Source organism: Helicobacter winghamensis ATCC BAA-430 (assembly GCF_028751035.1).
Classification (GTDB): domain Bacteria; phylum Campylobacterota; class Campylobacteria; order Campylobacterales; family Helicobacteraceae; genus Helicobacter_D; species Helicobacter_D winghamensis.
Map to the genome: position 1 here is coordinate 865,071 of NZ_CP063533.1, position 57,671 is coordinate 922,741.

60 protein-coding genes and 1 tRNA gene (2 of these 61 cut by a window edge) are annotated in these 57,671 nt (G+C 34.2%); 30 read left to right on the plus strand and 31 right to left on the minus strand.

Annotated features, from left to right (window positions below; translation table 11 throughout):
• The 4 genes from IP358_RS04450 to IP358_RS04465 all read left to right on the plus strand — a co-directional run.
• On the plus strand, positions 1–33 hold the 3' portion of the coding sequence (locus IP358_RS04450; protein WP_006802382.1) for a hypothetical protein. The gene continues 438 nt to the left of window position 1, outside the view; only the last 33 of its 471 coding nucleotides appear in the window; the start codon falls outside the window, past its left edge; its stop codon occupies positions 31–33.
• 19 nt (positions 34–52) lie between these two features.
• Complete coding sequence (locus IP358_RS04455) at positions 53–295, plus strand: hypothetical protein (RefSeq protein ID WP_370525633.1); 243 nt, start codon at positions 53–55, stop codon at positions 293–295.
• Between the two features lie 61 nt (positions 296–356).
• On the plus strand, positions 357–563 hold the full coding sequence (locus IP358_RS04460) for a type II toxin-antitoxin system YafQ family toxin (RefSeq protein WP_248613383.1): 207 nt from the start codon (positions 357–359) through the stop codon (positions 561–563).
• Positions 564–1,283: 720 nt separating this feature from the next.
• On the plus strand, positions 1,284–1,529 hold the full coding sequence (locus tag IP358_RS04465) for a hypothetical protein (RefSeq protein WP_006802385.1): 246 nt from the start codon (positions 1,284–1,286) through the stop codon (positions 1,527–1,529).
• 201 nt (positions 1,530–1,730) lie between these two features.
• Here IP358_RS04465 and IP358_RS04470 read toward each other — a convergent pair whose 3' ends face one another.
• Both IP358_RS04470 and IP358_RS04475 read right to left on the minus strand, forming a co-directional pair.
• A complete protein-coding gene (locus IP358_RS04470; protein ID WP_006802386.1) occupies positions 1,731–3,107 on the minus strand; it encodes a methyl-accepting chemotaxis protein in 1,377 nt (458 codons plus the stop codon).
• Entirely contained in the window at positions 3,104–3,640 is a 537-nt protein-coding gene (locus tag IP358_RS04475; protein WP_006802387.1) for a PAS domain-containing protein, read from the minus strand. The genes IP358_RS04470 and IP358_RS04475 overlap by 4 nt, the downstream gene beginning before the upstream one ends.
• Before the next feature lie 160 nt (positions 3,641–3,800).
• Here IP358_RS04475 and mqnE point away from each other — a divergent pair, with 160 nt between their 5' ends.
• Positions 3,801–4,853 carry an aminofutalosine synthase MqnE gene (gene mqnE / locus IP358_RS04480; RefSeq protein ID WP_006802388.1) on the plus strand — a complete coding sequence of 351 codons (1,053 nt, stop codon included), beginning with the start codon at positions 3,801–3,803 and terminating at the stop codon, positions 4,851–4,853.
• Positions 4,854–4,867: 14 nt separating this feature from the next.
• On the plus strand, positions 4,868–5,323 hold the full coding sequence (locus IP358_RS04485; RefSeq protein ID WP_006802389.1) for a phosphoribosyltransferase: 456 nt from the start codon (positions 4,868–4,870) through the stop codon (positions 5,321–5,323).
• Positions 5,324–5,340: 17 nt separating this feature from the next.
• Here the strand turns inward: IP358_RS04485 and fur are convergent, their stop codons facing one another.
• On the minus strand, positions 5,341–5,802 hold the full coding sequence (gene fur / locus IP358_RS04490; RefSeq protein ID WP_006802390.1) for a ferric iron uptake transcriptional regulator: 462 nt from the start codon (positions 5,800–5,802) through the stop codon (positions 5,341–5,343).
• A 164-nt stretch (positions 5,803–5,966) separates the two neighbouring features.
• Here fur and IP358_RS04495 point away from each other — a divergent pair, with 164 nt between their 5' ends.
• The gene (locus IP358_RS04495; protein WP_006802391.1) at positions 5,967–6,278 is read left to right on the plus strand and encodes a DUF2325 domain-containing protein; all 312 of its coding nucleotides are present in this window, start codon (positions 5,967–5,969) and stop codon (positions 6,276–6,278) included.
• 84 nt (positions 6,279–6,362) lie between these two features.
• Positions 6,363–7,064, plus strand: a complete 702-nt coding sequence (locus IP358_RS04500; protein ID WP_006802392.1) for a response regulator transcription factor — start codon at positions 6,363–6,365, stop codon at positions 7,062–7,064.
• Between the two features lie 158 nt (positions 7,065–7,222).
• Here the strand turns inward: IP358_RS04500 and IP358_RS04505 are convergent, their stop codons facing one another.
• Together IP358_RS04505 and IP358_RS04510 are read right to left on the minus strand one after the other, a co-directional pair.
• Positions 7,223–7,591 carry a heat shock protein transcriptional repressor HspR gene (locus tag IP358_RS04505; protein ID WP_006802393.1) on the minus strand — a complete coding sequence of 123 codons (369 nt, stop codon included), beginning with the start codon at positions 7,589–7,591 and terminating at the stop codon, positions 7,223–7,225.
• A gap of 13 nt (positions 7,592–7,604) precedes the next feature.
• Entirely contained in the window at positions 7,605–8,480 is an 876-nt protein-coding gene (locus IP358_RS04510; RefSeq protein ID WP_006802394.1) for a DnaJ family protein, read from the minus strand.
• A gap of 123 nt (positions 8,481–8,603) precedes the next feature.
• On the opposite strand from IP358_RS04510, the gene IP358_RS04515 reads away from it, so the two are divergent.
• Both IP358_RS04515 and nhaA read left to right on the plus strand, forming a co-directional pair.
• Entirely contained in the window at positions 8,604–11,381 is a 2,778-nt protein-coding gene (locus IP358_RS04515) for a RecB-like helicase (protein ID WP_040498504.1), read from the plus strand.
• A gap of 9 nt (positions 11,382–11,390) precedes the next feature.
• Positions 11,391–12,716, plus strand: coding sequence for a sodium/proton antiporter NhaA (gene nhaA / locus IP358_RS04520; protein ID WP_006802396.1), 1,326 nt, complete (start codon positions 11,391–11,393; stop codon positions 12,714–12,716).
• Positions 12,717–12,754: 38 nt separating this feature from the next.
• Here nhaA and trmA read toward each other — a convergent pair whose 3' ends face one another.
• From trmA to IP358_RS04540, 4 genes are read right to left on the minus strand one after another with little or no spacing between them, the layout of a single operon-like run.
• Positions 12,755–13,858 carry a tRNA (uridine(54)-C5)-methyltransferase TrmA gene (trmA, locus tag IP358_RS04525; protein WP_006802397.1) on the minus strand — a complete coding sequence of 368 codons (1,104 nt, stop codon included), beginning with the start codon at positions 13,856–13,858 and terminating at the stop codon, positions 12,755–12,757.
• A 2-nt stretch (positions 13,859–13,860) separates the two neighbouring features.
• The gene (gene fliP / locus IP358_RS04530; RefSeq protein WP_370522951.1) at positions 13,861–14,583 is read right to left on the minus strand and encodes a flagellar type III secretion system pore protein FliP; all 723 of its coding nucleotides are present in this window, start codon (positions 14,581–14,583) and stop codon (positions 13,861–13,863) included.
• Positions 14,584–14,609: 26 nt separating this feature from the next.
• The gene (locus IP358_RS04535) at positions 14,610–15,440 is read right to left on the minus strand and encodes a flagellar motor protein MotB (protein ID WP_006802399.1); all 831 of its coding nucleotides are present in this window, start codon (positions 15,438–15,440) and stop codon (positions 14,610–14,612) included.
• A gap of 3 nt (positions 15,441–15,443) precedes the next feature.
• A complete protein-coding gene (locus IP358_RS04540; protein ID WP_006802400.1) occupies positions 15,444–16,208 on the minus strand; it encodes a motility protein A in 765 nt (254 codons plus the stop codon).
• Between the two features lie 104 nt (positions 16,209–16,312).
• Here IP358_RS04540 and glmU point away from each other — a divergent pair, with 104 nt between their 5' ends.
• From glmU to IP358_RS04575, 7 genes are read left to right on the plus strand one after another with little or no spacing between them, the layout of a single operon-like run.
• Positions 16,313–17,620 (plus strand): bifunctional UDP-N-acetylglucosamine diphosphorylase/glucosamine-1-phosphate N-acetyltransferase GlmU, encoded by a 1,308-nt coding sequence (glmU, locus tag IP358_RS04545; RefSeq protein WP_006802401.1) that lies wholly within the window; start codon positions 16,313–16,315, stop codon positions 17,618–17,620.
• Between the two features lie 29 nt (positions 17,621–17,649).
• Positions 17,650–17,847: a sulfur carrier protein ThiS gene (gene thiS, locus IP358_RS04550; protein WP_006802402.1), complete on the plus strand. Its 198-nt coding sequence runs from the start codon at positions 17,650–17,652 to the stop codon at positions 17,845–17,847.
• Positions 17,848–17,896: 49 nt separating this feature from the next.
• Entirely contained in the window at positions 17,897–18,907 is a 1,011-nt protein-coding gene (gene argC, locus IP358_RS04555; RefSeq protein WP_006802403.1) for an N-acetyl-gamma-glutamyl-phosphate reductase, read from the plus strand.
• Positions 18,897–19,646 (plus strand): UDP-2,3-diacylglucosamine diphosphatase, encoded by a 750-nt coding sequence (locus IP358_RS04560; protein WP_006802404.1) that lies wholly within the window; start codon positions 18,897–18,899, stop codon positions 19,644–19,646. Before argC ends, IP358_RS04560 begins: the two co-directional genes overlap by 11 nt.
• Before the next feature lies 1 nt (position 19,647).
• Entirely contained in the window at positions 19,648–20,604 is a 957-nt protein-coding gene (locus tag IP358_RS04565) for a chemotaxis protein (protein WP_006802405.1), read from the plus strand.
• A 26-nt stretch (positions 20,605–20,630) separates the two neighbouring features.
• Positions 20,631–23,033, plus strand: coding sequence for a chemotaxis protein CheW (locus IP358_RS04570; protein ID WP_006802406.1), 2,403 nt, complete (start codon positions 20,631–20,633; stop codon positions 23,031–23,033).
• A complete protein-coding gene (locus tag IP358_RS04575) occupies positions 23,033–23,527 on the plus strand; it encodes a chemotaxis protein CheW (protein ID WP_006802407.1) in 495 nt (164 codons plus the stop codon). The genes IP358_RS04570 and IP358_RS04575 overlap by 1 nt, the downstream gene beginning before the upstream one ends.
• 160 nt (positions 23,528–23,687) lie before the next feature.
• On the opposite strand, the gene hypA is transcribed toward IP358_RS04575, so the two are convergent.
• The gene (gene hypA / locus IP358_RS04580; RefSeq protein ID WP_006802408.1) at positions 23,688–24,032 is read right to left on the minus strand and encodes a hydrogenase/urease nickel incorporation protein HypA; all 345 of its coding nucleotides are present in this window, start codon (positions 24,030–24,032) and stop codon (positions 23,688–23,690) included.
• A 74-nt stretch (positions 24,033–24,106) separates the two neighbouring features.
• Here hypA and argF point away from each other — a divergent pair, with 74 nt between their 5' ends.
• From argF to IP358_RS04625, 9 genes are all read left to right on the plus strand, one after another.
• Positions 24,107–25,027 (plus strand): ornithine carbamoyltransferase, encoded by a 921-nt coding sequence (argF, locus tag IP358_RS04585; RefSeq protein ID WP_006802409.1) that lies wholly within the window; start codon positions 24,107–24,109, stop codon positions 25,025–25,027.
• Complete coding sequence (locus IP358_RS04590) at positions 25,006–25,398, plus strand: DUF2603 domain-containing protein (RefSeq protein WP_006802410.1); 393 nt, start codon at positions 25,006–25,008, stop codon at positions 25,396–25,398. Before argF ends, IP358_RS04590 begins: the two co-directional genes overlap by 22 nt.
• Before the next feature lie 14 nt (positions 25,399–25,412).
• On the plus strand, positions 25,413–26,774 hold the full coding sequence (gene hemN, locus IP358_RS04595) for an oxygen-independent coproporphyrinogen III oxidase (RefSeq protein WP_006802411.1): 1,362 nt from the start codon (positions 25,413–25,415) through the stop codon (positions 26,772–26,774).
• A gap of 9 nt (positions 26,775–26,783) precedes the next feature.
• Positions 26,784–28,097 (plus strand): (Fe-S)-binding protein, encoded by a 1,314-nt coding sequence (locus IP358_RS04600; RefSeq protein WP_006802412.1) that lies wholly within the window; start codon positions 26,784–26,786, stop codon positions 28,095–28,097.
• Positions 28,098–28,190: 93 nt separating this feature from the next.
• Entirely contained in the window at positions 28,191–29,834 is a 1,644-nt protein-coding gene (locus IP358_RS04605; protein ID WP_006802413.1) for a methyl-accepting chemotaxis protein, read from the plus strand.
• Between the two features lie 84 nt (positions 29,835–29,918).
• Positions 29,919–31,121, plus strand: coding sequence for a bifunctional 2-C-methyl-D-erythritol 4-phosphate cytidylyltransferase/2-C-methyl-D-erythritol 2,4-cyclodiphosphate synthase (locus IP358_RS04610; RefSeq protein ID WP_006802414.1), 1,203 nt, complete (start codon positions 29,919–29,921; stop codon positions 31,119–31,121).
• Positions 31,122–31,130: 9 nt separating this feature from the next.
• A complete protein-coding gene (locus IP358_RS04615; protein WP_006802415.1) occupies positions 31,131–32,024 on the plus strand; it encodes a response regulator in 894 nt (297 codons plus the stop codon).
• Positions 32,002–33,231, plus strand: a complete 1,230-nt coding sequence (locus tag IP358_RS04620) for a sulfate adenylyltransferase (protein WP_006802416.1) — start codon at positions 32,002–32,004, stop codon at positions 33,229–33,231. Before IP358_RS04615 ends, IP358_RS04620 begins: the two co-directional genes overlap by 23 nt.
• A gap of 9 nt (positions 33,232–33,240) precedes the next feature.
• The gene (locus IP358_RS04625; RefSeq protein WP_050754813.1) at positions 33,241–33,774 is read left to right on the plus strand and encodes a phosphatidylglycerophosphatase A family protein; all 534 of its coding nucleotides are present in this window, start codon (positions 33,241–33,243) and stop codon (positions 33,772–33,774) included.
• A gap of 3 nt (positions 33,775–33,777) precedes the next feature.
• On the opposite strand, the gene IP358_RS04630 is transcribed toward IP358_RS04625, so the two are convergent.
• The 12 genes from IP358_RS04630 to IP358_RS04685 form a co-directional block, all read right to left on the minus strand.
• Positions 33,778–34,737 carry a chemotaxis protein gene (locus tag IP358_RS04630; RefSeq protein WP_006802418.1) on the minus strand — a complete coding sequence of 320 codons (960 nt, stop codon included), beginning with the start codon at positions 34,735–34,737 and terminating at the stop codon, positions 33,778–33,780.
• A gap of 60 nt (positions 34,738–34,797) precedes the next feature.
• Positions 34,798–36,501 carry an ABC transporter ATP-binding protein gene (locus tag IP358_RS04635; RefSeq protein ID WP_006802419.1) on the minus strand — a complete coding sequence of 568 codons (1,704 nt, stop codon included), beginning with the start codon at positions 36,499–36,501 and terminating at the stop codon, positions 34,798–34,800.
• 35 nt (positions 36,502–36,536) lie between these two features.
• Complete coding sequence (locus tag IP358_RS04640; protein ID WP_006802420.1) at positions 36,537–38,471, minus strand: penicillin-binding protein 1A; 1,935 nt, start codon at positions 38,469–38,471, stop codon at positions 36,537–36,539.
• 50 nt (positions 38,472–38,521) lie between these two features.
• Positions 38,522–39,685 carry an FtsW/RodA/SpoVE family cell cycle protein gene (locus tag IP358_RS04645; protein WP_006802421.1) on the minus strand — a complete coding sequence of 388 codons (1,164 nt, stop codon included), beginning with the start codon at positions 39,683–39,685 and terminating at the stop codon, positions 38,522–38,524.
• Positions 39,686–39,694: 9 nt separating this feature from the next.
• Positions 39,695–40,735, minus strand: a complete 1,041-nt coding sequence (locus IP358_RS04650) for a YeiH family protein (RefSeq protein WP_006802422.1) — start codon at positions 40,733–40,735, stop codon at positions 39,695–39,697.
• Positions 40,736–40,797: 62 nt separating this feature from the next.
• Positions 40,798–41,721 carry a methylenetetrahydrofolate reductase gene (locus IP358_RS04655; RefSeq protein ID WP_006802423.1) on the minus strand — a complete coding sequence of 308 codons (924 nt, stop codon included), beginning with the start codon at positions 41,719–41,721 and terminating at the stop codon, positions 40,798–40,800.
• Positions 41,722–41,799: 78 nt separating this feature from the next.
• Positions 41,800–42,936 (minus strand): succinyl-diaminopimelate desuccinylase, encoded by a 1,137-nt coding sequence (gene dapE, locus IP358_RS04660; RefSeq protein ID WP_006802424.1) that lies wholly within the window; start codon positions 42,934–42,936, stop codon positions 41,800–41,802.
• A gap of 2 nt (positions 42,937–42,938) precedes the next feature.
• Positions 42,939–43,646: a carboxy-S-adenosyl-L-methionine synthase CmoA gene (gene cmoA, locus IP358_RS04665; RefSeq protein ID WP_006802425.1), complete on the minus strand. Its 708-nt coding sequence runs from the start codon at positions 43,644–43,646 to the stop codon at positions 42,939–42,941.
• 1 nt (position 43,647) lies between these two features.
• On the minus strand, positions 43,648–44,514 hold the full coding sequence (locus tag IP358_RS04670; protein WP_006802426.1) for a bifunctional riboflavin kinase/FAD synthetase: 867 nt from the start codon (positions 44,512–44,514) through the stop codon (positions 43,648–43,650).
• Entirely contained in the window at positions 44,480–45,223 is a 744-nt protein-coding gene (gene tlyA, locus IP358_RS04675) for a 23S rRNA (cytidine-2'-O)-methyltransferase TlyA (RefSeq protein ID WP_006802427.1), read from the minus strand. Before tlyA ends, IP358_RS04670 begins: the two co-directional genes overlap by 35 nt.
• On the minus strand, positions 45,223–45,756 hold the full coding sequence (locus IP358_RS04680; RefSeq protein ID WP_006802428.1) for a hypothetical protein: 534 nt from the start codon (positions 45,754–45,756) through the stop codon (positions 45,223–45,225). Before IP358_RS04680 ends, tlyA begins: the two co-directional genes overlap by 1 nt.
• Positions 45,757–47,079 carry a UDP-glucose dehydrogenase family protein gene (locus tag IP358_RS04685; protein WP_006802429.1) on the minus strand — a complete coding sequence of 441 codons (1,323 nt, stop codon included), beginning with the start codon at positions 47,077–47,079 and terminating at the stop codon, positions 45,757–45,759.
• A gap of 109 nt (positions 47,080–47,188) precedes the next feature.
• Between IP358_RS04685 and IP358_RS04690 the strand changes: the two genes are divergently transcribed.
• The 4 genes from IP358_RS04690 (at position 47,189) to murI (ending at position 51,009) form a co-directional block, all read left to right on the plus strand.
• Entirely contained in the window at positions 47,189–48,112 is a 924-nt protein-coding gene (locus tag IP358_RS04690; protein ID WP_006802430.1) for an aspartate carbamoyltransferase catalytic subunit, read from the plus strand.
• A 15-nt stretch (positions 48,113–48,127) separates the two neighbouring features.
• Positions 48,128–48,778, plus strand: coding sequence for a LysE family translocator (locus tag IP358_RS04695; protein WP_006802431.1), 651 nt, complete (start codon positions 48,128–48,130; stop codon positions 48,776–48,778).
• A 148-nt stretch (positions 48,779–48,926) separates the two neighbouring features.
• Positions 48,927–50,252: a transcription termination factor Rho gene (gene rho / locus IP358_RS04700; RefSeq protein WP_006802432.1), complete on the plus strand. Its 1,326-nt coding sequence runs from the start codon at positions 48,927–48,929 to the stop codon at positions 50,250–50,252.
• Positions 50,233–51,009, plus strand: a complete 777-nt coding sequence (gene murI, locus IP358_RS04705; RefSeq protein ID WP_006802433.1) for a glutamate racemase — start codon at positions 50,233–50,235, stop codon at positions 51,007–51,009. Before rho ends, murI begins: the two co-directional genes overlap by 20 nt.
• Here the strand turns inward: murI and IP358_RS04710 are convergent.
• The 9 genes from IP358_RS04710 to IP358_RS04750 all read right to left on the minus strand — a co-directional run.
• On the minus strand, positions 50,999–51,748 hold the full coding sequence (locus IP358_RS04710) for a hypothetical protein (protein ID WP_006802434.1): 750 nt from the start codon (positions 51,746–51,748) through the stop codon (positions 50,999–51,001). The two genes, murI and IP358_RS04710, sit on opposite strands and share 11 nt — an antisense overlap.
• A gap of 40 nt (positions 51,749–51,788) precedes the next feature.
• A complete protein-coding gene (locus tag IP358_RS04715; protein ID WP_006802435.1) occupies positions 51,789–52,379 on the minus strand; it encodes a YigZ family protein in 591 nt (196 codons plus the stop codon).
• Entirely contained in the window at positions 52,379–53,035 is a 657-nt protein-coding gene (locus IP358_RS04720; protein ID WP_006802436.1) for a CheB methylesterase domain-containing protein, read from the minus strand. The genes IP358_RS04715 and IP358_RS04720 overlap by 1 nt, the downstream gene beginning before the upstream one ends.
• A gap of 1 nt (position 53,036) precedes the next feature.
• Positions 53,037–53,867: a CheR family methyltransferase gene (locus IP358_RS04725; RefSeq protein WP_006802437.1), complete on the minus strand. Its 831-nt coding sequence runs from the start codon at positions 53,865–53,867 to the stop codon at positions 53,037–53,039.
• A 13-nt stretch (positions 53,868–53,880) separates the two neighbouring features.
• A complete protein-coding gene (ciaB, locus tag IP358_RS04730; RefSeq protein WP_006802438.1) occupies positions 53,881–55,845 on the minus strand; it encodes an invasion protein CiaB in 1,965 nt (654 codons plus the stop codon).
• Between the two features lie 4 nt (positions 55,846–55,849).
• Positions 55,850–56,683, minus strand: a complete 834-nt coding sequence (locus IP358_RS04735) for a TerB family tellurite resistance protein (RefSeq protein ID WP_006802439.1) — start codon at positions 56,681–56,683, stop codon at positions 55,850–55,852.
• Positions 56,684–56,692: 9 nt separating this feature from the next.
• Positions 56,693–56,920 (minus strand): heavy-metal-associated domain-containing protein, encoded by a 228-nt coding sequence (locus IP358_RS04740; protein WP_006802440.1) that lies wholly within the window; start codon positions 56,918–56,920, stop codon positions 56,693–56,695.
• A 31-nt stretch (positions 56,921–56,951) separates the two neighbouring features.
• Positions 56,952–57,028, minus strand: a tRNA-Ile gene (locus tag IP358_RS04745).
• Positions 57,019–57,671: the 3' portion of an FtsW/RodA/SpoVE family cell cycle protein gene (locus tag IP358_RS04750; protein ID WP_006802441.1), read on the minus strand. The gene runs 463 nt beyond the window's last position; the window shows 653 of its 1,116 coding nt (coding positions 464–1,116); its start codon lies off the right edge, out of view; its stop codon occupies positions 57,019–57,021. The genes IP358_RS04745 and IP358_RS04750 overlap by 10 nt, the downstream gene beginning before the upstream one ends.

Sequence of the window (57,671 nt, forward strand, 5' to 3'; positions counted from 1 at the left end):
TTCTTAGTTGCTTTAAATACTAGTTTAAAATAAGGGGTTACAATGTTTGATTATGCAAAATATGAGAATGCTTCAAGTAAAGAGTTATTTATTGCAATTAAAAGAAAACAAGGAAGCCTTTAAATTTCTAAAAATGAAGTTAAAAAAGTCCTTAAGCAATAAGAAATTAAAAAAAGTTGAAGAGCCAACTGAAGATACAAAATTGATTTTAAGCAAAAATGAGCCTTTGGATTATAATAACTTTGATGATTTGCTAGAAAGTGTTGATTTGGAATTGAAAGCTGAAAATGCGTAAGTAAATTTTTCAAAATTCTTTCAAAAAAGATTTAAAATTAGTAAGAAAACAGAATTGGGATATGACAAAAATTAAGCAATGCGTGGAAGATTTAGCAAATTTAGATATTTTGCCTGCTCATTATGAAGCACATAGCTTAAAAGGTGATTTCAAAGACTTTAGAGAATGCCATATCTTTGGTGATTTAGTTTTAATTTACAAAAGAGATGATGAAGAGATTAATTATTATCGCATAGGAAGACATCAAGATTTATTTAAAAAATATTAAAAATTCATATACCCCTTAAAAGCTCTAAAACCTATCTAAAATCGTTAAAAAATAAAAATTAATAAAAGATACTACTATAACACATAAAATTGATTCTAGCTATCTTAAAATGATTCTATGAAGATATTTAATTTACCACTCCACTCTAAAATTACTCTAAAGCAATATTAATTCTCCCTCTTGTCTATCAAAAAACTTAGTTGCCATAAAAAATTAAAAAACTTATAAAATCTAAAAATTTTAAAATTTAATTTTTTTAAATTTTTTTTAAGTTTTTATTTATAGCTAAATATTATTATATTATTCTTTCCCTTTTGTTTTTAATATTTATAACGCGCGCGCGTGAGAGTTAAACGCTAGAGCTTCGTTATTTTGGGCTTTAAAACTTGATTTTAGAAATGCAATTAAGGGGACATTTCGCATAAATTAAGGGGACATTTCGCATAAATTAAGGGGACATTTCGCATAAAAAAATAAAAAAATTTAAGTTTAGCTATCGCTATTTGGGTAATTTTTAGTTTTTAGGCTTAAAGTATTAAGGGGACATTTCGCATAAATTAAGACAACTTTGAGCATAATTCTTTTCTAAAGATTAATCCATTGGATATTTTTATTGATGTAGTATAATCCATTATTTATTTTTAAATTTTAACCTTTTTTGACAAATTTTACTAAATTTTATTGTATAATTGCATTGCGGATTTTTTCAAGGAGATAATGATGAATACTAAAGTATTTAAAATTGGTTTAATTGCAATGTGTGCAGTTGGATTTTTTGCTGGATGCGGAGAAAAAGATGAATTAGCATATTTAAATGAAAGAGAATTTACTAAAGAGGAATTTCAAAATAAAGAGTTTCTCGATAAAGTCTCCACGCATTGTTCTTTTGCTGACCAAAATGGGTATGCCTTAAAAGAAGTTGCTAGAAAAAATTGCTCAAACGCTTTTTATTATTTAGTTAAATAATATTAAAGCAACAGGGTGATTAATTCTTAAAAATTTATTTTAATATTTATTTTTAAACTTAATACTTAGAAGCAAAGAAGGGTATTGAATACTATAATTTTCAAACTTTTTTTGTTTCTTTTTAAAAAAGTGCTTGAAAATGGAGTAAAATCCTGCTCTATTCAATATGTTTTATTTATAAGCCACCTGTGTGCTTATAAATTAGTGAGAATCTAAAAGAGAAATTGCACGCTTAGAAGATTCTTCAATATCTTCAAAGGTTTCAATGATGGAATCCACATTCTCTTTCGTAAGTGTTTGACTTAGTTTATCAAGAGCGGAATTTGTATCCTTAAGCAATGCAATTTTTGTTTGATTTAACCCTTCAATATCAAGATTTCCAACCTTTAGAAGCATCTTTTCATCATCTAAATATTTAGAAATCGGATTAATCGCATTAAAATCACAAGTTTCTTTTCTTAAATTAAAACTTAAATATAAATTAGATTTATATACAATATGCTCAAGTTTTGAAATACTATGCAATAAACGAGAAGAAAGCTTGTTAAATACCTCTTGTAGGGTTGCTGTAGTCTGCTCCATTCTCCCAAAAACTTCATTAAAGTTTGTGATATTGCTATGTGTTGAGTTTGCATAATCTGAAATTTGTGCAAAATTATCTTGAATTTCAGCGATCTCTTGTTGCATATTTTGCACTACCATTGAGATTCCATTTGTTGCCTTATGAGTTTTTTCTGCAAGTTGACGCACTTCATCAGCAACTACAGCAAATCCTCTTCCGTGCTCCCCTGCTCTAGCTGCTTCAATACTAGCGTTTAATGCCAATAAATTTGTTTGATTTGCAATATCAGCGATAATATCTACAACAGAGCTAATATCTTTTGACTTTTGCGTAAAGCTATCCACGGTGGCTAAATTATCATTAATAATTGCCATTAGAGCATCAATAGATTCTGTAATGCCTGCCACATCTTTTTGTGAATCTTTCGCACTTTTTGTGATATTTGTAACATTATCATTCACCACATCAAGCTGCTGCATATCTCCCTCTAAATCTGATGAAATTTTTGTTAAATTCTCATTTTGGCTACCTAAACTCATATCAAGCAATGACTTTGCAAGTGCATTTTGAATGTTTGCCTTTGCATTTTCTTCAATTTTGAGTAATGCTTTGTTGATATTATTAATGTTTTGGATAAATGCACCCTTTAGCCCTTGTGCATATGCCAAGCGATAATATTCTTCTTTTTGGGAGCTGTGGATTGCAGTGCTAATCTCACGCATAAAGGCTTCTAAATTATCCGCCACTGTATTAAGGTTGTTTGCCATTTCGCACAAATCTGCATCACCTTCAATATGCAACACGCGCTGTTCAAAATGCCCTTTTTGATATTCCCTTGTTACTTTTAACATATTTTGGATAATACGCTCACGCTCCGTAAATTTCATAATGCCATATCCAAGCACAATAGCAATTAATACATAAATAGCCAAATACACGCTAATTCCCTGATAAAATGCCTCTGCTCCAACGCCTATCACACAAAGTATAATTGCAAAAATAAGTAAATTTTTCATCGGTATCCCCCTACTTCAGCTTGTTTTTGAAGACTAATAATAAATTCATTCCAGCCTATTTTATTTTGTTGTAAATATTCCATTACAAATTGCACACTAGCATCCAAACCTTTTTCCTTTTCAATAACAAGCAACTGCTTGTAAATTTCTATGATTGTTTCAATTCCAGCTTTACTTGGTCTGCGACGCACAGAATAATAACCAATTACCTTTCCATTTTCATCATAGGAAGGGGTAACATTTGTAAAAACCCAATAAGTTTTACCATTTTTAGAAAGATTGCAAACAAAAGCAAAGAATTCTCGTTTTGCTTCTATTGTGCTCCATAAAAGCTTAAAAGCAGCGCGTGGCATAAAAGGATGGCGCACAAGTTTATGTGGCTTCCCTAGAAACTCTTTTTCGCTATAAGCACCATATTTAATAAAATCAAGATTTCCATAAATAATCTTTCCTTTTAAATCGGTCTTAGAAGTAATTAGTGTGTCATCATTTAACAAAACTTCATTTTTTAGGAGTTTTAATGCGGATTCCATTTGCTTCCTTATAATAATTTAATACCGATGCAATTATTGTTAAAATTTTATAAAAAAAATATAAATTATAATAATGATTTAAAAGTAATAATAAAAATTAAAGCATTTTCTGTATAATTTAAAATTTCAAAATATAAATATATTAAAAATAAGGTTTATAATGCAAAATTACAAACATTCAGATTTTTTAGATTCCAAAAATGCCCTAGAGCTCTATGATTTAGATCTTTTTACGCTTGGAAATATAGCAGACTCTTTGCGTCAAAAATACTTTGACAAAAAGGTATTTTTTAACTCCAATCGCCATATTAATCCCACAAATGATTGTGCGGATATTTGTAAATTTTGCGGGTTTTCAGCGCACAGAAAAAATCCAAACGCTTATACAATGGATAAAGAGCAGGTCTTGGAAATTGCTAGAGATTCCATAAAATCAGGAGCGCTAGAGCTGCATATTGTGGGTGCGCATAATCCTAAGCTTAATTTAGAATGGTATTTAGAACTTTTTAGAACACTTAAAGCAGAATTTCCGCAAGTGCATATTAAAGCATTAACTGCCGCTGAAGTACATTATCTAAGCACAATCTCAAACAAAAGCCACCAAGAAGTGTTAGAATTAATGGCGCAAAATGGTGTGGATTCTATGCCTGGTGGGGGTGCGGAGATTTTTGATGAAAAAGTGCGAGATTACATTTGCAAGGGTAAGGTGAATTCTAAAACTTGGCTAGAAATCCACGGAATTTGGCATTCTTTAGGTAAAAAGTCTAATGCAACAATGCTTTTTGGACATATAGAATCACGCGAACATCGTATTGATCACTTACTGCGTCTTTACCATCAGCAAGAGAAAAGTGGTGGTTTTAACGCATTTATCCCCCTAGTCTATCAAAAAGAAAATAATTTCTTAAAAGTTACAGAATTTCCTAGCGGGCAGGAAATTTTAAAAACCATTGCAATTTCTAGGATTTTATTATCAAATATCCCGCATATCAAAGCCTATTGGGCAACTTTAGGGCTAAATTTAGCACTTGTTGCACAAGAATTTGGCGCGGATGATATTGATGGAACCATTCAAAGAGAGGCAATTCAAAGCGCAAGTGGTAGTAAAAGTGCTTACGGAATCACAAAGAACACATTGATTTCCGAAATTAAAGATGCAGGATTTATCCCGGTGGAGCGCGATAGCCTTTATAACATCATAAAAATATATTAAACAAGGAGATAAAGATGCAATATTATAGCTATGAAATGTTTAGAGAAGATATGAAAGAGCTTGTAAGTCAAATTGATTTTAATCCTGATGCAATTGTTGCAATTTCAAGAGGCGGACTTACAATGGCACATTTTTTAGGGATTGCATTAGATCTTAGGCGTATTTTTACCATCAATGCTTCATCTTTTTTTAATAAAGTGCAACAAGAAATTCAAATCTCAAATATTCCAGAATTAAGTGGTAATCAACGCGTCTTGATTGTCGATGAAATTGTAGATAGTGGCACAAGTATGGAGAAGGTGCATACGATTTTAAGTACGATTTATTCGCATATGGAGTTTAAAACTGCCTGTATTTTTCATAAACCAACGGCAACTTTCAAGCCCGATTTTATCCTGCGTGAAGCTAAAGATTGGGTGGAGTTCTTTTGGGAAGTTGATATTATTAAATCCATACGCGAAAAGGAATAGCTTTTTGGATATAGAATCTAATTTTGAGTTTCTTTTTCCAAGCATTCTTTGCAAACTATGTATAGCATCATATCATGCCCTACAAGTTTTCCATTATAAGACTTAACAACATCAACTTGTAATTTTTCAATCTCATCATTGCAAAATTCTTCAATCTTGCCACACTCTACACAGATAATATGATCATGATGCAACCCGCTTGCAATTTCATAGCGCTTCCCACTTTTATCTACTTCAATAGAGCTTACAAATCCTTCTTTTTCCAAAAAAGATAGAATCCTATAAATTGATGAAATGCTTGTGTTTTTACAAGTCTTTCTAATAATGGTAAAAATATCTTCAGGACTTAGATGTCCTCCATCTTCATAAATTACCTTTAAGATTAATTCTCTTTGCTTTGAGCTTTTCAAGCTGTTTTTTTTAATGGATAAATGCAATCTATCTAAGATTGTTTTGAGAGACTCTTTGTATTTTTTCATTATAAACCCTTTTTTATAGAATATAACTCTAATCTTAAAATTTTCTATTGTAGCAAAAAGTCTTCAATAAAGCAAAAATAAAATAAGAATCATTTTTATATCTTATTAAGTTGATATTGATTATCATTTTATCGCTTTAAACAAACTTTGCATAAGGAGATAAAATGTCTGTTTTGGTAATTGGCGGAGATGAGATTACACCTATTAAAGCAGTTCTTAAAGGTTTAGGATGTGAAGAAATCACACATTGGGATGGAAGAAAAGAAAGCGTTAATCACAAGGAATTACCACAAAACATTGAATGTTTGGTAATGCTTACAAATTTTTTAAACCACAACACAATGCGTAAATTTCGCAATGCTGCAAAGAAAAAAGAGATTCCAATTATCTGCACGAAACGCAGCGTGAGTTGCTTATATTGTGAATTTATGAAAACTTTTGGGGAAAATTGCAATAAAGTTTGCGCTTACAAATAAATTTAAACTTTAATTATTTTCTTAATATTTACAATATATAATTTAAGTCTAACTTTTACAAAAGTCAAACATTAGGGAAATATAATGTTGCCTGAACTTTTAAAGCCATTAAGCACGCTGAATGTATTAATTGTTGAAGATGATCCTATAGCCCTAGATTTGCTTAGAATTCCTCTTGAGCGTCGTTGCAAAAAAGTAATCATTACTAAGAAAGGTGAGGTTGCTCTAAAGTATTTTAGAAATGAAATTATTGATGTTGTTATTACAGATGTGAAACTTGATGGAAAGTTGGACGGGATTGCAATGGTAAAAAGTATGCGAAAAATTAATCCTAATATTCCTGTAATTTTCATGACAGCTTATAGTGATGAAGAAAAAATTGCTGAAATGGTTAAACTCAATGCAACTTCACTTATTAAAAAGGCGGTGGATCTAGAGGAGCTGTTTGTACTTTTATTAAATATCAACAAAGCCCTTAACAAAGAACAAATTGTGGATCTTGGGCAAGGAATTTTTTATCGGCGCCGAGATAAGTCTATCCTAAAAGGAATTGCAGCATTTGAATTGACAGATAGAGAAAGTAAAATCCTAGACTTACTATTAGAAAATAAAGGCTATCCTATTACCTATGAAGAATTTCATAAAAAAGTATGGAATGGGCAACAAATGACAATGGATTCTTTACGAATGCATATTAATGGTATTAGGCGAAAAACTTACTATGATTTAATTCATAATCAGTCACGCTTTGGTTACAAACTCCAACCTATTTTGGATAAAGAATAAGAATAAGACTTTATATTTTAATACTTAGAAATCTAATCTCCATTCTGTATATCCAGTCGCTCCACTAGAATTTGCATAGCCCTTTGTAGAACATGCATTGAAACAAAATGCAAAAAGCGTACAAATAATCATTAGAGTTTTTGTCACAACCCTACTCTCTAATATTTTTCAAAAATAATTACTTCGTATGAACTTTGCTTTTTAACCACAGATTTACTTGGTTGATTTGCTTTAAATTTTTCCAAGCTCAAATGTAGCTCTTCAATCTCCCTATCTTGTTCATCCAGTTTATCTTTAAGGCGCATAATAATATCCACACCAGCAAGATTAACACCCAAGTCTCTGGTTAGGCGTAGAATCGTTTTTATTTTATCAATATCTCTTTGGGAATAAAGGCGCATCTTGCCATCTGTTCTGCCTGGCTCAACCAATCCTTCGCGTTCATATTGTCGCAGAGTTTGTGGATGGATGGATAAGATTTTAGCAACAACACTAATTAAATAAACTGGCTCATCATAACTATACATTATAAACCTCTCCTTATAAATATTTTTCTAATGCCTCTTTGAGCGCCTCTGGAAGTGTATCGCAATTAGGCAAAATAATATTTGCCTCTAAATACAAATCCCCATACGCCTTGCTTTTGCGATTATATCCTCCAAGATCTTTAACGCGGAATCTTTGAGCATTTTTAGTATTTTTTGGCACTTTTAGTGTGATAGTTTTTCTCAATGTTTCAATCTCTACTTTACCGCCAAATAAAGCAACCTTTAAAGGCACATCAAAGTGCATTGTCAAATCATCACCATCTTGCGCATATTGTGGATGGGAGGCAACGCTGACTTTTAAGAGCAAATCTCCACTCTGCCCCCCTATACTATTCCCCTTGCCTTTTAAGCGAATTGTCTCCCCACTTTTTACGCCGGCTGGAATTTTAATATCATAACTATTATTTTGGATATTAATATTATGAACACCCCCTAAAAGCGCGGTTGCAAATGGAATTGTAATTTGCGCATTAATATCAAGGCTAGGTCCTCTTGAGCTTCTAAAACCGCCAAAATCTCCAAAACTAGCCCCCCCAAAGCCACTTTGAGAAAATCCTCCCTGCGCAAAACCACCTCCAAAAATTTGACTTAAAATATCATCTAAATCCATGCTTCCATGAGAGCGTGTAAAATCGTGGAAGTTTTGCCCACCAAACATAGAATCTCCAAATTGATCATATTGCTTGCGTTTATTTTCATCACTTAAAATCTCATAAGCAGCGTTAATTTCTTTAAATTTATCTTCAGCTCCAGGTTCTTTATTGATATCAGGGTGATATTTGCGCGCAAGGCGACGATAAGATTTTTTAATCTCATCAGCACTTGCATTTTGTTCTACCTCTAGCGTTTCATATAGGCTTTTTGACATTTGCTTTTTCCTTAAAAATTTTTATAAAACTTTTAGTGTATTATATTATAAAACTTTAGCTTATGTCAATCAACTTTATTTTGCTTTTTTGAAATGCTATAATTCCGTCTTTTGGAGAAAACTATGGAATATCCGCTATTATCTCTTAGCGCAAGTGCTGGAAGTGGCAAAACTTATGAACTCACAAGGCGCTATTTGAGTCTTTTAATGCAAGGAGCAAAACCTTCTAATATCCTAACTCTAACCTTCACAAAAAAAGCGGCAAAGGAAATGGAAGAGCGTATTTTGCACAACCTTAAAGAGCTTTATTATAATAAAAATAATAGAGATTATATAAAAGAATTTGAGCTTATTTCTATAAATAAAACCTTGCAAGAGCCAGACTGGAAAAATATAGAAAACAAAATCAATAGCGTATATCACGAGTTTTTGCGCCAAGATTTAAAAATCACAACCATTGATGCATTTTTTCAGAAAATTTTAAAAAACTTTTGCTGGTATGTGGGCGTGGAATATGATTTTGAGCTTCAAGAAGAGGATTTAGATTCCATTTGCGAGATTTTTTTACAAAATTTAGATAATTCTACTTTTAATAATCTCTTAAATCTTTGTTTTGGTGAGCAACAAAATTTAGATTCAATTTTGGAACTTTGCGTGTTTTTGGACGCGTTTAAAGAAAGTTTAGATAAGACACTTTTCACAAAAGCTATTATGCAAACAACTATAAATTACGAAATGGAATCCTTAAAATATACACAAAAACTTCAAGAGACTTATTTTAATTTTTACGGAAAAAAGACAGATAAACTAGATTGTAACAGCTTTCAAGAATTATTAAAAAAAGGCAAAACTTGGCTCACAAAGGCAACATTGCAAGAATATAGGGGTTTTTCTAAAATCCCTTTTAATCAAAGTGATTTTGAGCAATTAAAACAATGTGTAATCTATACCCTAAAACAAAGAGAATCGAAGTATCTAGACGCTTTATTTGCAATCTTCCAATCTTATTTGATAGCCAAAGAGCAATTTTATAAAAACAATAACACACTTAGTTTTAATGCAGTAACTTCAAAGGTGCATACACTTCTAAAAGAAGGGCTTGTTAGCAAGGATTTTTTATATTTTCGCCTTGATAGCACACTTAGTCATATTTTAATTGATGAGTTTCAAGACACAAGCATTCTACAATATAGCATCTTAAAGCCCTTAATTGATGAAATTAAAGCTGGTGTTGGACAAAAAAATTTTACGCGGAGTTTCTTTTATGTAGGCGATATTAAACAATCTATTTATCGCTTCCGTGGTGGTAATCCTGAGCTTTTTAAAATCGCAAGTTCCGGAATGCAGCAACTCAACTTAAAGCATAATTATCGGAGTTCTATTAGTGTTGTAGAGTTTGTGAATCAAACTTTTAAAAAGGTGATAGAAAATTTTATCCCACAAACTCCAAAGTCTAGCAGCAAGGGATTTGTAAGTGTAAAAAGTTATGAAAAAGATACACTTTATCAAGGCGTATTAGAAACTCTACAAAAGCTTAAAGCAAAAGGAATCAAAGAGGATTCCATTGCGATTTTAGTGTTTGATAATAAGGCGGTTGTGGAGCTATCGCAACTCTTGCAAGAACAAGATTATAAGGTAGTGATTGATACAAGCGCAAAGCTGGTTAATCATAATGAAGTGCGTGCAATTTTAGAGTTCTTAAATTTTATTATCACGCAAAATAATCTGCACAAAAATGCGTTTTTTATGCTTTTGGGCTTAAAAATGGATTCCGCATTTGAGACTTTTGTCCAAAGTATACAAGGCTTTAAAGCCCCTGCACAAATGATTTTAAAAATAATGGAGCATTATAATATTGCAAGCTTAAGTGCTAAAAAATTCCTAGAATCCACGCTAGAATACCACAGCCTTATGGAGCTTTTAGAAAACATTGAAAAAAAGTCTTTAGATATAGTTTCTAGCGATATTTCTGGAATCCGTATTATGACAATCCATAAATCCAAAGGATTAGAATTTGAAAATGTGTTGATTGTGGATAAATCAAATCACAACAATGCAAGACGTTCTAAAATATTTTTTGAATTTGATGAAAATGGAGTAGATATTAAGCATATTTTTCAATACAGCAATCCTGTGCGTCAAAATTTAGATTTTACCTATGCAAATGCTCTTACCAAAGAAAAAGTCCTAGAAACAAAGGATTTAAAACATCAACTCTATGTAGCCCTAACTCGCGCTAAAGAAACAATGCACATTTTAAAACTTAGCGAACAAGGTGCATTTGTGGATTTAAGCTTAGAAGATTCCACTTATGGAGTATTACAAGTTAAAAGTCAATCTGAAATCTCTACACAAAACAATGCAAGTTTTTATCATATCACGAAAGAAAAGCCTAGCCTAGAAAATCAAGGTCGGCAAAGGGATATCCACACTTCGACTTCTCCACAATATGAATCAAATCTCAAAGGAATTTATTATGGAATCGCTTTGCACTTTGCGATGGAGCAAAAGTTAAAGCTACAATTAAATGATGCCCTACTCTTAGAGATTTTAAACAATAAAGTTGGATTTTATTTAGATTTTAAAGAGTTAGAAAAGATTGTTGCACGATGTAATTTAATCTTAAAAAATCAAAATTTTATTGAAATTATAACCAAAGGCAAGGTAAAATGCGAAGTTCCTTTTTTATCAAATGGCAGAGAAAAACGCCTTGATCTTTTAATCGAAGGAGAAAACTCTGCTTGGATTGTGGATTACAAAAGTGGCAAGCAAGATGACTCTCACGTAGAACAAGTGCGTGATTATATGGAATCTGTGCAGCAAATGCTACACAAAAAAACTTATGGCTATGTTTTTTACACACAAGAAGCGCAAGAAGGAAAACTTATTGAAATCGCATAAAGGAGAAGTATGGAAGTGGAAAGCAAGAGTGGTTTTTTAGCTACACTTAGCAAAATAACACAAAGTGAATCTTTTGCTGGAATTTTATTGCTTTGCTGTGCAGTTTTAGCAATGATTGTTGCAAATTCCCCATTGGGTGAAGCTTATGCAACACTTTGGAAAACGCAATTTGGCTTTAGTATTAATGGAACATTTATAGGAATGAGTTTAGAACATTGGATTAATGATGTTTTGATGGCATTTTTCTTTTTGGTTGTAGGCTTAGAAATTAAACGCGAAGTGCTTTTTGGAGAGCTTGCAGGATTTAAAAGAGCAGCATTACCCATTATCGCAGCACTTGGAGGAATGATTGGACCAGGTATAATTTATTTTACATTAAATGGAGGAACTCCTTCTGAGCACGGATTTGGTATTCCTATGGCAACAGATATTGCCTTTGCACTTGGTGTTTTAGCAACACTAGGAAAACGAGTTTCAGTTTCTGTCAAGGTATTTTTAGTGTCTTTAGCAGTTGCTGATGATTTAGGTGCAATTATTGTTATTGCGCTCTTTTATTCTAGCGGAATCTCTTTTGCTTGGCTTGGCGTATCCGCTGGAATTGTAATTTTACTTATTATCTTAAACAAGCTTGGGGTAAAAGCCTTAACACCTTATATGATTTTAGGTGTATTTTTATGGATTGCAGTGCATAGTTGCGGAGTGCACGCTACTATTGCAGCAGTTGTATTAGCCTTTACAATTCCAGTCGCTCCTAAAATTGACACAATGCATTTTATGGAAAAAATCACAAAGATTGTAGATCATTTTAAGCAAGCCGAAAAGGAAAAATATGGAATCCTTTTGCAAAATGAGCAAATCCACGCATTAAGCGAAATTGGCAATCAAAAAAAAGCGGTGCAAAATCCTTTATTGCGTTTAGAACACGCGCTTGCACCTTATAGTAGCTTTGTTATTATGCCTATTTTTGCCTTTGCAAATGCGGGGGTTACTATCGGATCAAATATTGATTTTAGCGTAGATCATGTATTTCTTGGAATCTTTTTGGGGCTTGTAATCGGTAAGCCTGTAGGAATTTTTCTATTTACATTTTTGGCGGAAAAACTAGGAATTGCAACGCGTCCAACAGGCGTAACTTGGACGGAAATCTTTGGCGCAGGCGCATTAGGTGGAATCGGATTTACAATGTCAATGTTTGTAACAAATCTCGCTTTTTCTGGAGAACACGCCCTTATTGCTACTGATGTTGCGAAAATTTCTATTTTAATTGCTTCACTAACTGCTGGGATTTTAGGGAGCATATTTTTTCTTGTGCGCGATAAGATTACGCATCATTAAGAGCTTTTGCTCTTAATGGAAAAGCTTTACAATTAAGCTTAATTTTCTAAAATTACTCCACATTCTAAATGTTTTGTATGAGCGAATTGGTCAAAAAATGCTGCGTGTTTAATCTTATGTGTTTGTTTGAGAATATCTAAATCTTGTGCTAAAGTAACTGGATTACAAGAGATATAAATAATCTGTTTAAAACGCTTTAAAAACGCACACACTTCCAATCCAAGCCCACAACGCGGAGGATCCACAAAAACACTCTTAAAATTAAAAGTGTTTAAATCAATGTGCTTTAGGCGATTAAACTCCCTTTTACCATTTAAGGCTTCTATGCATTCTGCTCCACTTAATCGCACAGAATAAATATTTGGAATCTGATTTGTTTCACAGGCAAACTTTAAAGCATTAATAGAAGTTTTAGAAACTTCAGTGGCTAGGACTTTACCAAAGCAAAAAGATAAGGGAATTGTGAAGTTTCCACAGCCACAATACATTTCTAGCAAATCTCCACCCTCCTTTAAATGTTCTAACACCCAAGTAATCATTTGCTGATTTATAGTAGCATTTGGCTGACTAAAAGCTCCTTCATTATAACGATAACAAAATTGCTTACCTAAAATCTCTAGTGTTTGCATTAAATAATCTTTTTCTAAAACTAACTTCACTCCACGCGAACGCCCCACAATCTCAAAGTGGAATCCTAAAAACTTTTCTAGTTTTAATTGTAATTTTTTTGCTTCTTGTATCCAAGATTCTTCTAATTTTCTATGGTAAATTAATGTTAAAAGTAAAGCATTATTTTGGTTGGCGAGAATTTCTAGACTAAATAAACGCTCCTTAAATGCGTTAAAGTCTTTAGAGTTTAAAATCGCCAAAAGAACAGGCAGTGTTTTTTGAATATTTGGCAACAGATTTTGACAATTTACAATTTTCACAAAGCGTTCTTTTTCTCCACGCATCGTGTAAAAAATCTCTCTATTATCGTGGTAGATACCAAGCTCTGCACGCGCCCTAAAATGAGATTGCTCACTTTTAAAAACTTCAAAATCCTTAAAATTTAAAAGACTTGAAGCAAAATTAATTTTAGACTCCAATGTGATTGCATTGCAACCACCACATTTGCCTAAATATTTACAAACTAACGCCATTGCTACCGAAAACTTTGCACTAAATTCATTGTCAATAGATTAAAGCCATCTACTAAAATAAAAATTAAAATTTTAAAAGGCAAAGAAATCATTGTAGGGGGCAACATCATCATACCCATTGCCATAAGAATAGAACTAATTACCATATCAATGACTAAAAAAGGCAAATAAAGTAAAAAGCCAATTTGAAAAGCTGTTTTCATTTCACTAATAATAAAAGCAGGTAAAGCAATACTTAAAGGCACATCTTGTGCAGTTTGTGGATTTTCAAGATTACGAATTCTATAAAAAAGAGCTAAATCTTTTGGGCGTGTATTTCTAATCATAAAATCCTTAAAAGGCTGTGAAGCACGCAAAAATGCTTCATCATAAGGAATCTCTTTTGCAATATAGGGCTTTATACCCTTTTCATAACCTTCTTTTGCCACTGGCTCCATTATAAACATGGTTAAAATTAGCGCAAAAGACACCAAAAGTTGGGTAGGTGGAGATTGCTGTGTTCCCATAGCAGTGCGCAAAAAGGAAAAAACAATCAAAATCCTAGCAAAACTTGTTGCCATCAAAATCAAAGATGGAGCTAAAACAAGTAAAGTTAGAATCACAACGATATTTAGTGTTGTAACCAAATCTCCTGGTTCTGTGGGTGCACGAAGAGTTAAATCCACAGTAGGAATCGTAGGTGCTTGTGGTTCAGGAGGTGCTCCAAAAAGCAAAATAACACCAATGCAAAGAATAAAAACTAGGCGTAGCACTAAGGAATCCTTGCTTCAAGCACTTCTATTTGCTTACTTGTGTTATTTTCTAATTGCTTCTTTTCAATGATTTGTTCCAAAATACTTTGTGATTTTTGCAAATGTCTATCATTAGGATAGAATCTAAACTCTACACGGCGGTTTTTTTGACGATTTTCTTTTGTTGTGTTTGGTAGAATGAAATTTGTAGCACCATTGCCCAATGCTGTCATTTTCTTTGGATTAACACCATTTTCTAACAACACTCGCTCTACTCCCAAAGCCCTAAGTGCACTTAAACCTATATCATCTTTAAATTTTGGAGTGGGCGAAATTGTGCGATTATCCGTATAGCCAATAACATCTAAATGTAGCGTGGAAGGCATTTTTTGCAAAATCAATGCAAGCCTTTTTAAAAATAAAACTTCATCGGCATCATTGAGTGTGATTTCCCCCTCATCAAAAAGAAGCTTTCCACTAAAGCGCAAGATAAAGCCTTCACTTCCTTCATCTATAATGTTTGAAGGACCTAAGGAAGTTTTAACATTTTCCTTGAAATCTAAAATTGCACTTTCAATCAAACGCACTTCTTCGGCGGTTTCTGGCTCAACGGTAATATCTGCTTGTTGCTGAATTCTTGTATTGTCTGGCTCAATTTTAATCCCGCCACTAAGCAGTGATAATGAACCTTTTAAACTAGACTCCGCTTCTGTTAGCTTTTTAGCATCAAAAGTAACCATCGATAAAAGCAAAATAAAAAAGGTAAGAATGAGCGTAACCATATCTCCATAAGTCCCAAGCCAAAGTGGTAGGACATTTGGGCAATCACAAGGTGGACAGCGTTTTGCCATTTTTTACTCAAATTGACTAACGCGTTGATTTGGTGGCAAAAATGTTAGCAACTTTGCTTCTAAAGCACGCGGATTATCCCCTGCTTGAATAGACATAATCCCTTCAATAATAAGCAACTTAACTAAAGCTTCATCATTTGCTCGAATCATTAAAATATTTGCAATAGGAGAGCCAACAACATTTCCAATAAAAGAACCATAGAAAGTTGTAAGAAGCGCAACAGCCATTGCCGGACCAATAGAAGCAGGATCAGACATATTTAAAAGCATTGCAACTAAACCAATAAGTGTTCCAAGCATTCCATATGCTCCTGCATACGCTGCCCAAGTATCAAAAATACCAGCATTTGACTTATGCCTATCAAGCGTTCTATCCATATCAGTTTCTAATAAATCACGAATACTATCAGGTTCAGCACCATCAATTGCCATATTTAACCCGCGTTTTAAAAACTCATTTTCTTCTTGATTGGATTGTTGTTCTAGCGATAAGATTCCATCGCGTCTTGCCTGCGTTGAGTAATCTACAAGCTTTTTAATAAGAGCTGGAACATCAAAAGTTTGTGGTTTAAATGCAATCATAAAAAAAGTAAATGCTTTTTTCATGCTTTCCATTTTGTAACCAATTAGCAAACTTGTGATAGATCCGCCAACCGTAATTAAAATGGAGGGAATATCAAAATAAGGGCCAATCCCAACCCCTAACATCATCGCTGTTCCAAGCAAAATAAAAGATAGCGACATCCCTACAACTGTGCCTAAATCCATTCTTCTCTCCAAATTTACTTCAAGAAACTTTTAAAAAATGTCCTAATTCTAAACTTTATTGTGTTAAAATAAGATTAAATTAACTTTAAAAAAATGGAATAATAATGGAAAATAACGCCTTATCAATCGTAATTCTAGCTGCTGGAAAGGGAACAAGAATGAAGTCTAGCACCCCAAAAGTGCTGCACAAAATCTGTGGTAAGGAAATGCTATATTATAGCATTAAAGAATCTTTACGCTTGAGTGATGATGTATGCGTGGTATTAGGGTTTGAAAATGAAAAAATCCAATCCAAAATGAAAGAATATTTTGGTGATAAAATTCGTTTTTTGTTTCAAGATTTGCAAAATTTCCCTGGCACTGGTGGTGCACTAAAAACTTATCGACCAAGATATGAAAAAGTTTTGGTGTTAAATGGTGATATGCCATTAATCCAAGCAAGTGAGCTAAAACAATTTATACAAATAGATGCAGAAATTATAATGAGCGTTCTAGATTTACCAAATATTAGCGGATATGGACGCGTTGTAATTAGCAAAGGCGAAGTTAAAGAAATTATTGAAGAAAAAGATGCAGATTCTAAAACTCTAGCTCTTAGCACCTTAAATGCTGGGATATATTGTTTTAAGGCTCAAATTTTGGATTCCTATATCTCAAAGCTTAACAACAATAATGCTCAAAAAGAATATTATCTCACCGATATTATTTCTCTTGCTCGTAAAGACAATATAAAAATCGTTCCTCTCTTTGTAGGACTTGAAGATTTTAAAGGTGTTAATGATAAATTAGATCTCGCCAATGCTGAAGAAATTTTAAGCCGCCGCATTAAAGAATTTTGGCTAAAACAAGGTGTAATTATGCGACTACCTGATACGATATATATAGAAGAAGGTGTGGAGTTTAGTGGCGAATGCATCATAGAAAATGGTGTGAGTATTTGTGGAAATTCTAAAATTATAGAATCTCACATCAAAGCGCACAGCGTGATAGAATCTAGCGTTATTGTAAAAAGTGATGTGGGACCTTTAGCGCATTTACGCCCACAAAGCGTGCTAGAAAATACACATATTGGAAATTTTGTAGAAGTAAAAAAATCTACTCTAAATGGTGTAAAGGCTGGACATTTAAGCTACATTGGTGATAGTGAAATTGAAAGTGGTACAAATATTGGAGCCGGGTTTATCACTTGTAATTATGATGGGAAAAATAAGCATCAAACAAAAATTGGAAAAAATGTATTTATTGGTAGCGATTCTCAAGCCATTGCTCCTATTACCATAGAAGATGATTGTATTGTTGGAGCAGGAAGTACAATAAGACGAAATCTAAAAAAGGGAGAGTTGTTTATCACTTGTGGTAAAGAGATTATTAAAGAGGGATTTTTTTATAAATTTTTCAATAAAAAAACATAAAATAACAAATGTTTTAAAGGCTAAGAGCAATGCAAATTAAACTTAATGGAAAAATCATAAATACGGAATCTAAAAATATTTTAGAGCTCTTGTTGGAATATTCAATAGAACGCAAAAGCATAGTTGTTGCTGTGAATATGGAAATCATCAAACAAGAAAAATGGCAATCTTATACAATAAAAGAAAATGATACGATTGAATGTTTAACCTTTATGGGTGGCGGTTGAAATACATAAAGTTGGAATTTTTTTAAATCAATTTATTTTAAGGAAAATTATGAACATCAAGACTTCAATTATCGGAGTTAGTGGATATACAGGCTTAGAGCTAGTCAAACTTCTACTCACACACAGGCATTTTACACTCTCTAGTCTTTATGCAAGCGAGAGCCATCGAGACATTGCAAGCTTGCACCCTAGTTTAAAGAGCGTTATAAACCTTCCTATCAAAGAGGCAAACAAAGAAAAAATTGCACAGGAATGCGAACTAGCATTTCTTGCCTTACCGCACCAAAAAGCAATGGAGTATGCAAAAACTCTATTAGAAAAAAATATCAAAGTTGTTGATTTATCAGCAGATTATCGTTTGAGCTTAGAAAAATACGAACAATATTATTGCTCACATAGTGATAAAGAAAATTTAAAAAACGCAGTGTATGGTCTTGTGGAATACAATCGTGCAGAGATTTCCAAAACAAACCTTGTTGCAAATCCAGGTTGTTATCCCACGGCAACTCTGCTTGCACTTTTGCCTTTTGCAGAATATCTTGATAACACGCAAAGTATTTATATTGATGCAAAAAGCGGTGTAAGTGGCGCAGGCAAAAAACTAGTGCAAACTTCACATTTTGCGACAATCAATGAAAATCTTTTTGCTTACTCACCTATTAGCCATCGCCATTCTCCAGAAATTAACGAACAATTAAAAAAAATTAGCAAGATCCAATTAAAAACACTTTTTGTTCCCCATTTAATCCCACTAACACGCGGCATGTTAGTTTCTATTTATGCGCGTTTAAAAGAAAAGATCGATCCTCTTAAAATTTTACACGAGCGTTATAAGGATGAGCCTTTTATCAGAGTGCGTGAGAGTTGTGCGCAAATTAAGAATGTCGCTGGAACGCATTTTTGTGATATTTATGCAAAAGTTGATGAAAAGGATTTGTTTATCACTTCTAGTATTGATAATCTCTTGCGTGGTGCGAGCTCACAGGCTCTTGCAAATGCAAATTTAATGTTTGGGCTTGATGAAAGCTTAGGGTTACCAAAAATTGCGTATGCACCATAATCCTATCATTATAGAAAAAAATGCGATTTTTATCGCTGATTCTCATCATAGCAGCTTTTATCAAAACACTTTAGATAGCTTATTTATTGAACTTTTAGAATCCAAAAAACGACAAATTTTTCTCATGGGAGATATTTTTGATTTTCTTGTTGGATTAGTGCCACAAAGCATTAAAGACAACCAATCCACACTAGAACTTTTAGAGCAACTTGCACTTAAACACAAAGTGTATTATTTGGAAGGTAATCACGATTTTTTGCTAAAAACGATTCCATATTTTAAAAATATTCATTGCTTTCCTTTAAATAAACAACCTGTTTTGTGCCAATTTAACAATAAAAATGTCTATCTTGCACATGGAGATATATTTTTAAGTTGGCACTATAAACTTTTCTCAACTATTATCCGCAATCCCCATCTTTTAACTTTTTTAAATCTTTTTTCAAAAATTTTATATTCTAAAATCATAGATTTTTTAAAAAACAAAAGCATTAAAAAGAAAAGAGCAAATATATATTATTCTCAGGATTTTGCACAATTTGCACAAATACGCATAAAAAAATATATTAGAAAAATGTCCATTCCTAGCAATTCTTACATCATTGAAGGACATTTTCATAAAGGCAATCTTGCAAAGAGCCAAAAGATTAATTATGTAAGTCTGCCCTTTTTTGCTTGTAAAAAAAAATATTTTATTGTAAAATGCGCCGATAATTGTTTAACCCTAAAGGAGTCTTAAAGTGTCAAGCTTTGAAAAAGATGATACCCTAAAAGTGGGAACCAATGAAATGGAGTTAGTGGATTTTAGAATTCATAAGCTTGAAAAAGGTAAGCAGTATGAAGGGGTATATGGCATTAATGTTGCTAAGGTTAATGAGATTATCCGCTTGCCTGAACTCACAGAATTACCGGGTGTTCCAGACTACATAGAAGGAATATTTGATTTGCGTGGAGTCGTTATTCCTGTAATTAATCTTGCAAAATGGATGCATGTAGAAATTCCCAAAAACAAAAAAATTAAACCGCGTGTGATTATTGCAGAGTTTAATAACATTATGATAGGTTTTATTGTTCACGAAGCAAAGCGTATTCGTCGTATTAACTGGAAAGATATTGAGCCTGCGCATTTTAGCTCTTCTGCTGATGCCACAATGGATAAAAACAAAATCACTGGTGTAACTAGAATTGAAGGCGATCAAGTCTTGCTAATTTTAGATTTAGAAAGCATCGTGCAAGAACTAGGATTCTACCAGCCAGAGATTAGCTCAGAGAGAACCTATAATAAATTTAGCGGGCTTGTTCTTGTCTTAGATGATAGTTCTATTGCTAGAAAAATTATTAAAGAGTTTTTGGAAAAAATGGGCTTTGATGTTGTAGAAGCAAATGATGGAGAAGCAGGACTACAAAAGCTTGAGAAGCTTTATGAGACTTATGGTGATAATCTTATGAAAACTTTAAAGATTATCATTTCAGATATTGAAATGCCACAAATGGATGGATTTCATTTTGCAGCAAAAGCAAAGGAGGATCCAAGATTTTCTAAGATTCCTATCATCTTTAGCTCATCAATTAGCGATAAGTTTAGTGAAGATCGTGGCAAAGAGGCAGGAGCGGAATCCTATCTTGTTAAATTTGATGGTAACAAGTTTCACGATGAAGTCTCAAGAATTATCAATAAATATTACAATGAAAATTGATTAAATTTTGAAAGGAAAGGTATATTATGGATGAAATGCAAGAGATACTAGAAGATTTTTTGATTGAAGCTTTTGAAATGATTGAACAGCTAGATCAAGACTTGGTTGAATTAGAAAACAACCCGGATGATTTAGATTTATTAAACAGAATCTTTAGGGTGGCGCACACAATTAAAGGTTCCGGTTCATTTCTAAACTTTTCTGTACTAACACGCTTAACGCACCATATGGAAGATGTTTTAAATAAGGCAAGACATGGGGAATTAACTATTACTCCAGATATTATGGATGTTGTTTTGGAATCCATTGATTATATGAAAAAATTGCTTAATGCAATTAGAGATACAGGCACAGATGGAAATACAGGATTAGAAGGCGATATTGATGGCACAATTCAACGTCTAGATGCAATCTCAAAAGGTGAAGCTCCAAGTATTGCAACACAAACAGAAAGCATCTCTGCAGAAGAATCTGCATCTACACCAATTGAAGAAGAACCAGAATTAGATTATGCAAATATGTCCCCAGAAGAGGTTGAAAAAGAGATTGAACGATTGCTTAATAAACGCCAAGAAGAAGATAAGCAAAAGCGCGAGGCAAAACGCGCAAAAGGTGAGCTTGGTGATATTCAAGCACCGGGAGAAATTGCTGCTGAAGTAACTTCAAGCGTTCAAAAAGTAGCCACTCCAACTGCCACCAATACATCAAAACCAGCTCAAAAAGCAGAGAGTGCAACGCCAAAAACGGCTTCTCGTTCTAGTGGCGATGATAGCAAAGCTCCAGCGACAGCAGTTGAGCAAACAATCCGTGTAGATGTAAAAAGACTTGACAGCTTAATGAATCTTATTGGTGAGCTTGTTTTAGGCAAGAACCGTTTAATTAAAATCTACAATGATGTAGAAGAACGCTATGAAGGGGAAAAATTTCTAGAAGAGCTTAATCAGGTTGTCGCTTCTGTATCTATGGTAACAACAGACATACAATTGGCGGTTATGAAAACAAGAATGCTGCCTATTGGAAGGGTGTTTAATAAATTCCCAAGAATGGTTCGTGATTTATCAAGAGAACTTGGGAAAAATATCGATTTGATTATCACAGGAGAAGAAACAGAACTTGATAAATCCATTGTAGAAGAAATTGGTGATCCACTTGTTCACTTGATTAGGAATGCATGCGATCACGGAGTTGAATCCAAAGAAGACAGACTCGCCGCTGGAAAAAGTGAGCAAGGAACAGTCAATCTTAAAGCCTATAATGAAGGAAATCATATTGTTGTAGAAATCAAAGATGATGGACATGGTATGGATCCTGAAATTCTAAAATCCAAAGCTGTGGAAAAAGGCATTATTAGCGAAAGAGAAGCTGATACAATGACTGATAAAGAAGCATACTCTTTAGTCTTTAGAGCTGGGTTTTCAACCGCAAAAGTCGTTACAAACGTTAGTGGTCGTGGCGTTGGAATGGATGTTGTTAAAACAAACATTGAAAAACTCAATGGTATTATTGATGTAGATAGCGAACTAGGTGAAGGAACAACATTTAAATTAAAAATTCCATTAACGCTTGCAATTATTCAATCGTTACTTGTTGGCGTGCAAGAAGAATTTTATGCGATTCCACTTGCCTCTGTTATTGAAACAGTTAGAATATCTCAAGATGAAATTTACACTGTTGAAAATAAAAGTGTATTGCGCCTAAGAAACGAAGTCTTGCCACTTGTGCGTTTAGCGGATATTTTTGGTGTGGATTCTGTATTTGATAACTCTGAGCAAGCCTATGTTGTTGTGATTGGTCTTGCAGAAAATAAAATTGGTGTAATTGTCGATTTTCTAATTGGACAAGAAGAAGTCGTTATTAAATCGCTTGGATCTTACCTAAAAGGTACAGAAGGAATTGCTGGAGCTACAATTCGTGGAGATGGTAGGGTTACTCTCATTGTAGATATTGCTGCAATGATGCAAATGGCTAAGAATGTAAAAGTGAGCATTAGCAAACTAAAACAAGAAAGTGAAACCAAAAAAGAGAAAAACTCCCCAAGTGATTACAGAGTTTTAATTGTAGATGACTCTATGACAGATCGTAATATTATGAAAAAATCTCTTAAACCGCTTGGTATATCTATTACCGAAGCGACAAATGGTGTAGAGGCTCTTGATATTGTTAAAAATGGAGATAGTAATTTTGATGCAATTTTAATTGATATTGAAATGCCAAAAATGGATGGCTATACGCTTGCTGGAGAGATTAGAAAATACGCTAAATTTAAAAATTTACCGCTTGTTGCTGTAACAAGTAGGACAAGCAAAACAGATAGAATGCGCGGAGTGGAATCGGGAATGACAGAATATATCACAAAACCATATTCACCAGAATATTTAATGAATGTTGTAAAGCGCAATATTAACCTAACAATGGAGGTAACAGAATAATGAGTAATCAATTAAAAGATGTTTTACAAAAACAACAAGAACAAAAAAAGCCTGCCACTGAAACTGAAAATATTATCCAGCTTGTTGCTTTCGTTGTAGGCACTGAAGAATTCGCTGTGCCAATTCTTAGTATTCAAGAAATTATTAAGCCTTTAGAATACACAAGAGTTCCTGGAGTTCCAAATTATGTTCTGGGTGTATTTAATATGCGAGGTTGGGTTGTGCCATTAATTAACTTGCGCTTAAAGTTTGGATTACCCTATGAAAAGCCTACGGAAGATACACGCTATATTGTAATTAGGAATCAAGAGGAGCGCGCAGGCTTTATTATTGATCGTTTAACAGAGGCAGTCAGAATCAAAGAATCTGACATTGATCCAACACCTGAAACAATCACGCAGCAAGATGAAAATCTTATTTATGGCGTTGGCAAAAGAGATGATAGGTTAATTACAATTTTGCGTCCCGAAGAGTTACTAAAACGCACTTTTTAATTTTATTTAACAATACTTTATATTGCTTGATATTGCTTGCCACTTAAGATAATGGAATCTAAAAATTAAAATTTAGATTCCATTCTTTGAAATTTCAAATTTAAAAACTTTCAATACATTATATATTTTAGTTTTATTGTTTCAACTCTAAACTCTCTCTTTACTCCATCTCTAATCGCAATAATAACATCTCATTTCCAGCAGAAATAAATACATTCTCACTTTGGCATTTTGGACATTTTGTGTAATTGATACCATGTGCTTCACCAATTGCTCCACAACTCTTACAAGTTAGTTCTACTTTTTTAAAGCTAACATCAAGCTCTGCATTCTCACATTTACTTCCTATTTTAAACTCACTAAATGCACTCTGCAATAACATAGGATTGACTCCGCTTCTCTCGCCAATCTCCACATGCACTACAAGAATCTTGTTTGCCTTATTTTTCTTAGCAATTTTTTCGCAAGATTCTAAAAGTGAAGAAACAATAGAAAATTCGTGCATTTTAACCCTTTTTTAAAAAATTATTGTATTATACAGCTTTTTATTTTGATAGAATTTTACTACAAGGTCAATTAATGCGACATTTTTTAACTTTAGCAGATTTTAGCAAAATAGAGATTTTAGAGATTCTAAAGATTGCTAAAGCGCTAAAAGAAGAAGTTAAATCTAAAAAATACAGCACCGCACTTGCCAATCAAACGCTTGGAATGATTTTTGAAAAAAACTCCACGCGAACACGCGTAAGTTTTGAAACCGGAATTTACCAACTTGGTGGACAAGGCATTTTTCTTTCTAGTAACGATACTCAACTTGGGCGTGGTGAACCCATTAAAGACACTGCTAGAGTGCTTTCATCAATGGTGGATTTGATTATGATGCGCACGCACGGACACGATCGTTTAGAAGAGTTTGCCCACTACTCTAGTGTGCCTGTTATTAATGGATTAAGTGATGATTTTCATCCTATGCAGTTGCTTGCTGATTATCTCACGATGCAAGAATGTGGCAAGGATAAAAATCCTATCGTGGCATACATTGGAGATGGGAATAATATGGCGCATTCTTGGCTAATGCTTGCTTCAAAACTTGGATTTGAATTACGCATTGCTTCTCCAAAAGATTACACAATCTCTTCTAAAATTCTAGAAAAAGCGCACGAGTTTGCCAAAGTTTCTGGTGCTAAAATTATAATAAGTGAAGATCCAAAAGCGGTGGCTATAAATGCTGATGTTATTACAACTGACACTTGGGCATCTATGGGACAAGAAGACGAAAAAGAAGCAAGAAAAAAAGCATTTAAAGATTATTGTGTAGATAATACATTAATGCGTCTTGCAAAAGATGATGCGATTTTCTTACATTGTTTGCCAGCATATCGCGGACAAGAGGTAAGCGAAGAAGTCTTGGAATCTCATCAGAGCAAGATTTTTCAAGAAGCAGAAAATCGCCTACATGCACAAAAAGGAGTGATGGTTTGGCTACACCAAAACCGCTAAAAGCACAAGAACATTATAAAGTCATTAAAAATATGTTAAAAAATACGAATATGGAATCCCTAAATTATGATTCCACACTTAAAGAAAATGAAATTTATTCCCTATTGGATTGCAATAATCAAGAGTTTTATTTGATTCCTAAAAAAACAATGCAAACTCTTATAAACAAATTAAAAAACTTTGAAAATGATAAATATTTGTTTAAACTTAAACAAGAAATTTATAAAAATATGCCTGTAGATTTTGATGATGTATGGTGCATTGCTCTAAATGAAATTAAAGATTACAAAAAAGATCCAAAAGATATTGTTAAACATTTAAAAAAGTGCCACCCCTATCTTTTTCTTAACTTTTTAGACAAACTTAAATAAGCTTTAGGATTTCCATGATTGATTTTAAAAAATTTGCCACTTATTCCAAACCTGGACCGCGCTATACAAGTTATCCTACAGCAATAGAATTTAGTGAAAATTATACTTTAGATTTCTATTTGCAAGACTTAAGATCTGATACAAATCCGCTATCTCTTTATGTGCATTTACCATTTTGTCGCAGTGCTTGTTATTTTTGTGGCTGTAATGTTATTTATACAAGCAAGGAAGAAAACAAAATTCTTTATTTAGAGTACCTTAAAAAAGAGCTTGCATTGCTTGAAAATGCAATGGATACGCAAAAGCCTATTTATCAACTCCATTTTGGTGGAGGAACTCCAACTTTTTTTAGTGCAAGCGAACTCGAATTCTTGATTGCTCTTTTAAAAAAGACTTTTCCAAACTTTTCAGATGATGCAGAAATTGCCTGCGAGATTGATCCACGCTTTTTTAGTCTTGAACAAATGCGGGCTTTAAAAAATGGTGGTTTTAATCGTTTGAGCTTTGGAATCCAAGATTTTGATGAAAATGTGCAAAGAGCAATCCACAGAATTCAACCTTTTTCTTTAGTGCAGGATTCCATTAATATTGCGCGAAACTTTGGAGTAACCTCTATTAATTTTGATTTAATCTATGGACTTCCTTTTCAAACACTGGACACTTTTAAAAATACCTTAGAATTAGCACTTAAGTTAAACCCTGATCGCTTTGCAATTTTTAACTATGCACATGTTCCATGGATAAAAAAAACAATGCGCAAAATTGATGAAACCACTCTTCCAGCACCAGAAGAGAAACTTAAAATCTTGGAATTTAGCATTCAATTTTTGCAAGAAAAAGGCTATAAAATGATAGGAATGGATCATTTTGCAAAACCTGATGATGAGCTTTTTAAATCCATAAGCAAAGGACAATTACGCCGTAATTTTCAAGGATATAGCACAAAAGGCGGCACACAAACTGTTGGAATTGGACTAACTTCTATTGGAGAAGGAAGCGATTATTATGCGCAAAATTTTAAAACAATGCTAGAATACCAAAATGCACTCGATAATGGAATTTTACCTTTTCAAAAAGGAGTTAAGCTTAACGCTGATGATAAGTTAAGAAAGACTGTAATTATGCAGTTAATGAGTAATTTTCGGCTAAACTTCCACGCAATAGAATCGCAATTTAAGATAAATTTTACAAGCTATTTTGCTGACGCGCTCGAAGCCTTAAAGCCCCTAGAAAATGCAGGATTAATCGCGCTAAATAAAGATGAAATCCAAGTTAGTCAAACAGGAATGTTACTAATTCGTAACATTGCAATGCCTTTTGATGCGTATTTAAAGCATATTAATACAAGTCAAAAAGTATTTAGTAAAACCATTTAAAGGACACAAATGGCACATTTTAAAGATTATAGCTACTTTAAAACAAGTGATGCTTGTGTGAAATGTGGCAAATGTTTGCCAGATTGCACAATCTTTAGCATTAATGGCGATGAAGCAACTTCACCTAGGGGCTTTATTGACTTGCTTGGTGCCTACCAGCGCAAAGAAATTCCCTTAGATAAAAACGCAAAGAACATCTTTGAAACTTGTTTTTTATGCACTACTTGTGTGAGCGTTTGCCCAAATTCTTTACCCACAGATACACTTATTGAAAATATTCGTTATGAAATTGCCCAAAAATTTGGAATCGCTTGGTTTAAGCGCGCTTTCTTCTATCTTTTAAAACATCGCAAAGTTATGGATTTAGGCTTTAAGCTTGGCGTATTTTTCTCTCCTCTACTTTTTAAAAAAACAAGTGATGGCAACTCTATTACTCCGCGCTTTCAGCTCCCATTTTTGGGCAATAGAATCTTTGGAGCAATAGCAAATAAAAGCTTTTTAAACTCATATAAAGAAGAGTTGCACTTCAATAAGAATTCCGCAAACCCTAAAAAAGTTGCGATTTTTATTGGCTGTCTTGGAAATTACAATTATAAAGGAATTGGTGATTCCTTATTGCTAATCTTAGAAAAGCTTGGAATTAATGCAAAACTTGCAAAAGGACAGAAGTGTTGCGCCGCTCCAGCGTATTTTACAGGAGATTTTGAAAGCGTAGATACACTAATTCGACACAATGTGGAGTATTTTGAGAGCTTCATTGATGAAGTTGATGCAATTTTAATTCCAGAGGCAACTTGTGCGGCAATGGTTTTAGAGGATTGGAAACGCTTTATGCAAAAGGATTCCACAATGCAAGAGAGAATTAAAAAGCTCTTACCAAAAATCTATATGGCAACTCAATATTTAGAATCCAAAACAAATCTTGCAGAATTTTTAGCAAATTTACAAGGCAAAAAATCTAAAGAAGTAAGCATAACTTACCACGACCCTTGCCATGCTAGAAAGGTGCTAGGAGTATATAAAGAGCCACGAAAACTTTTAGCGCAAAACTATACACTTATAGAAATGGAAAACCCTAATGCTTGCTGTGGTTTTGGTGGTGTAACAATACAAACAGAACGCTTTGCACTTGCACAAAAAGTGGGAAGTAAAAAAGCACAAATGATAGCCAAAACAAATGCAAATTTTGTGGCTGCTGAATGTAGTGCTTGCCGTATGCAGCTTAGTAATGCACTTTACCAAGCAGAAGTAAAAATACCTTTCTCTCACCCATTAGAACTAATTGCACAAGCAATTCGCATACATACGACCAATGAAACTTAAGGAATTTTTTAAGCAATATATTTTATCATTACAAACAATAATTTTTATCATTTGTAATAAATTATTGTTTATTGAGTCTGAAAGTGAAATATTATGTTAGGAAAAAATTTATCGCTCAAATCACAATTATTTGTGGGTTTTGGGTTTGTTTTAGCTTTTATTCTTATTATCGCTATTGTAGGCTATAACAAAATCAAATTTGTAGAACAGACCGTATCTGCAATTAGCGATATCAATGCAGTAAAACAACGCTATGCGATTAACTTTAGAGGAAGTGTTCACGACAGAGCGATTGCAATCCGAGATATTGTCTTATTAGATGATATTGAAGAGATTGAAAAAACCTTAAAACTTATCCAAAACCTAGAAGAATTTTACAAAGATTCTGCAATTAAAATGGACGAAATTTTTAGAAATCCCACAATGGTTGATGCCAAAGACAAGGAAGTTTTAGAGCAAATCAAAAAGGTGGAATCCAAAACAATGCCTTTAATCCTAGAGATTTTAACTAAAAAAGCACAAGGCGATTTAGTAGAAGCAAACGCGTTACTAATCAATCAAGCACGCAATGCTTTTACAGAATGGCTAGGCATTATTAATGTTTTTATTGATCACCAAGAAGCCAAAAATCAAGCCCTAACTAACACTGCCAGAGGTGAAATTGAAGCCTATTTAAACATTACACTTTGGCTATCCATTATCGCTGTTATCGCCGCTATTATCATGACACTTTATATTACGCGCCTTATTATCTCATCACTTGGCGGAGAGCCAAAAGAAGCTGTTAAAGCAGTTTTAAGTATTGCCAATGGAAACCTAAACACCCCTATTAAAACCAACTTTAAAGAAAGTATGTTAGCTTCTGTTGCACAAATGCAAGAGAAATTGCGTGCTATTGTAATTGAGGTAATGAAATCCTCAGATGAACTTAATGCACGCGCAAACGAAGTCGCAAAAGTTTCCGAAGAATCCAAAACTTCTTCTTATCATCAAGCACAAAATTCAGAAGAGTCCGTTGGGCATATTAAAGAGATTGTAGAGGCAGTTAATGGCGTATCAAACATCGCCAAGCAAACAGAAGAAAACTCCGGCTATACCACAGAGCTTTCCACAAAAGGTAGAGAAGCTATGCAAATAACTATTGCTGAGATTGAAAAAATTACACAAACCGTTACTCTATCAGCAGAGCATATCCGCATGTTAGAAAAACATTCTCAAGACATTAGCGGAAGCGCGGATTTGATTAAAGAAATCACAGACCAAACAAATCTTTTAGCACTTAATGCTGCTATAGAAGCAGCAAGAGCAGGAGAAGCTGGGCGTGGGTTTGCCGTTGTTTCTGATGAGATTAGAAAACTTGCAGAACGCACAGGTGTTGCCACTTCTGAAATCTCAAGAATGATTGAAGTCATACAAAGCGAAACACAAATTGCTGTAGAAGCCGTCCAAAACGCCGTGCCACAAGTAGAAAAAGGTATGGAGTTAGCAAATGAGGCAAGCAATATTTTAGACCAAATCAACACGCAAGCAACAGACTCTCTTAATAAAGCAAAGGAAGTTGCGCAAGCCGCTGATGAACAAGTTAAAAATATGGAAAATTTAGCATTAGAATTTGATGTTATTACAAAAGATGCTAAAGTTACTGCAGAATCAATGATAAACAACACAACTGCTGCAAAATCTCTAAAAGAACTTGCTAATATCTTAAAACAACATATCAACTTCTTTAAAATCTAAGTATTTTTAGAATCCCTAAGCAAGTAAAAGGGATTCTAAACTTTAAAAATGTATAATTCCGAAATTTTTTCTCAAGGATAATTTTTGTCTAATATTGCTCTAATATTATTAGGTGCTGGGGAAAGTAGCCGTTTTAAGGATTCCAAGCAATATCTAATAGAAAATGATCTCAAGCAAAATTTTGTTACAAAATTGCCCAAAAAGCAATGGATCCGTTTAGGAGAAATTCCACTTTGGCTAAAGGTTGCAAAGGAATTATATGCTGTTTATCCTTTCTGTGATTTTATTTTGAGTGGCACAGAACTTGAGATTCCTTATATGCAAAAATATTTAGATTCTTATGATTTAAATTTCAAGTTGGCTTGTGGTGGGAAAACACGACAGGATTCTTTGAAAAATGCCATCAATCTTTTAGATTCAAGTGTGGAATTTGTCTTTGTTAGTGATATTGCACGCTGTAACATCACGCAATCCCTTTGCCAAAGGATTTTAAAAGAAGTCAAGAATTATGATTGCATTGTGCCGTTTTTAAATTTACACGATACCATTGCCTATAGTGATTCATCGTTACAATATCTTAAAAGAGAGCATTTAAAAATTATTCAAACTCCACAACTTAGCCGTCTCTCTGTATTAAAACAAGCCCTGATAAAAGGAAATTTTACAGATGAGAGTAGCGCGATAAACGCCATTGGTGGAAGTATCGGTTTTGTAGAAGGTGAGCAAGTGGCGAAAAAACTCACGCTTTTACAAGATTTGAAATCCTTAAATCTCCCCTACCCTAGCCATCAAACTTTAGTTGGAATCGGAAATGATATTCACACGCTAGCTAGTGGAAATGGGATTACTTTGGGCGGAATTTTTATAGATTGCCCTTATCAACTCATCGCGCATAGTGATGGAGATGTATGCTTGCATGCGCTTTGTGATGCGATTTTGGGCGCAATTGGTGCTGGCGATATTGGAGAGTGGTTTCCTGATAATGATCCAAAATATAAGGGTGCGGATTCTAAAGAGTTACTTCAAAGGATTGTAGATTTTACCTATAATGTGGGCTACTCTCTTAAACAAGTGGATATTACAATCTTTGCGCAAAAACCCAAAATCTCTCCTTTTAAAAAAATAATGGAATCGCAAATTGCCAAACTTCTTGGAATTCCAAATTTTAAAGTCAATGTCAAGGCTACAACAACGGAAAAGCTTGGATTTGTAGGCAGAGGAGAGGGAATTTTTGCTCAAGCAAACATTGTGCTTGAATATTTTAATTGGAAAAACTTAATAAACTAAAGGGAATGTATGAAAATTTTAATTATTGAAAATGAAATCTATCTAGCTCAAAGCATTACAGCAAAACTTAGTCAATTTGGCTTTATTTGTGAAGTTATTCCAAGCATTGATGAGGCACTAAAGTTTGAGAGTTCAGATATTATTTTACTTTCTGCGAATATCCCAGGGCAAAACTTTTATCCAGTTATTGAAAAATTTAAATCTTCAATCATCATTATGATGATACCTTATGTTAATGACGACACTGTTACAAACCCTTTAAAAGCAGGAGCTAGCGATTATATTGTAAAACCCTTTATGATTGATGAACTCATACGCAAGATTGATCATTATATTGAATTTTATCAACTCCAAAAAGAAATCATTTTTTATCGTGATTATTTCTGTAATTCCCTTTTAATTCCAACATATACAATCAATACCAAAGTTTCTTTTCCGCTCATTATTAAAAGTATTTCACAAAAAGCCATTGATATGTGTGTTGTAAACTACGCTATACATAAAAAATTTGCCATTAATTTTATTTCACTTTACAAGAATACAGCAAACTGTAAGGAAATCTTAAAAAATGCTCCAAAAACGCAATTGACCTATGTTGTAGGCTTTGAAACACTTTCTAGGGAAGAAAAAGAAGAGTGTATTAAAATACTCAAAAACATTCCCGTGATTCTTTCTTGCTTAAGTGGAGATGTGAGTGATTTTAAAAATATTTTTGAAATTAATATTAAAGAAATTACCAGTGGAATCCAAGATGATATCCTAAGTGTTGATGAATACATTAAAGCAATGATTTTAAAATTTGAAGATCGTTATCCTGATACTGAGCTTAGCAAACGACTAGGAATGTCACGCAAAAGCTTATGGGAAAAAAGAAAGAAGTATGGAATCACAAAAAAGAAATAATCAAGAAAAAGCAGCTTTTATCAATGCTTTATTTATAGATAAAGAAGCAGTTTTTGCTCTACTTCTATGCAAAGAAGGATTACTAACTCCAGTCTCCCATTTAATGAACGAAGAAGAAATGCATGAGGTGGATGCTACTGGGCTTTATAATGGACAAAGTTTTCCCTTTTCTTTCATCTTAGCACCCTCTGGAAAACGCAATGCACTTACAATAAAAAATGCAAAGAAAGGGGAAATAATTACTCTTGTTTGTGAAGGTAATATTTGTGGAGAGCTTATTGTAGATTCTGCTTTTAAGATTAATAAGCAACAACGACTTTTTAAAATAATGAGTGGTGATATTTACTCACAAAAAGCACAAGATATCTTTCATCGCTTGGGAGATTATGCAATTTGTGGTGAATATTGCCTATTCTTAGAAAATGCACAATTTGATTTTATGCGCCACATTGGCAAGCAAACAATTTTACAAACAAAAAATAATATTCAAGCAGAGAGCATTACAGCAATGGTGCTAGATGCTTCCCCTGTAACACGCATTCACGAGCGTATTTTTCGCTTCGTTTTAGATGAAAGCGATTTACTTGTTTTAATGCTTTTGCGACATCAAAATGAAGGATTGCTAGATTTTAATATTCGTAAGACTTGCTTGCAAAGCGTAATTGATAACTATTTACCCACAAATCGTATTTTAATTTTCCCATTGGATGATATTTATCTTTTCGCTGGAGCGCACGGCATTATTCTTGATGCAATTTTAGCTCAAAACCTAGGTTGTGATAGGATTGTCATTGGGGAGAATTATCCCAATCTAACTATTTATTATGATAATCAGAAAATCTACTCTATTTTTGATACCACCAAAGATATTAAGATTAATGTAAAACTCTTGCACGAGTTTGTGTATTGTAGTCAATGTAACACTATTGTCAGTCTTAAAACCTGCCCTCACGGCAATCATCACCATATCCATTATCACTCTGGCTTTTTACAAGGAATTTTACAAGCTGGACTTATCCCACCAACAATTCTTATGCGCAAGGAAGTTTCCGCAAAAATCTTAAGCTATCTATTCCCTAAACGCTTCAGCCCATTATTGAAGCAATTTGGAATGATGTTTGCAAACAATGGAATGATTGAAAAGCAAGATGATGACAATTTTTATTTAAAACTCATTGATCTTTATCAGACACACTCTTTAAAATAGGAATCCAAAATGCAATCTAATGATTTTTTTAAAACTTTTAATAGCCCTAAAGATTTTTTGCAAAAAATGTTTTTAACATTATTTTTTAGTGGATTATTTCCAGTAGCTCCTGGAAGTATTGGAACGCTTGTAGCATTGCCTTTGGGATTTTTAATTAGCTACCACATTGCTCCTAGCACATTACTACTTAGTGCGCTTTTGGTTGCTGCCATCGCAATTAAAATTATTAACCATTATGAAAAACAAGGTTTACCGCACGATTCCAAACAAATCGTTATTGATGAGCTAGCAGGTGTTTGGATCAGTATTGCGATGATAGGACACAGCGTTTTTGAATTATTTTTATCCTATGTCTTATTTAGAGTTTTTGATATTTGGAAGCCTTCTATTGTTGGTAGGGTTGATAGAAATGTTAAAGGTGGCTTAGGAGTAATGGGAGATGATCTGCTTGCTGGATTTTTTGCTGGACTCTTAGGAATTATGATAATTGAGGCAATGCAAAAGATGGAATCCTTAGCCCCAATTTTAAATTTTAGCTTTTAATAGCTATTTAATCATAAATTTGCGCAATGCTTCTTCCACTTCTACGGGATTAGACTTAGAAATAAACTCATCTGCATTGAGTGAACGCGCCATATCTTCATTGCTACTTCCACTCATAGAAGAATTTACAACTACCGGGATTTTAGCAGTTAGCGGAGTTGCTTTGATTTGCTTTATCACTTCAAATCCACTGGCTTCTGGCATTTCTAAATCTGTGATAATAATCCCTATCTTTGAAACATCCGTATCATCTGCAAAAACATAATCTAGCAACCTTTGCCCATTCACAAAGGTTTTATAATTAACTCCAAGTTTATTTAAAATATTTTGCATTGTCTTAATAACGCTTGGGGAATCATCTGCCAAAAGCACTTCGTGATCTGTCACGATTTCCCTAATCTTATTCATTTCTGCATTTTTCTCATCTTCAATCCAAGGAAAGACATCAACAAGCATCTTTTCAATATCTACAACTTGCACTAAACGCCCATCAAAATAACGCGTTCTGCTCACAAGTTTGCTATTTAATCCAGAGTTTCCAATTCCAGCGCTCTGTTCAATTTCTGTCCATTTTTTATTTAAAATTCTATCTGCTTCATAAATTCTAACCCCAACTGTCCATTTAGAAAACTCACAAATCATAATTACTTCATCTTCACCTGACTCTCTTTTAACTCCATAACTCTCCAAGTCTCTACTTCTATCTTTTGCGTCATAATAAAACCATTTACGCAAATCAATTAGAGGAATTGTAAGTTCCCTAATGGTAATAAGCCCTTCAATTAAAGAGCTAGCTTCGTGTGAAACAACAGTAATTTCTCCTCGATATTTCACAACTTCACGGATTTTAAAAACATTAACCGCATATAAATCCTTATCTTTTTCAAGCCTAAAACACAACAATTGTAATTCATTATTTCTGTGGAGATTGGTTATTTGATCAACATTAGATAAATTAGACATTCTAAAACCTTAAATCTAAAAAATTTCCGCTGATTATAACATAAAAAATCACATAACTTTTTAAAAGCTTTTGTAATATTCCCTAAATGGTGCACATTTTTCAAACAATTCCGCTTGTGTTCCACTTGCTAAAATCTTACCATTTGAGAAAAAATAAATCTTATTTGCAAGTGAAACAGTAGAAAACCTATGCGCAATAATAATAACAATTCTATCTTTTAGCAATGCACTTAAGGCTTCTCTAAACTCTTCTTCTGTTTTGTTATCTAGCGCACTTGTGGCTTCATCTAAAATTAAAATTTCAGGGTTTTTATAAAGGGCGCGTGCAATAGCAATTCTTTGCCTTTGCCCGCCGCTTAAATTTGCTCCAAACTCATCAAGTTCTGTATAAATTCCATTGGGAAGTGTTTGCACATAATCAAAAATTCTAGCTTGCTTTAACGCAAGTTCAATACGCGTTTCATCAATCTCACTCCCATAGGCAATATTGCGTGCGATAGAATCATTAAAAATAAAAATCCTTTGTGTAACAATGGCAACTTTAGAACGCAAGGAATTTTGCGTAAAATGCTTAATATTCTCCCCATTTATCAAAACTTCCCCACTCTTTGTGTCATAAAGGCGCAAAAGCAAATTGACAAGCGAGCTTTTACCGCCCCCACTACTTCCAACAAGTGCTATACTCTCCCCTAATTTCACTTCTAAATTGATTCCACTTAATGCCCGTTTTTCTCCATAATACAAATCCACATTTTTAAAGCTCACAGATTGAATTTGCTCTTTTAGTTCTTCTGTGCCATCTTGGATTTTAGGATTCCTATCTAGAATTTCAAAGATTCTATCCCCTGCTGCAAAGGCAATTTGAATCTTGCTATACAGATTACTAATGCGCTTAAAAGGGGTGTAAAGCATAAAGAGTGCTGTAGTAAAAGAGAAAAACTCCCCTGTAGTTAATTCTGCGTTAATTACCTTGTACCCCCCTACAAAAATCACCACAGCAATGGCAATTGCGCCCAGTGTTTCCATTAAAGGTGAAGTCAACTCTGAAATCCGCACAGACTTCATTGAGAGCTTAAAAAGCTCTTGATTATGGTTTGCAAACTGCTTGTGTTCTATGTTTTCACCAGAGCTTGCTTTGATTAACTCCATATTATTAAAAATTTCAATAAGTTTAGAAGATAAATCAGCGTTTTTTTCTTGCAATCTTTTAGAAGTTTTACGCATTTTTCTAGCAATTAATGTGATAGGGTAAAGCGCAAGTGGCATTACAACAAGCCCATAAAATGCAAGCTCTGCGCTTTGATAAATCACAACAAACACAAGCCCAAAGATTGTCAAGCTCTCCCTAATCCCTTCTATGAAGTAATTTGATACAGCTCCCTGCACTGCTGCAATATCGCTTGTTATGCGCGAGATTAACTCACCATTGCGATAACGATTAAAAAATCCCATTTCAAAAGTTAGCATTTTTTGTAACAACACATTTTTCAAACGCTTAACAATATCTTGCCCTATAAAGTTCATATAATACGATTGGATATAAACTCCAAATCCCTTAGAAAAATACGCCAATACCACTAAAAAAGGCAAGATGTGAAGCATATTAGCATCTTTGGCTAAAAAAATATCATCCAACACAGGCTTAACCAGATACGCACTTCCAGCTGTTGCAACAGAAACTAAAATTGTCCCTAAAACTGCATAGAAAAAATACAGCTTATAATCTTTCATATAAGGTAACAATCGCTTAAAAAACCGCTTCAATTTTTACCCCTCAAACTTATTGTCCCCTTATGGAATCAAAAAATAATTGTATCACTATTTGTTCTAGGCGCGCTTTTAAGCGGTGAATCATCGGTATAATAAAACCTTTCTCCATCTACACTTTGTGAGCGAACGCCTTGTGGAATCCTAAATTTACGCTCTAGCCCCGGGTCAATCTCTAAGATTTTGTTAAAAAAATAAGAAAATGCTGGAGCTGGCGCAACACCACCTGTTTCACTATAACCCATAGGCGTATTATCGTCCTTCCCATACCAAATTATTGCTTCAATACTTGGAGAAAACCCGCAAAACCACGCATCAACATTATCATTTGTTGTGCCTGTTTTCCCTGCGAGTTCGATTCCATCTACCCTAGCGCGCCTTCCTGTGCCTACATTTACAGCATTGCGCAGAATATCTACAATCAAAAAACTTTGCATATCTTTAGAAAGTTCGTATTCATTTGGAGTAAAATATGCCACATCTCCCTTTATATCTACAACATAATCAATCAGCATAGGATCAATCACTTTGCCATAGTTGGAAAATATCATAAAATTTCTAGCCATTTCAAGCGGAGATGCTCCAAAACTTCCTAAAGAAATAGACAAATCCTTTGGTACATTGCTAAAACCATATCTTAAAATATCATTATAAATCCTATCAAATCCCACTTCTTCTACAAGATTAATAGTAGCAAGATTTAAAGACTTTGTTAGTGCTGTTTTTAACGACACAAATCCGCTCAAAGAGCTTCCATAGTTTTTAGGTTGCCATTTTTTTCTCTCTCCGCCAACTCTGTATTCATAGGTTCTAGCAATATCTGGGATTTGATAATTTTGCGCCACGCCAGAGTTTATAGCGCTCAAATACAAAAAGGGTTTTACACTGCTTCCTATTTGCCTTTTACTTTGTGTAGCGCGCGAAAAATTACTCTTAGCATAATCCACGCCGCCCACAAGTGCTAAAATCTTACCTGTTTTGTTTTCTAAAACAACAAATGCACCATTTAACTTTTCTTTTAAAGTCTCATCATTTTTATGGCGCGATAAAATTTGTTCATAACCAAAATACAATGCTTCTTGTGCCAATTCTTGATAATCTAAATCTATATTTAAATAAATCTTATAACCAGCTGTTTTTAAATCCTCAAGTCCAGCAAGTTGCCTTTGCACTTCATCAACAACATAAGGTGCGATATTTTTTGTTAGCGTATCATTATATACCTTTGGTCGCTCGCTACTTTGGGCATCAAACTCTTCTTTAGTAATCCAACCTAATTCATACATTCTTTGTAAGACATTATTTGCTCTACCTAGTGCAAACTCATAATTTTTTGTAGGATCATAAAAACTGGGTGCGCGCGGAAGCGAAACAAGTATTGCCATTTCCTTTAAAGAAAGTGCCTGCATTTCCTTTCTAAAATATCCAAGTGAAGCTGTTCTTACCCCATAAAATCCGTGTCCAAAATAAGTATGATTTAAATATCTCTCTAAAATCTCTTCTTTACTAAGAATTGTTTCAAGGCGCATTGCCAGCAAAACTTCTTTAATTTTGCGCTCTAGTGTTTTATCGCGCGTTAGGGCTACATTTTTAATAAGCTGTTGTGTAATGGTGCTACCACCTTCAGCATAACGCGCATTTTGAATATTTTTAAGCATTGCACGCATAATCGCATCTATATTAATCCCCGGATGTTCAAAAAACAAAGTGTCTTCAATGGCTAACAATGCCTCAATAAGGCGTGGTGGAATCTCTTCAAAAGTTGCATAAAAGCGAAATTCTTTGTCAAACAAATTTGCTACCAAGCGATTTTGGCGATCAAAAATCTGTGTAGCAATGGGTGGTTTATAATGCACAATTTTATCTGTATCATTACGAATCTCTATATATATTTGCACTACAAAAATAACAATTCCAATAGTGGCGATAATCCCAAGACCACCAAGTATTCTTAAAAAAGTTCTCAATCAATCCCTTTTAATAAATTCTTGCGATTCTAACACAAAAACCCTAAATATTAAGCCATTTTTGCCTTTTTGCTAATAGATAACACAATGCCTATCATAATGCTTGTTGCCAAAATTGAGCTTCCTCCATAGCTTAAAAATGGCACAGCAATCCCTTTAATAGGAATTAACCCAGAAATTCCAAAGGCATTAATTAAAAAAGAAAATCCCAAAATCACCGCAACGCCAGAACAAAAGAGATAATACACATTATTTGCGCAACGATTTGCTATTTTTAAAATTCTAAACACAAGCGCAATAAAAAGTGCACTAATGCAAAGTAAGCCTAAAAATCCAACCTCCTCTGTGATTCCTGCTAAAATCACATCTGTATGCACCTCACTTAAAAAGCCAAGCTTAATTAAGCCATTCCCTAAACCTTCACCTAGGATTCCACCATTGACAATCGCATTTAGGGAGTGTTGAATTTGATAAGGTTCAGGGAGATTTTCTACACGCAAGGAATTTGCAATGGATTGCGGAAAAAAGGACAAAATCAAATCCTGCGCTCCCGCCCACCAAGTTTTAATCCTAGCAATTCTATGCGTGCTTGTAACAATCACAGCAATAAACAAAACAAAAGCTCCGCTTAAAAGATATAAAAATAACTTAAAAGACGAACCTGCAAAAATCATCATAATCGCTAAAGTTGTGCCTAAAAGCACGATTTGTCCCAAGTCATTTTGCAAAATTGCAATCAAATACACCGCAATTAAAAACACTGCCACATAAGGCAAAAAGGTAATAAACTCTTCTTTCAAGCTTTTTTGCTCTAAAAGTGAAAATTTACGCGAAAAACTCCACGCAAGAAAGGCTACAAATCCTATTTTAAAGAACTCCACAGGCGCAAGAGAGAAAAAGGGCAATCTAATCCAGCGTTTTGCCCCACCAGCACTTGTCGCTAAGGATTCTGGCAAAAAGTGCATAATAAACATTACAAAGATCCCACCAAAAAACAAAACAAATCCAAAGCGCAACACAAAATTATCTGGATTACAACGCGAAATCCCCCACATCAAAAGCACACCAAAAATCCCTGCAATACTTTGGCGCAAAGCAAAATGAAATTCCCCATACTCATAATACAAAATTGCAAAAGATGAAAGCGAATAAGAAAATAAAATGCTAATTGTAATTAAACTTACGCTAATGAAAAATAAGGGACGATCTACCACCGCTTCCTTTCACACAAAATAATACACAAGCAAGAATCCACCAAAAGTTAGAATCCAAAACAAAATAAACGCCAGTACAAATGCTCTTCCACCACATTCTAAAAACTTTTTAAAATCCACTTGAAGCCCTAAAGCACTCATTGCCATAACTAGGAAAAAGCTAGATAAAAACCTAAATGTGCTAACAATACTTTCAGGTAAATTGATAAAAGAATGCAACAACACAACACCCAAAAACCAAAATGCAAACCAAGGAATATGAAGCTTTCTTTTCTCCCCTTCTTTGCTTTGTGTAAAAAGATAAGGCACGATTAATAGCACCGCAACAAGCAAAATTACGCGAATCATTTTAACAATTAGTGCAATCTCTTGTGTTTGTGGTGAAATGCTTCCACCAGCACCCACAACATTTGCAAGCTCGTGAAGTGTTAGTCCAAGAAAATAACCCATTTGCTCCTGTGAAAAAGGCGGAATCCCAAACGCATAAACTAAGGGATACAAAAACATTCCCAAAAGCCCAAAAAGAACCACTGTTCCTACGGCAATCACGCCCTTATAAGGCTTGGATTTAATAGATGATTCTAGAGCCAAAACTGCTGCTGCTCCACAAATAGCACTCCCACCGCTTACTAAAATCGCAATCTCTCTATCAAGCTTTAAAAATTTCACACCAACAACATATCCAAGCATCAAAATTACCACTACAACAACAATGCTTAAAAGGATTCCATTTAAGCCCACAGAAGCGATACTCTCAAGAGTAACATTAAAACCAAAAAGAATAATTCCAAATCTTAAAAGTTTTTTCGCGCTAAAAACAACCGCCTTTTCACAACTGCTTTGCGCCACCCTAAACAAAGGTGTAGCTAAAATACCAAGAAGCACGCTTAAAATCAAAGGCGATAAATGCAAGCGTTGCACCACAGGCAATACACTCACATAATAACTTGCAAGAGAAACCAGCAAAACAAGCACGAAGCCGTTAGTATAATCCTTATAAAATTGTTTTTGAAGCAAAGCATTTTTTATGTTTTGTGCATTTTCTCGCATAATATAGCCTAAAAGATGGAATCTAAAAGCGCGAAGTATAGCAAAGTTTTTATAAAATTTTTCTAGGTTTTTAAAATCTGTGCAATAATTTCAGGTTTGTTTGCACTCATAAAGTGAAACTTTTGTTGCAAGGCACTTAAAGCCTTAAATAACTCTTTGCTTTTTTGCAATCCAACTTCTGCTTCCTTGCCATTTTTTTTAGCAATCTCCAGTGCTTTTAACCACTCTTGCGATACAAATACACCGGGTAATTTATAATGCAAAAATAACGCGGTTTTATAAGAAGCAATAGGAAAAAATCCAAACACAAGTGCGCAATTTGTTCTAAACTCTAAATTAATAGCATCACACCACTTTAAAAGCTCTTTAGCAATGCTTTCATCATAAATAGGCTGTGTGAAAATCGCTAAAGCTCCATTGCGGATTTTTTCGCGCATTTTTTTATAAAGACTTTCTTTATTTTTTGCATAAGAATTTAGCACACAAAAGGGATAAATTCTTTTAGGAATCCCTTGTAAATTCTCTCCATTAATATCTTTATTAAGATTTAATGCATCGATAATCTTTAATAAAAGTGCGCTATTTCCTTCAAATACACCTTTTGCTTGGGGTTGATTACCTAGCCTTAAAGGATCCCCCGTTAAGGCTAACACAAGACGCAAATCAAGGCTATTCATACCGATTAACTCACTTTGAAGCGCAAGTGTGTTTTTATCGCGCATAGAAATTGTAGCGATACTTGGAATCTTAAAAGTGTTTTGTAGCTTCAAACTTGCCAAAATAGGGCTATGTTTTAATTTTCCCAAAGGAGAATCTGTGCAAATAAATGCGTCTAATTCTTGTAAAAAGGATTGATTTTTAAGCCCACAAAATAACTTCTCTAAACAAAAACTAGCAGGGGCTGAAAACTCATAAGTGTAGCACTTCTTACCTTTTTGGAGTTTATCAATAAAGGATTCTATCTTATTACTCTCAAAACCTGGCATAAAATGGACTCTCTAAAATAATGGATTAAAAACAAGGATTGTAACAAAAAATTCTAAATACAAGTTGAATTTTAACTTTTAAAATCTCCGCAACAATTCCAAGAAACACTTTTGCAGGGCTTCCACTTCGCTAATTTTTACTCTTTCATTAAGTGAGTGGATTCTATCATTGCACACACCACACTCTACAACACTTACTCCAAATTCCGCAAGATAGCGCGCATCACTTGTGCCTCCACTTGTGCTTAAAAGTGGCGTAAAACCATTTTGAAATTCCAACGCTTCTACCATTTTTTGAACAATTTTATTCTTTGTATCTGTCAAAAAGGACTTAGAACTTTGTTTTAACTCCAAAGAATGTGGAATCGTTTTTAAAAGATTTTCTAAATACGCTTGCAAATTATCTAAACTTGTAGCTGTGGAGTTGCGCACATTAAACATTATCTTTAAATCATTTGGCGTTACATTAACAACTTCCATTCCACCGCGTATATCAGTAATCACAATCTTGCTAGGCTCAAATTCCGCATTTCCTTTATCTAAATCAAATCCTGCAATCTTACTTAATACAGGAGCGATTAACTCTACTGGATTAATACATTTACTAGGATATGCCGCGTGTCCTTGCTTGCCTTGTATGATTAATTTACCATTAATGGAGCCACGCCTACCAACTTTTATCATATCGCCAAATTTTTCCACACAAGTAGGCTCTGCAACAACTGCAAAATCAGGCAATAAATTAAGCTTTTGAAGCTCACTTAATGCGTGCTTTGTGCCAAAAATCGCCTCGCCTTCCTCATCGCTTGTTAAAAGCACAGACAAGATCCCATTAAAACTATTGTTGGAATCCAAAAATTCCCTTAATGCACACACAAACGCCGCTACTCCGCTCTTCATATCTTGCGTCCCACGCCCATAAAGGAATCCATCTTTCTCTAGTGGCGCAAAAGGCTCACTCTCCCAACCCTCTCCAGGTGGCACCACATCAATGTGTCCTGCAAAGCATAAATGTGCGGATTTTGTAATTTTAGATTCCATATTTTCACATTCTCTAAAATCCTTATACAAAAATACATTTTTCACGCCATTTTTGTGAAACTCTAGCGCCTTAAATTCTGGCAAAATCCCACAAATAAACCTATAAATCCCGCATTCTTGCGGTGTTATACTAGGATAAGCAACAAGTTGTTTTAAAACTTCTAGGGTTTGCATTTTTATTCCTTTATTGCAATTAAAGTTGTGAAATTTACCCAGCAAAAAAGCGTTTGAATATGGCTAAACCCAGCATTTTTAAGCATTGTTTTATTCTCATTTTCACTATAAGGGATTAGCACATTTTCTAAAGCTTCACGCTTTTTGCTAATCTCAAACTCACTATATCCCCGCTTTTTCTTACTTTCTAAATAATATTGAATCATCTTAAAATCTAGAGTTTTATTCTCACAAATCACCTTTTCAGAGCAAATAAACACACCACCTGTATTGAGTGCATTAAAAATCTTTTGCACAAGCCTTTCTCTCTCTAAAGGACGGATAAATTGCAAAGTGTAATTTGCCACAATCACATCACATTTAGGAAAATTCTCTTGCAAAATATCCCCACAAATTAAATTTGCCTTAATGCCATAGGTGTCCAACTTTTTTTGCGCGAACTCTAGCATACTTACCGAATTATCTATGCCATAAAGCCTTAAAGGAATCTTAGCCTTAGAAGCAATTTCTAAAAGCATAGCCCCCGTAGAAGTCCCAAGATCTAAAATTACGGAATCCTTTTTTGCATACTCTAGCGCAAAATCCGCACTTAAAGCTAAAACTTCTTTATAAAAAGGGATAGAGCGACATAACATATCATCAAAAACCCCTGCCACATTTGCGTCAAACTCAAATTGCTTTTGTGGAGCTTGTGTAAAAACTTTATCCATTTTATTTAACCTTTAAGATTTTATAAGCTTCATTAATATCGCAACTAATTTGCTTTTTTAGGGATTCTAAATTATCAAATTTACGATTGTTTCTAATTTTTTTAGCAAAATAAAACCCAGCTTCACTCTCTTTAACTTCCACTTCAATGCCCAACAAATGCCCTTCAATAGAAAAAGACTTATCTGTGCTTAAGCGATTTCCAATAAAAATCACAGCAGGATATTTTTTGGATTCTAACTTTTGTTCACCTAGCTGAATAAACCCTGCATACACGCCCTCTTGTGGAAGTAAAAAACCATCATTTTGTAGATTAATCGTTGCATACAGCTCCCTTTTACCAAGCCCTTGCCCCTTAATAATCTCCCCTCTAATCTCATACAAACGCCCTAAAAACTTACTTGCTTGTTTCACATTGCCATTTAACAAAAGTTCTTTGATTAATCCACTATGCACAGAAAGTTTCTTGCAAAGCACTTCATTGACCACCACAACTTCACCCTTAAAACTCTGTAACAAATCAAAAGGATAATAAAACCTATCCTTCCCAAACCTAAAATCATACCCCACAACAATGCGTCTTAAATTTGGCAATACACTTTGTAAAAATGCTACAAATTCCTTATCACTCTTATTGCGGATAATATCTAGCGCAATGTAAAACATCGGGTATTTCGCATAAAAAGAGCGATATTTTTTAGGTAATAATACACCATTTTCTTGCTCAATACACAAAATTGCACCATTTTCATCAAGCTCTTTAAATAATGCTTGATGTCCCAAATGTAAGCCATCAAACTTCCCTAATGCAAGACTTGTGATATTCTTTGCAAATTTAGAGTTTTTGACAAGCGATAAAAAACTCTGCATTCCCTTCCTTTCCTTTGATTTGTGATTCCATAGTTTTTAAAACCTTAAATCCACTTTTTTCTAACAACTCTAACATATTTTCTAATGCTTTTTGAATTGCTATTACATCTTGCACAACTCCCTTTTTGTTACGCTTAACTCCCATTCCTACTTCAAATTGTGGCTTAAAGAGCAAAATCACCTTATCCCTTGATAATGTGATTATGGAATCTAAAATTTCTTTTAAAGCAATAAAAGATACATCACACACCACAATTTCAAATTCCCCCTTATACTTTGTGGCAAACTCCCTAATATCTGTCTTTTCATAGCTTTTTACGCGTGGATTTTCTTTTAAGCTATAATGTAGCTGATTGCTTCCAACATCTACACAAACTACAGATTCCACACCATTTTCTAAAAGAACCTCACAAAATCCACCTGTGCTTGCACCTATATCTAACGCGCTTTTTCCTTGAAAATCAAAGATAGGATTTGCTTTTAAAAAGCAATCTAGCTTCTCTCCAGCGCGACTAACAAAAATTTTAGATTCCAACTTTGTGATTTTATCTTTTAATCCTAATACATAAGCACTTTTCGCACAAGGGATTCCATTAACGCACACTTTGCCCTTTTTGATTAGCGCGTGTGCTTGATTGCGAGAAGATGCGATTCTAAGCTTCACACAAGCCACATCTAAGCGCAAATTTACAATTTCTACACTTTGCATTAACGCCTATCCTTTAAATCTTCCTTCTTTAAAGGTTTAAAGCCAAAGTTTAGATAATTCTCTCCAAATTCCTTGTGGCGCATAAGGAGTTGTAAGGAATTTTGCGTGCGTTTATCTTGTGGCATAAACTCTACTAAATAATACTCCCCCCAAGGTGTTGCACTCTTGTGCATTAAGCCTTCTAATTGCCCTTTTTGAAGTGGCGTAATTTTTATGGGAGTTTCACCATTGTTAAGTGTCAAATGGAATCCATTTTCAAAAAATCCTTTAGGATTTTCCACTCCGTGCTGAAAACTCTGATAAACATCTATAAAAAACACTTCGCCTTTTTCTTGTGGATATTTTTCTTTATTAAAAGTATTCAAATGTGTAGCAATTAACACCACTTGCACCCTCTCTTTTGTGATTAATTCCGCTTTTCTTGTTGCTTGAATATAGGCTTCTTCAAGCTTTTGTGGAACAACCACAGACTTAACACTCTCACAACCTAAAAATACTATTAAAATAACACTAAAAATGATTTCCTTAAACATCTAAACTCCAATTTGATAATAAATAAACCCAAGCTCTTTTAAGCGTTTTGCATTATACTGATTGCGTCCATCAAAAATAATTGCTTCCTTTAGTCGCTCTTTAATCTCTAGAAAATCTGGGCTTCTAAACTCTTTCCACTCTGTTACTAAAACCATTGCATCACAGGCATTTAATGCATCATATTTATTGCTTGCATACATAATATTTTGGATTCCTTTAAAATAAAATCCTTTTGCCTCTTCCATTGCCCTTGGATCATATACACTAACTTCCGCTTCACGCTTTAAAAGCTCTTCAATTAAAACAAGTGAAGTGGCTTCACGCATATCATCTGTCCCGGGCTTAAAACTAAGCCCCCAAATTCCAATGCGTCTGCCTTTCAAACTCTCACCAAAATGCTCAATAATCTTCTCACCCAATACCCTTTTTTGCTTCTCATTAACTTGCGCTGTGGCTTGTAACATTCTAGCTTCTACACCATTTTCTTGAGCAATTTTCTCTAAAGCTTTCACATCTTTTGGAAAGCAACTTCCCCCATATCCACAACCCGGATAAATAAAGCTATATCCAATACGCTTATCACTCCCAATTCCAATTCTTACTTGATTCACATCAGCTCCTACAACTTCGCAAATCCTTGCAATCTCATTAATAAAACTAATCTTTGTTGCAAGCATCGCATTTGCTGCATATTTTGTCATCTCAGCACTTTTAATATCCATCACAATTAGCCTATCATAACTCCGTAAAAATGGCGCATACACTTCCTTTAAAATCTCTTTTGCCCACTCTTCTTCTATACCAATTACCACCCTATCAGGTCTTAGAAAATCATTAATTGCATCACCTTCTTTTAAAAACTCAGGATTGCTAGCCACACTAAAAGGAATGCTAACATCACGCTTTTTTAATTCTTCTTTGATTGCTTCCTTAACCTTTTGTGCTGTGCCAACTGGAACTGTGGATTTATCTACAATTAGCATTTTAGATTCCATTGTTTTGCCAATCTCTCGTGCTACTTCTAAAACATATTGTAAATCCGCACTTCCATCTTCTCCCATAGGTGTGCCAACGGCGATAAAAGCCACTTCTACTTTCTGTAAAGATTCTTTTAAGGAAGTGGTAAAACTCAAATTTCCCTGCTCCTTGTTTCTTTTCACAAGCTCTTGTAATCCTGGCTCAAAAATAGGAATCTCTCCAGCATTTAAACGCGCAATTTTGGATTCCACAATATCCACACAAATTACATTATTCCCCATATCCGCAAAACATGCACCACTAACCAACCCAACATAACCCGTCCCAATAATCACTATATTCATTAAACTAAGCCTAAAATTTTTCGCAATTCTAGCATATTATTAAAAGAATAAAAGGCAAAGCAAAGCAAAATCAAAATATAATGCTACCATTTGTAATTTAAGGTTCAAAATGGCTAGGCATTTACTAGAAACTAAGGATTTCAGCAAAGAAGAGGTAGAAGGGATTTTAGATTTAGCCCAAAGTTATTTGGATTCCAAAAATGCGCTAAATAGTAAAAACGCGCTTTTAGGACATATTGTTATTACAATCTTTTTTGAAAACTCCACACGCACACTCTCAAGCTTTGAAGTTGCAACAAAACGCTTAGGCGGAAGTGTTGTTCGCCTAGATGTTTCAAAAAGCTCCACAACCAAGGGGGAAACCCTATTTGACACTGCAGCTAACCTTAATGCAATGCAACCAAGTGCAATTGTTGTAAGACACAAAAATTCTGGCGTGCCTAATATTCTTGCTAAATATGTAACTTGCTCTATCATAAATGGTGGCGATGGTGCGCACGCTCACCCCACACAAGCACTTTTAGACCTTTTGACTTTGCGCAAGCATTTAGGTAACTTAGAAGGCAAAAAAATCGCTATTGTAGGCGATATTCGCAACTCACGCGTGGCAAATAGCAATATTGAACTTCTAGGGCGTTTTGGAATGGAGGTAATTTTAGTAGGACCGCCACATTTTATTCCTAAAACCAAACTCCGCCATTGTATTTCCTTAAAAGAAGTGATTGACTCTGTTGATGCTGTGATGAGCTTACGCACACAAACAGAACGCCACGATTACCCTATTTATTCAAGCTTAAAGGATTATGCAAGCGATTATTGTATTACAAGAGAACTTTTTGGGGAGAGAAATATTATCTTACTCCACCCCGGACCTGTGCATCGCAATATTGACATTAGCGATTCTATGTTACAAGATCCGCGCTGTAAGGTTTTAGAGCAAGTTACACACGGCGTTGCTATAAGAATGGCAGTTTTAGAAACGCTCATCACTCATAGCAAAAATAAGATTCCAAAAAATTTCCCTTATTTTTAAAAATTTCAACAAACAATGGAAAATACGCTAATTTTTGAACTTTTTACGCTTTTTTGTGTTGGATTTATCGGTGCTTTAACACCCGGACCTGATATTTTATTCACCCTTAGAAACACACTAAATTATGGAGCAAAAGCAGGATTTTTAGGCTTATTTGGAATCTTTTTAGGCTGGATTACTTTTTTAAGCCTTGTGTATTTTGGGCTTACACATTTACTAAATGGAGTGCTTATACAAGGGATTTTAAACGCAATAGGTGGAATCTATTTGTGCTATATTGCTTATTTGCTTCTTAAATCAAAGCCTGTAAAATCAAATCTTATGCAAGATTCCAAAATCCCCCTAGCACAACCTGTGCAAACGATTCAATCCCTTTATAGTCTAATTTTTAAAGGATATTTGTTAAATCTCTCAAATCCTAAGGCAATTTTGTTTTTTGGGCTAATCATCACACCTTTTACGCAATATCATCTAACTTTAAGCTTGGCTATTTTACTCTTAAGTCTCTTAAGTGCCTTTATACTAGCGATTTTACTAGCAGTGTTTTTTAGAAAATTTGTTAAAGATTCTTTGTTTGATAGAATTGATAAAATTTGTGGAATCATCTTTTTAGGCTTTGCGTTTTTTCTATTTTTAACAAGCTATCGCAATTTTATAAACTTCTAAGAAAATTGCATAAAATCTTGACAATACAAAGCTTTTAGATTAAAATTCCGCTACTTCATTACAAAATGATTGACTTGCTAAACCCTACAAAGTTTCTTGCATATTTAAGCTTTTGCAAGAAATCTTTAAATCTCTCTTAAGGTGAAAAATGAGCGAACAAAATCAAAACAAAAAAGAATATAAAGTGCGCACACATACGCCTGTTGAAGGGCATACCATTGAAGAATTGCGTACAAAACCTATCAATAAACTTGCTGAAATTGCTATCTCACTAGGGATTGAAAACCCCCAAGAATTTTTGCGCCAAGATTTGATTTTTGAAATCTTAAAAACACAAGTTAGCAAAGGTGGCTTTATCCTATTTACAGGAATTTTAGAAATCACAAGCGAAGGTTATGGATTTTTAAGAGCAATTGATGAAAACTTCTCCGGCTCACAAAATGACGCCTATGTTAGCAGCACGCAAATCCGCCGCTTTGCACTAAGAAATGGGGATATTGTAACAGGACAAGTTAGAAGCCCAAAAGACCAAGAAAGATATTACGCGCTTTTAAAAGTAGAAGCAATCAATTATCAATCTCCAGAAGAGATGAAAAGCCGTCCGCTTTTTGACAATCTCACCCCCTTATTCCCAACAGAACAAATTAAACTAGAATACAATAGCTTTAAAATTACTGGAAGAATGTTAGATTTATTTGCACCTATTGGCAAGGGGCAACGCGCTTTGATTGTTGCACCACCAAGAACAGGTAAAACAGAGCTAATGAAAGAGCTAGCCTATGGGATTACTAAAAATCACCCCGAAGTTGAACTCATTGTTTTACTTGTTGATGAAAGACCAGAAGAAGTTACAGATATGGAGCGAAGCGTAAAAGGTGAAGTGTATAGCTCCACTTTTGATATGCCAGCAAGTAACCACACGCGCGTAGCTGAACTTGTGGTAGAAAAGGCAAAGAGAATGGTAGAGATGGGAAAAGATGTTGTGATTTTATTAGATTCCATTACACGCCTTGCAAGAGCCTACAATACTGCTACTCCAAGCAGTGGAAAAGTGTTAAGTGGAGGGGTTGATGCAAATGCTTTGCATAAGCCAAAACGCTTTTTTGGAGCAGCAAGAAATATTGAACAAGGCGGAAGCTTAACAATTATCGCCACAGCCCTTATTGAAACAGGTTCAAGAATGGACGAAGTGATTTTTGAAGAATTTAAAGGCACAGGAAATAGCGAAATCGTGCTTGCTAGAAATATTGCAGAGCGCAGAATTTATCCAGCAATGGATATTTTAAAGAGTGGCACACGCAAAGAAGAATTACTTTTAGGACAAGATAAGCTCCAAAAAGTTTGGGTATTGCGCAATGCAATCCATCAAATGAATAATGAAATTGACGCTCTTACATTCCTTTACTCACAAATGCAAAAAAGTAAAGACAATGAAGAGTTTTTAAATATGATGAATGATAGCGCAAAAGACTAAAATTACTCCACAAAGAATTGGAGTATTTGATAGTGGAGCAGGTGGAATTAGTGTTTTAAAAAATCTTATAGAATCTCATAATTTCAAAGAAATTCTTTATTATGGCGATACGGCACGCGTGCCTTATGGAGTAAAAAGCAAGGATACTATTAGGCAATATTCTTTAGAAGCCCTTGATTTTTTCTCCCCTTTTAAACTTGATTTACTCATTGTTGCGTGCAATACCGCTAGCGCATATGGATTAAGCGCAATGCAAGAAGTTGCTCCCTATCCTGTTATAGGCGTGATTGAGCCTGGAATCCTAGCCTTACAAAATGCAATCCAAGATAAAAATGCAAAGATTCTAATTCTAGGCACAAAAGCCACTATTTGTAGCAATCTTTATAGCAAACTTCTTAGAGAAAAAGGCTATTTAAACACTTTTGGGCTTGCTACAAGCCTTTTTGTGCCAATTGTTGAAGAAGGAATCTTTGAAGGTGCAATTTTAGATTCCACCATTGCGCATTATTTAAAACAATACCCAAGCACACCTAATGCAATTATTTTAGGTTGCACACATTTTCCACTTATTGCAAATTCCATTGCAAACTTCTACTCCAATAAGCCATTGCTTATCCACTCTGGTGAAGCAATTATGGAATATTTGCAAAACTTTTACACCTTGCAATCTTTCAAAGAGACTCCAAAAGTTAAGTTTTATGCAAGCGATTATGTAGAGAACTTGGAAAAAATAGCTAATCTTTGGCTTAAAAAGTGATTTTATACTTCACGCCTGCCTTTGTGCTATCATCGCCCTTTTTGTTATTTTCCCGTTCAACATAAGTAGTAAAGTTTTTAAAAGGTGAGTATCCCACACCATATTTCCAAGTGCGTTCATCTATCAAATCATCATTTTGCACCAAACTTTGTTCAAAATACAATTTTTTCAAGGATTTGTGCTGGATTCTGTGTTTTGCCCCATAGCTACCACTCCACATTTGAGAAGTTGGATTGTGATTAATGCCACCAAGTAATTCTAAAGTATTAATTTTATCCTTATGCACGCGATATACAAGATTAAAATCACCCCCTATTCCACTTTCATTTTGCGTTGCTACACCATCAAGATGAATCTCAAGATTGATTACATCACTTTTATTGCTTTGTCTTATTGTTTCTTTAATATAATCACTAAGCAATGTTGAAACCTTATCAAATCCAGCACCCACAACATATTCATTAAACATATCTTCTGTTTCTAAATCAAAATCTTCTTTTGATTTAGATTGTTTTTTGACTTGAAAATTATTTATTACTACTTTATCGCTACTTAAAGCCGGTAATGGAATCCCAAAACGATCTCCTAGTGGCTTAAATGCTTCAAGAGGATTCTTTCTTTTGATATCAAGTTTTAAATATTGTGCAATATCACTTTTTAGCTTTATGGGAGCATTTTGCGCAAAAGAAAAAGAAAAAATAAAAATAAAAATAAAAATAAAAATCCACAACACTTTCATCTTATCAGTTTATCAAAAATTTATAAATCATTAGAAAATATTAATATTGCAACTCTTTAATCTTTTGTAAAAATTGCTCCAAATCCTCAGCCTTTGCTTCCACCTTTAAGCTCACTCCATTGCTCAAAAACTCTTTTTTAACGATTTGGATTCCAACTTTTTTTGCCAAATATTCCACCTGTGCAAAAAGTGCAAAATCTATCGTAATTTGCGCATTTTCTTTTGGAATATACAACGCAAGCCTACCAGAAACTTTTGCCGCTAATACAGCATCTTTTGCACCTTGTGTATAAGCACGCACAAGCCCACCTGTGCCTAAAAGCGTTCCACCAAAATAACGGATAGTTAGCAACCCACACTCTATCAACCCATACCCACGCAAAACCTTAAGTGTAGGCATTCCTGAAGTCCCTTTAGGCTCTCCATCATCACTAAAGCTCTCTTCAATTTGCCCTTTATCATTTAAAAAACGCGAAGCAGTTACAAAATGCACAGCCTTGGGATGCTTTTGGCGCATTTTTAGATTCCAACTTTCCACTTCTATTTTTGGAATCACATAGGAAATGAAGCTTGAACCTTTTACTTCAAAACTAGACTCCACAATTTCTAAGGGATAATATAAATCTTCCATTAATTGCGCTTAAGCTCTCCATTGGCATAGGCTATAATTTTTTTATATATAAAATCCAATCCCACAATCTCACAAACTGCGCCTTTTACAATTGCTTGTTTTGGCATTCCAAATACGACACAACTCGCTTCATCTTGCGCAATTGTATAAGCCCCATTGTCATACAATTCTTTAATCCCTATACTTCCATCATCTCCCATTCCTGTAAGAATAATCGCTAATGCCACCTTTCCTGCTACATTATTTAAGCTTCTAAACATCACATCAACACTAGGACAATGGCGTGAAATACGGATTCCATCTTGCGCCCTTGCATAATAATCATTTCCATGCCTATCAAGTAACATATGAAACCCACCGGGTGCTAAGTACGCACAAGAATCTCGCAAAAGCACTCTTTCATTCACTTCAAAAACATCTAATTTGGAATTTATGTTTAAGCGATTTGCAAAGGAAGTGGAAAAACCGCCTGGAATATGCTGTGTAATAATAATAGGAGGTAGATTGCGCGGAAGTTGGTTTAAAATCTTAGCAATCGCATCAACACCGCCTGTGCTTGCCCCAATAGCAATAATGCGTTTCCCATCGCCTTTATAGGGCGTAGATTTTAATAATTTATCCGGATGATATTTCTCGCTTATATTTGCCTTAAGCACCCTATTCTGCCACCTTTACAAAGATATTCTGCCCCAGTCTATCCACCTTTGGAGCAAGTCCTAAAATACTTTCACTATGCCCTAAATACAAGGTTCCACCAAGTTTTAGACGAGAAAAGAGCTTGTGCAAAATCTGTTCTTGATCTTCAACCTTAAAATAAATCAATACATTACGACAAAAAATAATATCAAACTCTTTTGCGCCAAAAGGATAATTTGGAGCATAAAGATTATGCTGCTTAAAGGTTAGAATCTTTTTTAGATTCTGTTTTGCATTCATACTAATTTCACGATCATTGAGTCTTGTAATATCAAAATATTCTTTCAACTCTAACCAAGTTGGCAAAGGATTTAAGCGAGTATCCACAATATAATTTCCATTTCTAGCCACTTCCAGTACAGAAGTATCAATATCAATAGCTTGCACGCTCACTTGTGTATTTGATTTGTAAATTTCTTTTGCAAAAAGCAAGGTTGCTGCAATAGAGTAAGGCTCCTCACCCGTAGAGCTTGCCGAACAAAGCACCTTAAAAGGCTCATCATCTTGCAAGCGTTGAGACAAGATTCTATCTACCATATCTTTAAAATGGAATCCCTCTCTGAAGAAATCTGTCTTATTTGTTGTAAAAGCATTAATAAAATCTTGTTTAAATTGTCCGCGCCTTAGTGCAATAAAAAAAGCTGTATAATCTTGTATATCAAGATCTCGTGAAAGTTTATCAAGACGATTTTTAATTGTAGAATCTTTATTTGCTGGCATATGAATTCCAGCAAATTTATAAATTAACTCGCGCGCTTGATTAATATCCTCTTGATTAATAAGTGGTGGCATATCTTCCCTCTCCCTAGCCCTTTTCTTTTTTGTAAGCTTCTTGCCAAGCCTTTGGCGTTAATGTATCTTGCACCTGCCCGATTGCTTGATATTCTTTGTAATAATCTTCCACAAAGGATAGAATCTTAGAATCCTTTGGCTTGTAATTACCTTTAGAGTCTTTTTTTACATAATACTCTAAAAACAAACTTGCATCTTGCTTATTTAAATACACGCTAATTAATTGATTATAAACTTCTAAGTATCTTTGCTCCAAAACTTTAAGATTTGCTTTATTCAAATCAATTCCTAAAGCAACACCATTCTCAAAACTTCCTTTATAAGACAAAACTTTAGAATCAAAAAGCACTTGCAAATGGATAAGTCCCTCGCAATAATACGGTAATACTTCATCTTCTTGCATCCAAGCAATCAAGCCAACAGCACGCGCAATCATATTGCAAACCAATTCTTTTAAAAGTGGCTTTTGCTCTCTTGTGAAATAATATGCCAGACCGCCCATTGTTGCCTTAAATTCTTCAATATTTTTAAATTGTCCCTTTGCATTCATTTGCAATTCACTATCTAAATCCACCCACAAAATATGCCCAAACTCGTGTCCTATGGTAGAAATCTCATACACCCTATACCAATCTTGTTCCCTAAAATACAGCAACTCTCTGTTAAAATCTAAAAATTCTTTTGGGAAAGTTTTACTTGAAAGCAACATAAAAGGCTTTGCCAAAGATAACTCACGCACACGATCAGGAAAATAAAAAATCTTTTTGCCATATTTTGCACTCACTTTTTCATCATTTGGCACAACTTGCGCACTAAAAAGCCCATTTAACTCTGCCCCATAAAACAACAAAGGCATTCCCCCATAATTCTGCGTTTTTGATAAAGATTGCTTCACGCAATTTTCAATAGAATCTTTAAAAAGCGTATGCTTAAATTGCTTGCTATATTCTATATAAAAGTCCCATATTAGCTCTTTTGAGAGTTTAAAGTCTGCATTTGCACTAGGCTCTAGTAAATCCACACCATTATAAATTCTAGCAATCCTTAAATCCCACTCTGGCGCAACAGCCTTTCTAAAATGGTCTTCATAATATTCTAAAGGATGTCCAATTTGCAAAGGTGTGGAGATCTGCATCCAAGCTTTATCCACAAGTCTCCAAGATTCCAATAATAAGCTAGTATCCCTTTGCATTAGGGCATTTTGGAGTGCTTTTAAATATGCAATATGCGCTTCTTTTTGCTCTAAGGGTGGACAAACTTCTTCTAAGCCTTCAAGGGCTTCTAAGCCCTTGTTAAATGTTTGATTTAAATCTCTAAATTCTTTTTGAAAAAACTCCGCATAAGCTACGGCTTGATAAATAGAGTCCTTAAGCACAGGCACAGAATAGCTTCTATCGCTAAATTCCCCCTTAGCACTAAATCCCCCTTCATTTGCAAAGTCTTTTTGACAACACTCAATACTAGACTCTAACGCCTTTAAAATCGCATTACAATCCCCATTAAAACACGCGTTTAAATCCTTATTAATTCCTAGAATCAATTCCTTCTGCCACGCAAAGAAAAAAGCATTAAATACAATTCCAATCTCATGCACAAACTCTAAAAGAGCACGCAAAAAAGGAGTCAAAAGCACATTATCCTTAACATACTTTAGCAATTCTGTGTGCTTTTGTAAATAAAAATCACACGTGATTTCTAAAAGCATTGCACGAAGTTTTAAGCCTTCTTGCTCGCCTACATTTAGTTTTTGTAGCATATTTAAAAGCGCGCCCTCTTTTAAACCCACAATACGTTCCACGCAGGCAAAACGCGTTTGGATTTCATCAGGCAAATTTTTAAAGACGGGTTCTAAAAGCGCACTTATAGTTTTAGATTCCAACTTTTCATAAAGAGCATTAATGCTTTTATTTTGAGATTCTAAATAACGATAAAGCGTAATAATATCGCCTAAAATTTTTTCATTAATATTTTTATCCATTGCGTTATTTTTGTATGTTTTTATGCGCTTTTATAGCTTCATAGGCGACATTAATCTCTTGTAATTTTTCTGTGTATTTTTCAATAATAGACTCATCTAAGCCTTTATGGTGCAAAATATCAGGGTGATACTCCCTAACAAGCTTTTTGTAAGCACTTTTAATTTGTTCCATAGAATCCTCTTCGCTTACACCTAAAATCCTATAAGATTCTTGTAAGCTCTTTGTTTGTGTATTGTTTGCATAAAATTTTTCAAATGCATCATAAAGCGCATTAAAATCAGCATTTTCAATCTCTAAATACGCGGCTACATCCAAAATTATTTCACGCTCATTTTCTCCAAGCTTGCCATCAGCATACGCAAGTGATAACATATATTCTACAAGCTTTAAGCGGTTTTTATATTGCCCTTTTGTGCGCTCAGCATAACGCGTTGTTAGTTCCTCTACACTCTGCGTTGTTGTTTCAAAAATCTTGTGTAAAATTCCTAAAATCTCGTCTTTTTGATACATTGCACTTTGTAGCATTAACGCATCACCAATATCTATAATAGTGTTTTCCATAAGCTCTAACTCTAACTCACACACTTTTCCATCGCTTTGCGCAAGCTTTGCAAGCAAGCCAACAATTAAGCCATACTCACTCTCTCTAATCTTATCTTCACGGCTTAATTCTTGTGGCTGTGGCTGATTTTTATAAGGATTTTGGTATTGATTAAAATCTTGCGAATCGCCTTGAGAGTCAATTTGTGGTCGCTTATGAGGATGATTTAAATAATCTTTAAAATTAATAAATGCAATTGCTAAAATTACAATGGTAACAAGTAGTAAAATTTCCATATTTTTACCCTATTTACTAAAAAAGCCCTTGAATTTACTAAAAACTCCACTTGGAGCTAAAAACCCTAACTCTTGTAGCTTCGCTTTAATTGCACTTAACCCGTCCGCATTTGCTTCTACTTCCACACTCTGCGTTGCAATATCTACGCGCAAACTCGGGTATTGTGCCAATAGTGCATTATTAATTTTTTTTACACAACCTTCACATTTAATATTTTGACATTGAATTTTTTGCATTTTGGATTCCTATATATTTATATCTTGTAAGTGGTGGGCCCTATAGGACTTGAACCTATGACCAATCGGTTATGAGCCGAGTGCTCTAACCAGCTGAGCTAAGGGCCCCTTTTTGAAAAAGAATTGTGATTATACACAAATTTATATCTAAAGGCAAGCAAGTTTTCAAGGATAGCAAAAAGAATAATAAAAGTAATAAAGCTACTTCCTCCATAACTAAATAAGGGTAATGGAATCCCAACTACAGGAGCTAAACCAATAGTCATAGCAATATTTACACCAGAATAAATAAACACAAGCAATCCAACACAATATGATACAACTTTTAAAAAATAATCTTTTTCATCTACCTTGCTCATCGAAAAAATATGAAAAATCAAAGCACCATAAAGGATAAATAACCCAATTATCCCCACAAATCCAAACCTTTCCGCAAAATAAGGAAAAATAAAATCACTTGTCGCAATGGGCAAAAACTTATATGCCACTTGCGTAGCTTCTTCTTTCTCCTTGCCATACGCTCCACCAGAACCAATAGCAATAATAGATTGCTTGACTTGATAATCTGGATCTTTTAGCACAAAATCCATAATGCGCTTTTTTTGATAATCGTGAAGATTTGCATACAAAATTGGTGATAAAAACATCACACCAGCAAATAAAGTTAACCAAATTTTATAATTTACTCCAATTAAAAACAACATTCCAAAACTCATAAGCAGCAACACCAAAGCCGTCCCTAAATCCGGTT

Bases quoted from the DNA above. Each gene is read 5' to 3' on its own strand.
- IP358_RS04455 (WP_370525633.1), top strand. From the start codon at position 53: ATGCAAAATATGAGAATGCTTCAAGTAAAGAGTTATTTATTGCAATTA.
- thiS (WP_006802402.1), top strand. From the start codon at position 17,650: ATGCAAATTAAACTTAATGGAAAAATCATAAATACGGAATCTAAAAAT.
- IP358_RS04620 (WP_006802416.1), top strand. From the start codon at position 32,002: ATGGAATCACAAAAAAGAAATAATCAAGAAAAAGCAGCTTTTATCAAT.
- IP358_RS04695 (WP_006802431.1), top strand. From the start codon at position 48,128: ATGGAAAATACGCTAATTTTTGAACTTTTTACGCTTTTTTGTGTTGGA.
- IP358_RS04710 (WP_006802434.1), bottom strand. From the start codon at position 51,748: ATGAAAGTGTTGTGGATTTTTATTTTTATTTTTATTTTTATTTTTTCT.
- IP358_RS04570 (WP_006802406.1), top strand. From the start codon at position 20,631: ATGGATGAAATGCAAGAGATACTAGAAGATTTTTTGATTGAAGCTTTT.
- trmA (WP_006802397.1), bottom strand. From the start codon at position 13,858: ATGGCGTTAGTTTGTAAATATTTAGGCAAATGTGGTGGTTGCAATGCA.
- glmU (WP_006802401.1), top strand. From the start codon at position 16,313: ATGGAAAATAACGCCTTATCAATCGTAATTCTAGCTGCTGGAAAGGGA.
- IP358_RS04655 (WP_006802423.1), bottom strand. From the start codon at position 41,721: ATGCCAGGTTTTGAGAGTAATAAGATAGAATCCTTTATTGATAAACTC.
- IP358_RS04575 (WP_006802407.1), top strand. From the start codon at position 23,033: ATGAGTAATCAATTAAAAGATGTTTTACAAAAACAACAAGAACAAAAA.
- IP358_RS04470 (WP_006802386.1), bottom strand. From the start codon at position 3,107: ATGAAAAATTTACTTATTTTTGCAATTATACTTTGTGTGATAGGCGTT.
- IP358_RS04740 (WP_006802440.1), bottom strand. From the start codon at position 56,920: ATGCAAAAAATTCAATGTCAAAATATTAAATGTGAAGGTTGTGTAAAA.
- IP358_RS04500 (WP_006802392.1), top strand. From the start codon at position 6,363: ATGTTGCCTGAACTTTTAAAGCCATTAAGCACGCTGAATGTATTAATT.
- IP358_RS04685 (WP_006802429.1), bottom strand. From the start codon at position 47,079: ATGAATATAGTGATTATTGGGACGGGTTATGTTGGGTTGGTTAGTGGT.
- cmoA (WP_006802425.1), bottom strand. From the start codon at position 43,646: ATGGATAAAGTTTTTACACAAGCTCCACAAAAGCAATTTGAGTTTGAC.
- hemN (WP_006802411.1), top strand. From the start codon at position 25,413: ATGATTGATTTTAAAAAATTTGCCACTTATTCCAAACCTGGACCGCGC.
- IP358_RS04625 (WP_050754813.1), top strand. From the start codon at position 33,241: ATGCAATCTAATGATTTTTTTAAAACTTTTAATAGCCCTAAAGATTTT.
- argF (WP_006802409.1), top strand. From the start codon at position 24,107: ATGCGACATTTTTTAACTTTAGCAGATTTTAGCAAAATAGAGATTTTA.
- mqnE (WP_006802388.1), top strand. From the start codon at position 3,801: ATGCAAAATTACAAACATTCAGATTTTTTAGATTCCAAAAATGCCCTA.
- IP358_RS04495 (WP_006802391.1), top strand. From the start codon at position 5,967: ATGTCTGTTTTGGTAATTGGCGGAGATGAGATTACACCTATTAAAGCA.
- IP358_RS04510 (WP_006802394.1), bottom strand. From the start codon at position 8,480: ATGTCAAAAAGCCTATATGAAACGCTAGAGGTAGAACAAAATGCAAGT.
- IP358_RS04475 (WP_006802387.1), bottom strand. From the start codon at position 3,640: ATGGAATCCGCATTAAAACTCCTAAAAAATGAAGTTTTGTTAAATGAT.
- nhaA (WP_006802396.1), top strand. From the start codon at position 11,391: ATGGAAGTGGAAAGCAAGAGTGGTTTTTTAGCTACACTTAGCAAAATA.
- IP358_RS04460 (WP_248613383.1), top strand. From the start codon at position 357: ATGACAAAAATTAAGCAATGCGTGGAAGATTTAGCAAATTTAGATATT.
- tlyA (WP_006802427.1), bottom strand. From the start codon at position 45,223: ATGCAAAGTGTAGAAATTGTAAATTTGCGCTTAGATGTGGCTTGTGTG.
- IP358_RS04725 (WP_006802437.1), bottom strand. From the start codon at position 53,867: ATGCCACCACTTATTAATCAAGAGGATATTAATCAAGCGCGCGAGTTA.
- IP358_RS04600 (WP_006802412.1), top strand. From the start codon at position 26,784: ATGGCACATTTTAAAGATTATAGCTACTTTAAAACAAGTGATGCTTGT.
- IP358_RS04605 (WP_006802413.1), top strand. From the start codon at position 28,191: ATGTTAGGAAAAAATTTATCGCTCAAATCACAATTATTTGTGGGTTTT.
- IP358_RS04680 (WP_006802428.1), bottom strand. From the start codon at position 45,756: ATGTTTAAGGAAATCATTTTTAGTGTTATTTTAATAGTATTTTTAGGT.
- IP358_RS04715 (WP_006802435.1), bottom strand. From the start codon at position 52,379: ATGGAAGATTTATATTATCCCTTAGAAATTGTGGAGTCTAGTTTTGAA.
- ciaB (WP_006802438.1), bottom strand. From the start codon at position 55,845: ATGGATAAAAATATTAATGAAAAAATTTTAGGCGATATTATTACGCTT.
- hypA (WP_006802408.1), bottom strand. From the start codon at position 24,032: ATGCACGAATTTTCTATTGTTTCTTCACTTTTAGAATCTTGCGAAAAA.
- rho (WP_006802432.1), top strand. From the start codon at position 48,927: ATGAGCGAACAAAATCAAAACAAAAAAGAATATAAAGTGCGCACACAT.
- IP358_RS04615 (WP_006802415.1), top strand. From the start codon at position 31,131: ATGAAAATTTTAATTATTGAAAATGAAATCTATCTAGCTCAAAGCATT.
- IP358_RS04670 (WP_006802426.1), bottom strand. From the start codon at position 44,514: ATGCAGAGTTTTTTATCGCTTGTCAAAAACTCTAAATTTGCAAAGAAT.
- IP358_RS04735 (WP_006802439.1), bottom strand. From the start codon at position 56,683: ATGGAAATTTTACTACTTGTTACCATTGTAATTTTAGCAATTGCATTT.
- IP358_RS04630 (WP_006802418.1), bottom strand. From the start codon at position 34,737: ATGTCTAATTTATCTAATGTTGATCAAATAACCAATCTCCACAGAAAT.
- IP358_RS04540 (WP_006802400.1), bottom strand. From the start codon at position 16,208: ATGGATTTAGGCACAGTTGTAGGGATGTCGCTATCTTTTATTTTGCTT.
- fur (WP_006802390.1), bottom strand. From the start codon at position 5,802: ATGAAAAAATACAAAGAGTCTCTCAAAACAATCTTAGATAGATTGCAT.
- dapE (WP_006802424.1), bottom strand. From the start codon at position 42,936: ATGCAAACCCTAGAAGTTTTAAAACAACTTGTTGCTTATCCTAGTATA.
- murI (WP_006802433.1), top strand. From the start codon at position 50,233: ATGATAGCGCAAAAGACTAAAATTACTCCACAAAGAATTGGAGTATTT.
- IP358_RS04560 (WP_006802404.1), top strand. From the start codon at position 18,897: ATGCACCATAATCCTATCATTATAGAAAAAAATGCGATTTTTATCGCT.
- IP358_RS04535 (WP_006802399.1), bottom strand. From the start codon at position 15,440: ATGGCAAAACGCTGTCCACCTTGTGATTGCCCAAATGTCCTACCACTT.
- IP358_RS04465 (WP_006802385.1), top strand. From the start codon at position 1,284: ATGAATACTAAAGTATTTAAAATTGGTTTAATTGCAATGTGTGCAGTT.
- IP358_RS04515 (WP_040498504.1), top strand. From the start codon at position 8,604: ATGGAATATCCGCTATTATCTCTTAGCGCAAGTGCTGGAAGTGGCAAA.
- IP358_RS04485 (WP_006802389.1), top strand. From the start codon at position 4,868: ATGCAATATTATAGCTATGAAATGTTTAGAGAAGATATGAAAGAGCTT.
- IP358_RS04505 (WP_006802393.1), bottom strand. From the start codon at position 7,591: ATGTATAGTTATGATGAGCCAGTTTATTTAATTAGTGTTGTTGCTAAA.
- IP358_RS04690 (WP_006802430.1), top strand. From the start codon at position 47,189: ATGGCTAGGCATTTACTAGAAACTAAGGATTTCAGCAAAGAAGAGGTA.
- argC (WP_006802403.1), top strand. From the start codon at position 17,897: ATGAACATCAAGACTTCAATTATCGGAGTTAGTGGATATACAGGCTTA.
- IP358_RS04650 (WP_006802422.1), bottom strand. From the start codon at position 40,735: ATGCGAGAAAATGCACAAAACATAAAAAATGCTTTGCTTCAAAAACAA.